The organism is Pedobacter terrae (assembly GCF_900100705.1).
Classification (GTDB): domain Bacteria; phylum Bacteroidota; class Bacteroidia; order Sphingobacteriales; family Sphingobacteriaceae; genus Pedobacter; species Pedobacter terrae.
The window spans coordinates 1-57,671 of the sequence record NZ_FNCH01000018.1; the positions used below are offsets into that span (position 1 = coordinate 1).

The following is a 57,671-nucleotide window of genomic DNA, read 5'->3' on the forward strand; positions in this document are numbered from 1 at the left end:
GAAGTTAAGCCCACCAGAGCCGATGGTACTGCGGTAACACGTGGGAGAGTAGGTCGGTGCCAGATCTTAAAAGAAACCCTTCAGCAGAAATGTTGAAGGGTTTTCTTCGTTTATAGGGTTTTGGGCAGAGCGCGAAGGGCAAGGCATGGGAGGTTTCTCCACCATTGAGGAGTTAAGAAAAGTTTAGGGTTTGCTCCCGCAGATCGCGCTGATCTCCGCAGAGACCATTCCATCATCCATTCCCCATCTTACCTTGTTTATTCCTCTTCTGTCCCCGGTTAAATAGCCCTGATGGGAGCGGTATCCCTTTTGGGTTAGGTATGTTTGTCTAACAGATAAACTTTCCCAAACGGATTGCAGCGTACAGCAGGACGGAACCCAACCTATGGGTAGGAAACTGCGCTCCAAAACCAGAAGCTTTTTCTACCATTAAGGAGTTAAGAGTTTGCTCCCGTAGATCACACTGATCTCCGCAGAGGCCATTCCGTCATTGATTTTGCATCTTATCTGTTTTTTTATTCTTCTTTCCCTGGTTAATAGCCCTGATGGAAGTGAGCACGGAGCCAATTCTTCATTGGCGGAGTAAAACGTACAGCAGGACGGAACCTAACCTAAGGTAGGAAATTGCGCTCCAAAATAGATCAAATATGCTTGTTAAAAGATGTGAAAACTTTCATCCTGAAAGTAATAAAACCGTATTATTGTAGTAATACATACATATGATGATGATGAATGTGAACCTTAAGAAATTAACTTTTCTTGCTTTTATTTTGGGCTTAAATTTTAATGTTTTTGCACAAAGTAAGAATGTACAACTCCCCGCAAATTGGTTTAACCTCGATTTATTGGAAAATGGATATTTCGGTATCAGTACAGAGAAACTATATCGCGAACTTTTAAAAGATAAAAAACCTAAACAAAATGTTGTGGTGGCCGTAATAGATGGTGGTGTAGATACTACACATCCTGATCTAAAACGTGTTTTATGGACGAATAAAAAAGAGATTCCTGGAAATGGAATAGATGATGATGGCAATGGTTATATTGATGATATTCATGGCTGGAATTTTATTGGCTCTAAAAAGGGCAATCTGGAATTTGATAATCTGGAATTGGTTAGGTTGTTACGGATTTATACGCCAAAATATCAATCTACCACTAATTTAACCCCTTTAGACAGTGCCCAAAAAGAGGAATTTAGATTTTATAAGAAAATGGTAGGCGATTTCGGTAAAAAATACGAGGATGCCAGCAATACTTTTTCCGTTTTGATTGCCATAAACAAAGTTTTGGATACGGTAGCCAGGATCAACAAAAAAGAAATCCCGACGATGGATGATGTGGATCGCTATAAGGCTGATGACGAAACTGAAGAGCAGGTAAAAACAATCATCAGAAAAGGAGCAAGGGAAGATGGAAGTTTCGAGAAATTTTATAAGAGTATTAAAGAGGGATATAAGCAATACGATGCGATGTTAAAGTATAACTTAAATCCTAAATACGATATGCGTGCAGAACTGGTTGGCGATGACTACAGTAATGCTTACCAAAAGAATTATGGAAATGACGATGTTAAAGGGCCGGATGCTTTTCATGGTACGCATGTTTCGGGAATCATTGGCGCCGATCGTACTAATTCGATAGGTATTATGGGGGTAGCCAATCAGGTAAGTATTATGGCGATCAGGGTGGTGCCGACAGGTGATGAACGTGATAAAGATGTAGCTAATGGTATCAGATATGCAGTGGATAATGGCGCGAAGGTAATTAACATGAGTTTCGGGAAAAGTTATAAATGGGATAAAAAAGCGGTAGATTCTGCGGTAAAATATGCTGAACTTAAAGGTGTATTATTAGTGCATGCAGCCGGGAATGATAATCAAAATAACGATATCGAAGAGAATTTTCCCAATAAATTTTTTGATAGTAAAGAGGCAGAAGCTTATAAAGAAGCCAATAAAAAACCCGGAAAGCCAGATTTTACACCACCTAAGCCTATGGCACAAAATAATGGCATGGGTATGAGACCTCCTTATGACCGATCTACAATCGTAAAACCTGTGCCGGTAGACTCCACAAAGTTTAATTTGCCTCATGCTAATAATTGGATTGAAGTAGGTGCCAGTGCTTATAAAGATGATGATAATCTGAAAGCCAGTTTCTCTAATTACGGTAAATACAGCGTTGACGTTTTTGCTCCTGGATTTTTAATCAACTCAACTGTTCCCAATAATAAATATGAAGAGGCCGATGGAACAAGTATGGCCTCTCCTGTTGTGGCCGGCCTGGCAGCATTAATTTTAAGCTATTATCCGGATTTAAAACCAACACAGGTACGGGAGATCATTATGAAATCGGTTTCAAAAGTGACACGCAAGATTAAGTACAAAAATGAGAGAGGCGAGAACACTAGGGTCCCTTTTAGCGAAATATGTGTGAGTGGAGGAATAGTTAATGCCTATAATGCGCTGAAATTGGCAGAAACTTATAAATAGAATAACATTTTTAGTTTTTTTGAAGCGCAAGGTTAATACTACTATTTGGGTTTGTTAGCGTGCTTGGCTGTATCCCTTCACTGTGTTCGGGATGTCACTTCGCCCGCCCGCCTGCAACGGGCAGGGGGGCTAAACACGCTGGTCACTGCCCTAAATGAAAATGATGATAACTTAAACCTAATAGTTCAGGGTTTTAATAAAGTCCTGAAAGGTACCAAATGGGTAGCTTTTTGCTTTCATCCACGAAATAAGCGCTTCCATACGCTCAATCATTTTTGTACCGGTATTTTTCCTTACATAACCAGGGAAACCAAAACGCTCAAAATCGTTTAAATCTGTAAACTCCCAGGGGTGGAAATAAATGTTCAGGTATTTATCTTTTTTATACGTCCAGCTTGCTAATGTTTTGTAAATGCCTAAAGGCAGATTGTGGAAAGCGAGCCAAAATAGTGGGAAACGAATTAATGGGCTAACGGAAGCAGGAATCTGCAGAACATTATCTTTAATAAAATGCGTTCGTGATATATTAAAGTTATTATAACGCCCTGGCAAATAAGTTGGATTAATCGAAGTATTGTAGGTATATCCGGCTTTCTCGATCTCCTTTTCATCAACAGGCATCATTCTCGCCATGCGGTAACCTGTAATTTCTTTTCCCGAAAGTTCTTCCAGCTTTAGTTTTGATTGAAGCAAATGTTCGGGTTTAAAATCAGAATGATAATAACCATGCGAAGCGAGTTCGTGTCCTGTTTCGGTAATCCGCTTAATCAGATCGGGGATATGCTCTGCAAAGGTAACGGTACAGAAAAAAGTTGCCTTCACATTGTAATTATCCAATATATCTAAAATGGTCAGGGTACCTGCTTTCGAAATGGCAATCTGATCTTCAAAAGAAATATCTTTTCCATATTCGAAAGGCATATCAAATTCTTCGATATCAAAACTTAACAATACCATTTATTTTTGTTGAATATTGGTTGAACGGATAATGTAATTCGGACGGTTTTTAGTTTGCATAAACATTTTTCCTACGTAAATGCCTATAATACCTAAGATAATAAGCTGAAGGCCTCCGAAGAAAACAATAGTCATAATGATAGATGCCCATCCAGAAACTTCAATATTGGCAAGGAAAGAATATATCACATACGGTATGTACAGAATAGAAGAAAACGAAAGAAAAAAGCCTAAGTAAACAGCGGTGTACAACGGTTTAACGCTGAAGGATGTGATTCCATGTAAAGCTAACTTAATGAGTGTTTTAATTTGATAAGTACTTTCTCCAATTAATCTGGGAGAAGGCGTATATGGAATACCAATTTGCTTAAAGCCAATCCATTTTACCATTCCACGCAAAAACAATTCGTATTCACTTATTTGTGATAACGTTTTTATTACTTTTTTATCAATTAACCTATAGTCAGCAATCCCATCCTCCAAATTAATGTCTGAAAGAAAGTTAACTAGTTTATAAAATAATTTAGATCCTATTTTGTTTTTAAGTTTTGCGTGTGGATTTTTTTCCTGGCGATAGGCATACACAACTTCGTAACCAAGTTCCCATTGATGAATCATTTCTAGTATTAAAGATGGCGGATGTTGCATATCAGCATCAATAGTAACTAGAGCATCACCAGTTGCTAAGTCTATTCCCGCTTTTAAAGCCTGATCTTTGCCAAAATTTCTGGATAGCTCAATGAATTTTACGGTCAAGTCGTTTAAACTAATCTCACGCGCTATATCTATTGAATTATCTTTACTTCCATCATCAATGATAATAATTTCATAATTATATAGCTGGTTAGTAAAAGTATCTTTAACAGCATTAATTATATGAGGAATATTAGCAGACTCATTATATGCTGGTATTATGATTGAAACTAATTTATTCATTATCGGTAATCAGATAAGATTCAAAATCTTCTTTCATCATTTGATAGATTATGGTTAGCCAAATGATAACGCAAGGTAGGGCTTTAAGCGAATATAGACGAATAAATTCTTTAACCGGCCCGGGGAAAATATCGGTTGGCGATAAGCTGGTTAATATAAACGCAAAAATAAACAAGGCAATAATCCACGCTTTTTTAGGATTTTGCTGCACCATAAACCAAATGGCCACACCTGCAAAGGCGATAATATAAGTTGGTGATTCGGAACCGCTGCTAAATATGACGGTAAAAATAAGCGTCGATGCCAGTAACATTAACCTAAAGCCAATATGTTTATATTGTTTAATCCGTAGATAAGGCAAACCGAACAATATTAATCCACCTAACAAAAATGGGGTATTCGGAATGTTGATATTACCTGTTATCCGTCTCACAATTCCCACTAAAGAAATATCCTGAAATGAGGTTAACGAAGCATTTATGTCGTTTTTATGGGCAAGCGAGTGATACCAGTCTGCGTATGATTGGATAACGAAGGCTGGCGATGAAATAGCTATCGGCAATGCAAAGAACACCGCAAATGCAATAAAACAGCCCAAAATAAATTTTAACTTATTTTTGGTAAAAAAGAAAAAAGCCAGTCCAACAATCCCATAAAGTTTTACCAATGTGCCAAAGGCAATAAAAAAGGCCGATTGCACCTCTTTCTTCTTAATCAAATAGGAGAAACTGAGCAATATTAATCCCGTTAGGGCAATGTTGAACTGAAAACTGAAGAGTGCTGTCAAAGCTTCATGCGCACAGATCCAAGCTATTATTGTTCGTTTGTTAAGCGATATGGGCAGACTGTAAATTCCCCAAAGTAATATGGTTACATTGGCTATGTTCCACAGCATACAGCCCAATCCATCAGGTAATAAAGCAAAAGGCGCTATGAAAATAGAAAATACGGGTCCGTAGTAGCTGCTGTCCCGGTATTCGGGGTAATTATGGTACAAATTCTGCAAGTCGACAGTATGCCAAAACACATATTTGAAGATCAGATAATTATTATAAGAATGGTGATGATATTGTTTAAAACCAGCCACTAAAGCTAATAGTAGATAAACAACAAATACACATTGCTTTTTTAAAAGTAATGAAGACAGTTTGCTGAGGTTATTTTTGGTAAAAATGTTCATTATAATTTGATGCCGCAATATAACTATTTCGTTACGTCAATGCGAAATAGATCTTCAGACTCCAGTCAATATTAATTAATTATGAAATTATTTATGGAATATCGATTTAGTAAATCATTTTACTAGTTTTATTAAACCTGAACCAAATCAATCATCAATCTTAAAAAAACTATGAGAAAATTACAACTGCCACTGTTAGTGGCCCTGGTGCTTACCTTTAGCGCCTGTAAAAAAGAACAACAAGAGACTGAAAAATTTTCCGGACCAAAACTTAAAGAAAATGTAAATCCAAGTGCGGCTTTATCAAGTTTTTCGCTTAATAACTGGATGAGCGTACTTGCCGATCAAAACAGCATAGCACTCATTTCTATCCCCGGTACGCACGATTCCGGCGCTACAATCGAACCTGTTTCAGGCACGGCTAAATGTCAGAACCTGAGCATTGCCAATCAATTAAATGCAGGCGTACGTTATCTTGATATCCGCTGCAGGCACATCGACAACGCTTTTGCCATTCATCATGGAGCCATTTATCAAAATCTTAATTTTAATGATGTGCTGAATGCCTGTATCAATTTCCTGAACAGTCACCCAACAGAAGCCATTATTATGAGCGTAAAAGAAGAACATACCCCATCGAACAATAGCCGTTCTTTTGAGCAAACATTCGACAGTTATGTACAGCAAAATCCCGCTAAGTGGGATTTAGGGAACAACATTCCTACTTTGGGCAGTATCCGTGGAAAAATCAGGTTGTTGAGAAGATTTTCAGGATCTTCATCAAAAGGGATTGATGCAACTGCATGGGCAGATAATACCACTTTCGATATCAATAATGCTGCTGCAAATTTAAAGGTTCAGGATTTTTACAATGTTAATGATGTAAATACCAAGTGGACAAGAATAGAAACCTTATTAAATGAAGCCAAAAATGATACTTCAAATAAACTTTACCTGAACTATGCAAGTGGTTATAAAGCTGGTGTATTCAGTATTCCAAGTATTACTACGGTGTCGAATTCAGTAAACCCAAAAATTACAACCTTTTTTACCAATAACATCCATGGTAAATTTGGTATTATTCCACTTGATTTTGCTGATTCCGGCAGAAGCCAATTAATTGTCAATACAAACTTCTAATCTTAACGCAGCGATTTATTGGTTCAGTATGAGTTAAAAAGGATGCACAGTCTGATCAGATTGTGCATCCTTAATTGCACTGGTATTTTAAATTGTAACTACCTCGCTTTAAATCTTAGAACGGTAAATGAATAAGCAGGTAGCTCGAGTTGCCTGGTTGCCTCAGTACTGATATTTGCAATAACAGGAACAGCTTTTTTATCATCCGGCTTGCCGGCGAGCACCGTTTTAATGGTGTTTTTTCCGAGCTGTTGCTGATTGAAATCAAGCGAGGTGTTTACGCTTACCGGAAGCAGGTTAACCAATTTAACGATCAAATCTCCTGTTTTAGCATCTTTAACCATCGAACAGGCCATCCGTTTCTTCACGTTTTCCTGGTTAGAAGAAAGCTCCATAGTCGATGGAATATATTCCTGTCCGGCATTCTGTCCGTACAATTGCTGTACAAAATAGCCTATTGTAGGTTTTACTTCTGTATTGTTAAAATAAATCAGGTCAGGGTCCCATTGTGTATGCCCTTCTTTAGCAATAAGTGGGGCATAAGATGCCATGCTTACCACATCGCCATTGCGCTCAAGTGAAAGTAGATACAATGCTTCAGCAAGCGAAGTTTCCATATTGGTTCTATTACCGCCTGGTAAACTTGCTGCATATTCGCCCAGGTAAACTTTAGATTTAGACCGGTCGTAACTGTCGTAAAAATTTTGATTATTGATAAACCAACCCGGCGATTGATAATAATGTTCGTCAATTATCGGAACATTAAGGTTCGATGCAATTTGCCAGCCAGCTTCATAATCAGTTCCTTCAAAAAACGGACCTGCCGTGCCGATTACAGTAATTTCGGGATGTGTTTTTTTCAGGGCTTTGTAAATCATCGTAAACCGTTCAGCAAATACTTCTGTAATCTGATCTTCATTGCCAATACCTATATACTTCAGGTTAAATGGTTTTGGATGACCTGCTTCGGCACGTTTCTTTCCCCATTCGGTTTTTACACCACCATTGGCGTATTCTATTAAATCTACTATATCCTGTATATATTGTCCCATTTCGCTCATCGGGATGCCACCCTGTTGGCCACCTCCTCCTGTAGCCGAATTCTGGCAAGGCACACCAGCAGCTATTACCGGAACGGGTACAGCACCAATATCTTCGCAGAACTGGAAATATTCATAATAACCGAGTCCCATAGTCTGATGATAGCCCCAAAGGTTCCGGTCTGGTTTGCGTGCCGCTAAAGGGCCGATGGAGTTTTTCCATTTGTAAATGTTGGCAATGCCATCACCATGTGCAAGGCAACCTCCCGGAAAACGTACAAAACGTGGGTGTATATCGCCAATGGTTTGAGCCAGATCTGCCCTTAACCCATTTTTCCGACCTTTGAAAGTATTCTTTGGGAATAATGAAACCATATCAATTGCAATATGCCCTGAATTACCCATCACAATTTCGAGTTTTGCATCAGCTACATCTGCAGAAGATACCAAAGCTAAAGCGGCTGTTCTCCAGTTGTTCGAAGTAATATTTAAGTTTGATTTGGCCAAAATTCCCTGTTTATCACTTACCAGCCTTACTTCGAGATTCATCCTTTTTGTATCCAATAACTTTGCTGACAAAGAAAAATCGTAAGTTTCGCCTTTTTTTAATGCTATTCCATCAAAACCGCTATTCAGGATGGATGCTCCGGCAACAGGAATATCTAAAACTGCATAGTGCGGATTATTTGGGTGAATTGGCGAAACCGAATCTATTTTCATGGTTGCCCGATCGCCCTTTACTGTCCAGGCATAACTGCTGTTCCAGCTTTTATCGTTATATTCTTTATCACGCGGATGATATTCAAAATCGCGGTTCTGAATGAGTTCGGCATATAAACCGCCATCTGCAGCATAGTTTAAATCTTCGAAAAATACGCCTGTTAGCATATTGCTGATCGCTTTTGCCTTATCCGGCTGGAAAGTTATTTTGGCCTCCACATTTTTAAGCCCCGCAAAACGCTGTGCATCATCTTTGGTCGTTTCTCTATCCTGTTTGTATTTATAATCTTTCAGTTCATGTGCTTTCTTCAAACCCAAAATAACTTTCCAAGGTAAACGGTGTACCTGGCCATTACCAGTATCAGATAGGTTAACCGATGTGCTTCCATTACGATAAGCTGAAGCAGCCACTTCTTTTACAGAGCTGTAACGGATTAAATCGTTGGTTTTAGTTTGAAAATATTTTCCGTTGCCATCAACATAGGTTACTGTATATTCATCAAGATTACGGTTATAGGCAATAATGGGACGTAAAACATTTTTGCCTTTATTAACGTAAGGATAGTTTTGCGGACTCCAGCTGATCAGATCCATCGAACTTGATGTTGCAAACTGTAATGTGCGGTCGTTCAGACTCCAAATGCATACCCAAAGTCCATTTTTACCCTGGATAAGAAAAGGCGTTATCATTTTTTTTTCGCTTCCCCATCGGCCATAGTCGCTTTTTAAAAAGGTATAATCATTTCCTATTGGCGTCCAGTTCTGCTGATCTAAACTCCAGGCAAACCGAAGTCCGTTTGCATTGTAAGCAAATAAATAGGCAGAATCGGGTTCATTTGCTATTTTTTTATTTGTAGCAAATACATTAGCTGTGAGTAAGATCAGTACAGCAAGAAGCCAAAATTTTCTTTCCATTTTCTGTTAAAAGTTAATTGTTAAATAAAAGCATCGGCAACAAAACTATTCCGGCTTGATAAGAGGTGATAATTTTGGTTAGTATTTTTTTCTAATTTAATAATAATCGTCATTATAACGATTATTATTTGTGTTACTTATCTAGAAATAATTTGTTGAGGAGGTAACTGATCCTACTACAAAGAGAAAAACACAGGCCTATAGCCCAAGGTGGCAAATACCAATATGAAAAAAACCCTTCCAAAATGGAAGGGTTTTTTGATGTCTGAATCTAATTGAAGTAGATGTGTTTTGATTAACGTTCTGTATGTCAGTTATTTATTTTATTGGCCGCTTTTGTGGTATAAGAGTTGGCTATTGGCCTGTAAAATCATAACAATTATGACAATATTAATTTTTTTAATCCTGGTACTGCTCTGCTGGGCTATTTACAAATCGATAAACTGGTTCGAAAAAATCTAACACTATGATCGCATTATTTATGATCGCTATCGCCGTATTTATCTATATGATTTACGTGCTGATCAAACCCGAAAAATTTTAATCCTTACCTCCATCAATGGAGTATTTAACAAATTAAGAAATGAATACTGAATTAACAGGCATAATCGCCACATTTCTGCTCACCCTGGTTATTGCCATACCTTTAGGTAAATACCTGGCCAAGGTTTTTGCAGGAGAAAAAGTCTGGACAGATTTTTTAAAACCAGTAGAAACTGGTATTTACAAACTTTCCGGAATCAATATCAAAGAGCAAATGAACTGGAAACAGCAGTTGAAAGCACTGCTTACCATTAATATCCTATGGTTGTTTTATGGTTTTTTTGTACTTATTTTTCAGGATAAACTTCCATTCAATCCGGATGGAAACCCTGGGATGACACCAGATCTGGCTTTCAATACTATTATCAGTTTTGTTGCCAACTGTAATCTCCAGCACTATTCGGGGGAGAGTGGCGTAAGTTATCTTACCCAGCAATACGTGCTGATGTTTCTTCAGTTTGTAAGTGCGGCTACAGGTATAGCAGCTGCAGTTGTGCTTTTTAAAGCATTTAGAGATAAAACAACAACTGAGTTAGGTAATTTCTGGGAATTTTTTGTAAAATCCATTACCCGTTTATTATTACCGTTAGCTTTTGTAGTGGCCTTAATCTTAACTTTTAACGGGACACCTGCAAGTTACGAGGGGAAAGATAAATTTATTTCTGTACAGGGCGATACGGTTAATGTTTCCAGAGGACCAGCGGCGCAAATGATTGCGATCAAACATTTAGGTACAAATGGTGGAGGTTATTTTGGAACTAATTCGGCACATCCTTTTGAAAACCCCAGTTATTTTACCAATATGGTTGAGCTAATTGCACAGGTCATTATTCCAATCGCCATGGTAATTGCCTTTGGCTATTTTATCCGCAGAAAAAAACTGGCCTGGACGATTTTTGGGGTGATGACCATTGGTTTATTTATGCTGCTCATCCCTATGCTTAGTTCAGAATTAGGCGGGAATCCAGCTTTAGCCAAAATGGGAATTTCACAAACTACCGGGGCTATGGAAGGTAAAGAAGTTCGCTTCGGTCCGGCCGCCTCTGCTTACTGGGCAACCGTAACTACCATTATTTCTACGGGTTCTGTAAACAGCATGCATGATAGTACCATGCCAATGTCGGGTACCTGGCAGTTATTGGGGATGATGATCAACTCATTCTACGGAGGCTGCGGTGTTGGTTTATTGAATTACTTTATTTACCTGGTTGTTGCCGTATTTATTTCAGGGCTCATGGTAGGCAGAACGCCTGAGTTTTTGGGCCATAAGGTAGAAGCCCGAGAAATCAAGATTGCAGCCATTATTACTTTGTTGAGTCCGTTTTTAATCCTGGCCGGAACAGCCATTGCAAGCTACATTTTTACTAATCATGGCAATGCTGCATGGGCTGTTCAACCTAAAAGCTGGCTCAATAATCCTGGTTTCCACGGATTCTCTGAGATGCTTTATGAAATGACCTCATCTAATGCCAACAATGGTTCGGGATTTGAAGGATTGGGAGATAACAATATATTCTGGAATCTATCTACAGGAATGGTGATTTTCTTAGGCCGTTTCTTACCGATCATCGGGCCGGTTGCCATCGCCGGATTACTAGGCGCTAAAAAATTTATCCCTGAATCGGCAGGTACACTTAAAACAGATACCAAAACCTTTGCACTGATGACTTTTGCGGTAATCATCGTTTTAAATGCACTTTCTTATTTCCCTGCCCTGGCTTTAGGCCCGTTAGCAGAATATTTTACCATGCTTAAATAAATGAGATTTGTCACATTGAGCCTCCCGATAAAAAATCGGGAGAAGTAGTCGAACTGATTTATCAAAGGTCCTTCAACAGGCTCAGGATGACCAACCATATCATAATCTGTGAAATTAATTAAATGTGTGAAATCACATAACAAATAAAAAAATGAAACCCAATAATAAATTGTTCGAACCTGCCTTAGTGCAGACCGCGCTAAAACAATCCTTCATTAAGCTAGATCCAAGGGCAATGGTACGGAACCCGGTCATGTTTACCGTAGAAATCGGAACGCTGGTAATGGCTTATGTTACTATATACTCTTTCAGCCATAGCGGACAAGGATCGCCTTTATATAACTTCTTCATCTTTTTAGTTTTATTGCTGACCGTTCTGTTTGCAAACTTTGCTGAAGCCATTGCAGAGGCAAGAGGTAAGGCACAGGCCGACAGCCTTCGTAAAACAAGAGAAGAAACACCTGCGAAAGTGCTTTTGGCTAATGGAACGATTGAAATCCGTTCATCCAACCAGTTAAAAAAAGGTGATGTGTTTGTTTGTGAAACCGGCGATACCATTCCAACTGATGGAGAGATTATTGAAGGTATTGCTACGATTGACGAATCGGCCATTACGGGTGAGTCTGCTCCGGTAATCCGCGAATCAGGAGGTGATAAATCGTCAGTAACCGGCGGAACAAAAGTTTTATCTGATGAGATTAAAGTTCAGGTAAGTACAGCTCCCGGCGAAAGCTTTTTAGATAAGATGATTGCTTTGGTTGAAGGTGCATCCCGTCAGAAAACACCAAATGAGATTGCTTTAACTATTCTGCTGGCCAGTTTTACCCTGGTATTCATCATCGTATGCGTAACGTTAAAACCTTTTGCAGATTATGCCAATACACCGATAACCATTGCCGCATTGATTTCCCTTTTTGTATGTCTGATCCCGACCACTATCGGCGGACTATTATCTGCCATTGGTATTGCCGGAATGGACAGGGCTCTAAGGGCCAACGTCATTACCAAATCGGGCAAAGCCGTAGAAACTGCCGGAGATATTGACGTACTGCTGTTAGACAAGACCGGAACCATCACTATTGGTAACCGTAAAGCCACTAATTTTTATCCAACTGCAGGCGTAAACATTAACGCTTTTACTGATGCATGTGTATTAAGCTCTCTGGCAGATGAAACGCCAGAGGGAAAATCGATCATTGAACTGGCTGCAGAGCAGGGTGTTAAATCTGCCGGAACGCCGGAAGGATCTGTCTTTATTAAATTTACTGCCGAAACCCGTTCGAGTGGGTTGGATACTGTAGATGGTAAAAGGATCAGAAAAGGTGCTTTTGACTCGATCAGGAATATGGTACAAAAAGCTGGAAATCACTTCCCTTCTGATATTGAAGATCATGTAAAAGCCATCGCTACCAATGGCGGTACACCTTTAGTGGTCGCTGAGAATGAAAAAGCCCTTGGCGTAATCGAATTACAGGATATTATTAAACCAGGGATCAGCGAACGTTTTGAACGCCTGAGGAAAATGGGTGTAAAAACAGTGATGGTAACCGGAGATAATCCGTTGACCGCTAAATACATTGCAGAGAAAGCAGGTGTTGATGATTTTATTGCTGAGGCTAAACCCGAGGATAAAATGAATTACATCAAAGATGAACAAACCCTTGGTAAGCTGGTAGCCATGATGGGCGACGGTACCAATGATGCCCCTGCTTTGGCACAGGCTGATGTGGGTGTCGCCATGAACAGCGGAACACAGGCGGCGAAAGAAGCAGGTAATATGGTCGATCTGGATAACGATCCTACCAAACTGATCGAGATTGTAGAAATCGGTAAACAATTGTTGATTACCCGCGGTACGCTAACCACTTTTTCCATCGCGAATGATGTGGCTAAGTATTTTGCCATTGTTCCGGCCTTGTTTATCGCTTCAATTCCTGCGCTGCAGAGCCTGAATATTATGGGCTTGCATTCACCAGAATCAGCGATTATGTCGGCGGTGATTTTTAACGCCATCATTATCCCGATCCTGATCCCATTGGCTTTAAAAGGTGTGGCCTACAAACCAATTGGTGCAACTGCCTTATTACGCAGAAACCTGTTTATATACGGTATTGGTGGTGTGGTAGCTCCGTTTATCGGGATTAAAATAATTGATTTATTAGTCGGTCTGTTTGTATAAATGTCATTCTGAGCGCAGCGAAGAATCTTAATACAGGCGCTTTAAGATTCCCATCCGATAGCCATCGGATCAAGTTGGGAATGACGAATAGAATAAGAATTTAAAAAAATAAAAAGATGAAAAAATACATCATTCAATCCATCCGCTTAACATTGGTATTATTGGTACTGTTATGCGTAATATACCCCGTTACTGTTGCCTTTATCGGCAAAATGTCTAAAGGAAACGGGGGAGGAGAAAAAATCACCAAAAATGGTAAAACAGTGGGTTATGCCTTATTGGGGCAGTCGTTTACCAAACCACAATATTTCTGGGGAAGGCCATCTGCTGTGGCTTACAATGCAGCAGGTTCTGCAGGTTCTAATAAAGGGCCATCCAATCCTGATTATTTAAAAGAAGTACAATCGCGTATGGATACTTTATTGAAATACAATCCGGGTATTAAAAAATCAGATATCCCTGCTGATATGGTTACTGCATCAGGTAGCGGACTTGATCCCAATATTTCAGAGCAAGGTGCGGCTATCCAGGTTGACAGGATTGCTGCGGCCCGTAAAATCGATGTGAAAAAGGTAAAAGAACTGGTGGCCATGAATACATTAAAACCTTTCATGGGTTTATTTGGCCCTTCATCAGTAAATGTGTTGAAATTAAATCTTGCCCTTGATGCACTTTAGTGAGTGGTTCTAAGAAGTGTCGTCGTCTCGATTTTCTCAGGAAACCGTCATTCCTAACTCGATCCGATAGCTATCGGATGGGAATCTTAAGACCTATGCATACGTATTAAGATTCCCGCCTGCGCGGGAATGACGAACACTTAGAACACTAACTACTCAAACAATTCCCAAAACAATAACAACGGTAATGCTTCAAGGTCTTATGCTACTTAGTCTGGGCCTTAAGCTTTGCCTAATACAAACAATCAGATAAAATGAAAAAATTACTATTACTTGCTGCTACACTCACTACAGGATTTATTGCAAAAGCACAGGAAGAACCGAAAATTAAAGTAAGCGGTTATCTTGAGGCTTATTACGGATACGATTTTAACAAACCTGCAGACCATAACCGTCCTGGTTTTATATATTCGCATAACCGCACAAATGAAGTAAACCTGAACCTTGGTTTTATCAAGGCTGCGTATGATAGCGGAATGATCAGGGCTAATTTAGCGGTAATGGCCGGAACTTATGCCAATGCCAACCTGGCTGCCGAGCCTGGCGTATTAAAAAATATCTTAGAGGCCAATGCAGGTGTGAAATTATCCAAAACAGAAAATCTTTGGATCGATGCCGGAATCTTTTCTTCGCATATCGGTTTCGAAAGCGCGGTTTCGAAAGATTGTTGGGTGCTTACAAGAAATATTTCTTCAGAAAATACACCTTACTATGAATCGGGTGCAAAAATTAGTTATGGTACCCAGGATGGTAAATTTACGGCTAGCGCATTGTATTTAAACGGATGGCAGCGCATTACCCGCCAGAATGGGAACAATAAGCCTGCCGGCGGACTCCAACTGACCTGGAAACCAACAGATAAAATTACGGTAAATTACAGTAATTATCTTGGAACGGAAGGTGTTGATTCAGTTCGGGTTAATCGTTTTTACCACAACGTTTATGGAGTTTTTCAGTTAACCGATAAATTTGGTGTAACACTTGGATTTGATTACGGCACGCAACAAAAACAAAAAGGCAGCGGTGATAAAAACAAAGTGATTTCTCCGGTAGCTATTGCACAATATAAGTTTGCCCCAAAATGGGCCGTTGCCGGAAGGTTTGAATATTATGAAGATAAAAACGGAATTTTTATTGCCACTGGTACACCACAAGGGTTTAAAACCAAAGGTTATTCTTTAAATCTTGATTATTCGCCAATAGCGAACGCTGTTGTAAGGCTGGAAGGAAAAGCCTACGATAGCAAAGACAGAATTTTTGTAAGGGAAGGTGCTGCGGTTAATGGCAATGCAAGTATAACGGCAAGTATTGCGGTATCATTTTAGCATACCAATACGGTTCGTCATTCCCTCCTGCGCGGGAATGACGACCATTTTTAAAATGAAATTAACTTTATAACAATTTCTTAATAAAACAATGCATCCCTACATCGAAATCATATTCAGCCTGTTTTTAGCGTTCTTGGGAATATTAATGATGCGGAAATTAAATTCGTTAAAAAAGAACAGGGCATGTGCGAAAAAAAGAAGTTATGCTACAGAGAAATATTTTAAACTGCTTTATAATAAGATCCCTTTTAGGTTTATAATCTTATTATTTACGTTGGTTATGATGGTTGCGATTACGATATTGATAGAAAAAGGAGTAATGAATGTTACCTGGTAAAGATGATGGAAGACGAACAAAAAGAAGAATCGGTCAGACACTTTTTAGATCTGGTTAAAAAATCCAGGCGCGGAAAGCTCAAAATCTATATTGGCATGAGTGCTGGTGTGGGTAAAACTTACCGTATGCTTCAGGAATCACATGCATTGCTACGAAACGGCGTAGATATTTGCATTGGTTATGTTGAAACCCACAAAAGGGCAGAAACTGAAGCACTTGTTGCTGGCCTGCCGATTATTCCAAGACGGAAAATCTTTTATCGGGGCAAAGAAATAGAGGAAATGGATCTCAAGGGAATCCTGAACCGTCATCCCGAAATTGTGATTGTGGATGAACTTGCCCATACCAATGCCGAAGGCAGTAAAAATACCAAACGCTGGCAAGATGTTTTCGATCTGCTCGAAGCGGGAATCAGCGTTATTTCTGCAGTAAATATCCAGCACCTGGAAAGTATTAATGAAGAAATTGAGCAGATTACAGGCATAGCCGTTACTGAGCGGATCCCGGATAAAATACTGGAGATAGCCGATGAAATTGTAAATATCGACCTTACGGCCGACGAATTGGTTACCCGCCTTAAAGAAGGTAAAATTTACGATCAATCTAAAATCGAAAGGGCATTAGGTAATTTTTTTCAATCTGATAAAATTCTTCAGCTGCGCGAATTGGCCTTAAAAGAAGTGGTACATCAGGTGGAACGGAAAATCCAGACCGAAATTCCCAAATCAATTAAACTTAGGCCAGAGCGTTTTTTGGCCTGTATTTCTTCTAATGCCGAAACTGCAGGCGTAGTAATCCGGAAAACAGCAAGACTGGCTTCTTATTACCGATCGCCATGGATGGTGCTGTATGTGCAGAGCGATAGTGAAAGCATGGAACGCATTAAGTTGGATAAACAACGTCATTTGATTAACCATTTTAAACTCGCTACAGAACTGGGTGCCGAAGTTATTAAAATAAAAAGTAACGCTATTACCAAAACCATCATCGATATCGCTTCTGAAAAGGAAATTACCACGATATGCATCGGCAAACCCCATCTTAATATTTTTCAGGTAATTTTACGTACCGCAGTTTTTAATGGACTGTTAAAAAATCTGGCTATGAAGGATATTGATCTGGTGGTTTTATCATAAAAATAACTTTATCAAAACTATATCTTTTGAGTGGGGTTAAAATAATAGAACCTATGGAAAGCGATATGGAAAAAAATGATACGAAAACACGTTTAATTAATGAGATTACCACTACAGGTTTGCAAAGTGCTGCTAAAAAATTAGGTGCTCCGGCAAGCAAAAAGCAGATTAGAAAAGGTGTTTCCAAAAACCTAAGTTTAATAGATGAGCTATTGCGTCTGGTTTTAATTAAAAACAGGGATTCATCCAAAAGGTTGCAGCGCAATATAGAGTTTGTTGGCCTAGGGGTAATGGCTGCGCATACTTTTTATCGGGGTTTTAACAAGAAAAAACCTTTATTGATTTGTGAAGGCATTTTCTTAACGGCAGCACTTGGTGGCGTACTGTTGGCTACGCAAAGTAAAGCTGTAAAATTGAAAATCAATCAGTAACCCGATAGCGCTTCTTTTATTTTGTTTAAACATCGCCGTATTAATGACGTTTTACTATCGGCATAAATTAACTTGCTGTACTTACCCGACTGTTTAATTAAGCATATTTCTATGACACTTTTTTGCCGGAAAATTCTTCAGTTTGTATTACCCCAGGGCAATTTTAATTTTATCGTAAACATTATTTAAAAATCAAAAAATGGATTTACAGTTAAAGCATAAAACAGCTTTTATAAGCGGCTCTACCGCAGGTATCGGATTTGCAATTGCCGAAAGTTTATTAAAAGAAGGTGTAAAAGTGATCATCAATGGTCGGTCGCAAAACAGCGTAGACGAAGCAGTAAAATCCCTGCAAGGTATTGGCGGAAGCGACTTCGTTTCAGGCATTGCAGCCGATTTTTCGAAAGCTGATGAAGTAAATAACCTGATTGATAAACTTCCAGAGATCGATATACTGATCAATAATGCAGGTATTTTTGAACCCCAAGCCTTTGAAGATATCAGTGATGATGATTGGTTTAAGTTTTTCGAAGTCAACGTAATGAGCGGAATCAGGTTATCGCGGCAGCTATTTCCTAAAATGTTAAAGAAAAACTGGGGCAGGATTATTTTTATCTCCAGCGAGTCGGCAGTGTTTATTCCGGATGAAATGATCCACTATGGCATGACGAAAACTGCACAGCTGGCCGTTAGCCGTGGCTTGGCAGAATTAAGCAAAGGTACTGAGGTAACTGTTAATTCAATTTTACCCGGACCAACCAAATCAAAAGGGGTTGGCGGTTTTATTGAAGATTTAGCCAAAAAAGGAAATATCAGCATAGCTGAGGTCGAAACGGATTTCTTTAAAAACATGCGGCCGACTTCATTACTGCAGCGTTTTCTTGATGTTAGTGAAATTGCAAATGCAGTTACTTTTTATGTGAGTCCGCTGGCTTCAGGCACCAATGGGGCTGCCATCAGGGTAGAGGGCGGTTTGGTGAGATCAATATTGTAGTATGTTATGGCGCTTTTTGCAGTCATAAGTGGGCTAATGAGCTTTAAATTGTTTTTTTAGGTTTTAAAAGGAAGTAGAGCCTGCCTGGCATCATAACTTTAGAAACGGCGCACAAGGTTGGGTTAGAATTTGGTTTTATAAGTTCACTGTAATAGCCTAACCTACAGCCTCTAATTTGCTATAATTAGGAAGTATTTAATCAAATTTGTTTATATTAGATTTTCAATTTGATCTTATGTTATTATTCGCAATTCCCTTATATTTTATTGCCTTTTTTGGTTGGATCATTTACGCTGCCTTGGTAAAGAAAAACTTGAAACAACATATGTCTATGGTTTATTTTGGCGGAGTTTTCAGTGTTATTTGGATTGCGATTATAATGATCGCATATATTTAATACATCAATCATTATCAAAATCATAATCTCTTTAATCGGATTTAAAGTTTAAAAAAATATTAATGTCACAGCAATTAGAGGTTTGGCAAAGAGGACCGCTGCCCGAAATTATTCCAATGTTACAGCCTGTGGCACATGCCTTATTACAGGCAAGAGAAGAGATTAATGATTATATGAACGATTTCCCAATCGAACTGCTTTGGCAACGCCCCGCCGGAATGGCATCTACAGGGTTTCATCTTCAACATTTAAGTGGGGTGCTTGATCGGGTATTTACTTATGCCAGAGCAGAGGGGCTCTCTGAATTTCAGTTTGCCCAGTTGGCAGAAGAGGGTAAAGATTCAGCAGAAGGGTATACCGTGGCAGATCTTGTTAACCGTTTCAATAAGCAGGTAGATCTGGCCCTTGAGCAAATCAAGAATACAAATGAATCAATACTGACAGATTATAGGGGTGTAGGTCGCGCAGGACTTCCATCAACGGTTATCGGTTTGTTGTTCCATGCAGCAGAGCATACCATGCGCCATGTTGGGCAATTGATGGTTACCGTAGCCGTAGTAAAGCATAATAAATAAATTTAATATCTCCGATAATTTGTTATATCGTCGTTACTTTCGAAAAAGATAATTTTCACTGCCATAAGGTTGTCACCAGACTTGCTAAATTTGTTGTCTGGTTGAATAATTTTGGGTTAAATGTTCCATGATTATTTTATTAATTCCACCAATATGGAGAACGAAATAAAAGATATCGAAACTATTTTTCCGGCTGGCGTTGAAGATTGGCGAAACTGGTTAACGGCCCATCATGAGCTTAAATCGTCGGTTTGGCTTGTTTATGGAAAGAAGGGTTCGGGTTTGCCGAGCGTTGGCTGGAGTGAGGCTGTAGATCAGGCACTTTGTTTCGGCTGGATAGACAGTATAAAAAAGCCTATTGATAAAGATACGTATATGCAGTTCTTCTGTAAACGAAAACCCAACAGCGGCTGGTCGAAAATCAATAAAGAAAAGGTGAAACGCCTTTCAGTAGAAAAACTTATACATAAGGCAGGTTTCGCAGCCATTAAAATAGCAAAGCAAAATGGATCATGGACGATTTTGGATGCTGTAGAATCACTTAAAATACCCAAAGATTTAGCTACAACACTGAAAGATAAAAAAGCGGCAAGGACTTTTTTTCTTAGCCTGAATAAATCTGTAAAAAAAGCTATTCTTCAATGGATTTTGTTAGCCAAAAAAGCAGAAACCAGGCAAAGCAGAATGCTGGAACTTGTAAAATCTTTATCCGAAAACATGCTGCCAAAGCAATTTCTCCGCTAAGGGCAGGTAAGCTGTTTTATACATAACTAAATTTTTAAATGGACATTACCAAAAGATTTGACCGGATCCTACAGATTTTTTTTCTATTACAGTCTAAATCTGTGGTCACTGCTGAAGAATTACAAAAGCGTTTTGAAATTAGTTTAAGGACAATTTACAGGGATTTAAAAGCCCTAGAGATGGCTGGTATTCCGATTGTGAATGAATCTGGATCTGGTTACTTCATTATGGAAGGTTTTAGGCTACAGCCATCCAGGTTTAGTCAGGAAGAAATTCTGAGTTTAATGGTTGCCGAAAAAGTGATGCAGAAACATGAAACCGAATTTGTTAAAAAACATTTTGAGGCAGCACTAATTAAGATAAAAAGTTCGTTTCAGGTACATCAAAAAAGAGATTTCCTACACTTAGAAGATACTATCCACCTTAAAAACAACTTAACATCCAATGATTATTTACCCAACATTATTGATGTTTTACTCAATAGCGCTTTAAAGAAGAACATAACCCATATCGATTACCTCAAAAGTAGTGATATTAACCCGGTTGGAAGATCAGTAGAGCCGATAGGTGTATTCTATGAACACAATTTCTGGTATCTTTTGGCTTACTGCCATTTAAGGAAAGATTACCGCAATTTTAGATTAGACCGGATAAAAAAAATCTTGGCGCTCCAGGAAAACTTTACCATAAAGCATCCGCCAATTCATGAATTTAGAGATAAGGGTCTTTCTCAAGAGAAGACAAAAATCGAAATTAAGGTAGACCGGAAGTATGCACATTTTTTATATTGGGACCGGCAGATTTTCGGATTTCGGGAAGAAGAAATTTCAGATGATTTTGTGTTGATGCATTTCGACTGTGCGCTCCCTATGGTTTCTTTTGTACGTTGGTTTTTAAAATATGTTGATGTAGCTGAAATTATAGAACCAGCCCATCTAAATAATGAGCTGGTTGAAATAATGGAATCTGGTTTAAAACGGATAAAAAACAAAGCGGCTATCTCATAACTTATAATTCGCTTCGAATTTGTCACGTTGAACCTGTCGAAACGCTTTGTTAGAGAGGGTCTTCGACAGGCTACTATTGATAGAATCCATTAGTTCGATCGTCATTCTCGCGCATGCGGGAACCACGAAGTGCTTAGCTAAGCTAATCCCAATGCACGTTTTAAGATTCCCAATCAAGTTGGGAATGACGATTTCTTGATGGATATACCTAATTAAATTTTATCTGTCAATCATATCGATTTTTATGCAATAAATTATCCCTCAGGATTGACAATTATTATGATACAGTTTTTTGTTTAATATCGATCCCAGAAAAATGGAGGCTCAATACCTAAGGCTCTTAAATACACAAAGCCCTGGCCACGGTGATGTATTTCATTATCAATAAAGTACAACAGGTGGCTAATGATCGTAAATTCGTACATGCCAAATAACTTAAGGGTTTCATGAAGCTGATCCTCATTTATTTGATTAAAGTATTCCACGATCTGTGTAGTATCTTCATCCCATTTCGTTAGGAGCTCTTCTTTGGTACTTAATGGAAGATCATGACTAAAAGGTGTTGTTTCTCTCGTCACCATTTCTTTTAAACCCGGAACATCAATTGATAATAACTCTTTAATTAATGCTGAAAAAGGTCTCATTCCACCAATTGAAAATTCGAATAATTCTTTTTCAGGGAATTTTTCAATCGTTTTTCGGGTTAGTTTTCTGTGGCCTAACCAGTGTTGTAGTAATTCGCTTTTGGTAATCATAACTGCTGATATTTTGTTAAATTATTTAATAGAACAAAACTAAAAACAGCCTATGACAACAGTTTGTCAGTCGAAAAATAGTGATCTATTTTTATTAAAATTTCTTTTAGTTTTCTGAATATGGAAAGCTAAATTAATCTTTACAGGTCATCCATAAATTGCAAAAGAGACATGCGTTCATTAAAGTGCCTTAGCGCTCCATAATTACAGCAGTAGCTAAATTTTGCGTTTGACTGATATGCTTCCGGTACATATTGCCCCAGTCAGACATGGCATCCAACATCGTTTTCATGGTGCGGCCTAAATCGGTTAAACGGTATTCAACTCTTGGCGGTACTTCCGGAAAAACGACGCGGGTAATAATCTGGTCTTTCTCCAGTTCTCTTAGCTGTGCCACCAACATCCTTTCTGATATGCCAACAATGTCTTTTTTAAGTTCGCTATAACGCATGGTGCCATAAGAAAGACGACATAATATTGCCGGTTTCCAGCGGCCGCCAATTACCGCCAGCGATGAAGACATCCCACAACTGTCGATCATCATTTTTTCGTTCAAAGCATTGGTTGACGTTTCTTTTCTCATTTTTTACTTTTTTGTTAGTACCTAACAATTTGCTGCTTACCTGCTAATGTAGCGGATCTCTTTTACATTAGCAGAATATTTGACAATACATATGAAAAAATTAACAGATAAAATTGCGCTGGTAACAGGAGGAAGCCGGGGCATAGGTGCAGCAATTGTAAAAAGACTGGCTGCTGAAGGTGCAAAAGTGGTATTTACTTATGCCCGTTCAGCGGAGAAGGCTATGGGCGTAGTGGCTGAGGTTGAAGCAGCAGGCGGACTCGCTGTTGCCGTAAAAGCAAGCAGTACAACACCTACGGAGGTAACGGGAGCTGTAGCTAAAACCATTGCCGATTTCGGATGCATTGATGTACTGATCAATAATGCAGGCATTTATATCGGCAAAGCTTTTGAAGAACACACACTTGAGGATTATAACGAAATTATGGCCGTTAATGTACAGGCGGTTTTTGTGGCTGTGCTGGCTGCGGTAAAAGGCATGCCCGAGGGTGGACGCATCATTACCATCGGCAGTAATATGGGCGATAACGCTATTGGTCCTGAAACTACTTTGTATACCATGAGCAAATCGGCACTGCAGGGTTTAACGCGCGGTTTAGCACGCGATCTTGGCTCCCGAAAAATTACGGTCAACCTGATTCAGCCCGGACCGATCAATACCGATATGAATCCTGCTGATGCGCCGTTAGCTGATTTTCTGAGAACCCGCATGGCCCTGCCAGATTATGGTACTGCAGAAGACATTGCCGCCTTTGTAAGTTTTATTGCCAGCGAAGAAGCCAGATACATCACCGGTTCTTTCTTAACAATCGACGGTGGATTGAATGCTTAAGGCGATCCATGAAATATGCTTTGGTTGGGATTACAAACCTGACCAAAGTTTATCTGTTAAACACCATCAGTTGTCCCGACATTCGCTGTAGTATTGTTTGAATAGGATGTAAACAGCTAGCAAATGCATGTGGTTTAAGTCCTTCAATGATAACCTTAGCTACGCAAATTTCTGTCGCAGCCATTTGCGGACCGGTTCATCATACCATTTTAAGGCGGCGTATGCCAAAAGAATACTCCCAACTAAAATAAGTAAGGCATAAGGCCAGGCCTGTACTATTGTAGTGCCTTTATGATTGCTGATCCAGGCCACATAAAAATAAACCAGTGGATAATGGACCAGGTAAAGCGGATAAGATATATCACCCAAAAATTTGCATATCCTGTGCTCTGATTGTGTTTGCAATATGCCGCTGGCACCAATATACACAATAAGCGGAAAAACAATGATAATGCATACAGATTCATAAATTCCGTTCATCCAAAGATGTTCAGCACCGCCAATACGGGGCATATAAAGTACCAGTGCCACTAGAAGACTGCACCATAAAAATGCATTTTTTATCCGGGTGGGTTTTGCCATACGTGAAAGTAACAAACCGGCAAAGAAAGGGTATAAGGTACGGGTAAGTCCGATACGTACCTGTTCTACGTTCAGTGTCCAGCCGCCACTCAGATCACCATTTGTAATGGCCAGTTGTGCCAATGCAATGGCTGCAATAACCACAAAGATACTTAAAGCCGTTTTAGAAAATTTCCTGATCCATAACGCATAAAGAATATTGGCAATGTATTCAAAAAATAACGACCAGCCTACACTGTTCATGGGATGCATTTCTTGCCAGCCACGGATATCAAGCGATAATGGTATAGGTAAGATGGTATAGCCAATAAACAATACTAAGAGCATTTTCCAGAGCGGTACGGTATGAATGAGTGGCCATATGGTAGAGTCTGTAAAATAGAACCCGATAGCGCCGAGGGTCATCCCCAAAATAACCATAGGTTGCAGGCGTACAACACGGCGTTTGAAAAAACTGCCTGCACTCATTTTATTCCATCGGTCGTCATAAGCATAGCCCATTACAAAACCCGATAATAAAAAGAAAAAATCTACCGCCAGGTAACCATGGTTAACCAGGATATCGAGGTGGCCAGTTCCCAGTGGTTCGGTTAAATGAAAAGTAACAACAATTATAGCAGCAACACCGCGAAGGCCATCTAATATAGGATAATGTGGCTTGGTGGCCAAATCGGTACTAAGGTTAGTATTCATGTAAGGGCTTGAAAAAAATGAAAGCCATAAAAATAACCAACATTCCTTACCATATCACTTTGCATCTATAATGATACTTTAGGAGGCAAACATCGCTTTGGGAATGATTAAGGAAGCAGAGGATTTGTTTTACAAGTATAAATAATATTTTCAATGGCCTTGTAGCTACTTCGTGGTCAGCATCCTTTTAATAGGAAAGACCCTGAAATGAATCCGATAGATCGGATCAGGGTGCGTCTGCTTAATCAAAAAGCTGGGATAAGCTCCCAAAGGCAAAGGGGTATAATAAAACCAGCTTTATGAATTAAAAACTTTAATCATTACATTTGCCCTAGTGAAGAACTTTGTATTCCTTTTTTCTCTTTACCTGATCCTTCTGGGCCTAATGCCCTGCCAGGATAAGGAAGATATGGTTTCAAAGTCTCAAACTGAAAGCATTGTGCAGAGCAATCATGCAAAAGCAGAACATGCACATGGAGAAGCCTGTCCGCCAATCTGTAGCTGCGCCTGCTGCTCAGTCGGGCAGCATTTCCCTTCAGAAAAGTTAACAAACCTTACTATTCCGGTACTCCGGAAACCATATCCGTTTTTCCATTGCTCAGCATTGAAAAAACAACCAATCGATATTTGGCAGCCGCCTAAACTCGTTTAATCAATTGATCTCATCCTGGCCCCGAAAAGGACAGTTTCTTACCTGCAGATTTTACGCTATTAAGCGTAATGATAGCCTGCTATTTATTGATTTTTGATTTAAACAACCATGCTGAACAGAATAATACAGTTCTCCATCAGGCAAAAACTGCTGGTGGGAATGATGATGCTGGCGCTGATCGCCTGGGGAATCTACTCCCTTAGGCAACTTCCTATAGATGCCCTTCCAGATATTACCAATAACCAGGTACAGATTATTACTTCCTCGCCGAGCAATGGCGCAGAAGACATTGAGCGTTTTGTAACCTATCCGGTAGAGCAAACCATGGCCACTATTCCCGGAATAGAAGAAGTCCGTTCCTTTAGCAGGTTTGGCCTTTCAGTTGTAACGGTGGTGTTTAAGGAAAATGTAGAAATTTATTGGGCACGCCAACAGGTGAGCGAAAGGCTTACCGAGGTAGAAAATGCTATCCCGAAAGGCATTGGCACACCTGAAATTGCACCATTAACCACCGGACTCGGAGAAATTTATCAATACGTTATCCACCCTAAAAAAGGATATGAAAAAAAATATGATGCCACCGAGCTCCGCACCATTCAAGACTGGATCGTTCGCCGTCAGCTTTTGGGTGTAGAAGGTATAGCAGACGTGAGCAGCTTTGGAGGCTACCTTAAGCAGTATGAGATTGCCATTAATCCCGATAAGCTCAGAAGCATGGATATCTCCATTAGCGACATTTTTAAGGCGCTTGAAAAAAATAACCAGAACACAGGCGGATCTTATATTGATAAAAAACCTAATGCCTATTTTATCAGGAGCGAAGGACTGATCAACAGCCTGGAGGATATTGAGAACATTGTTGTGCGGACCAATGAAAATAGTACGCCCGTACTGATCCGAAATGTAGCTGAGGTGAGAATTGGGGCGGCTACCAGATACGGTGCCATGACCAGGAACGATGAGGGTGAGGTAGTAGGTGCGGTAGTGATGATGTTAAAGGGTGCGAACTCATCAAAGGTTATTGAAAACGTAAAAACCCGCATGGATCAGATTGCAAAAAATCTTCCGGAGGGCGTTGTCATTGAGCCGTTCCTCGATCGTACCAAGCTGGTAAACAGTGCCATTGGTACAGTAACCAAAAACCTGGCAGAAGGTGCATTGATCGTGATTTTTGTATTGGTAATGCTTTTGGGAAATTTCCGCGCCGGATTGATTGTGGCGTCGGTTATTCCGCTTGCCATGCTTTTTGCCATCTGCTTGATGAACCTTTTTGGCGTTAGCGGAAACCTGATGAGCCTCGGTGCGATAGACTTTGGGCTAATTGTAGATGGAGCAGTAATCATCGTGGAGGCATCTCTCCACCATCTGGGCATGCGAAAAAACAAAAACAGGTTATCCCAGCAGGAAATGGATGCAGAGATTTTCGAATCTGCATCTAAAATCCGTAACAGCGCCGCTTTTGGCGAAATTATTATCCTTATTGTTTACCTCCCGATTCTGGCTCTGGTTGGTATAGAGGGTAAGATGTTTAGGCCAATGGCGCAAACGGTGGCTTTTGCTATCCTTGGTGCCTTTATCTTGTCGTTAACTTATGTACCGATGATGAGTGCGCTGTTTCTAAGCAAAACCATTAGCACGAAAAGAAACATTTCAGACAGGATCATGTCTTTTTTTCAACGTTTATATACGCCGATGCTCAATTTTGCATTACGGGTAAGGATGGCCGTTGTAGGTATTGCAATAGGATTATTTGTACTTGGCCTGATCATTTTCAATTACCTGGGTGCCGAATTTATCCCTACATTGGAAGAAGGCGACTTTGCTGTAGAAACCAGGGTGCTTACCGGAAGTAGTCTTTCTCAAACCATTGAAGCGGCTACACGTGCGGCAAAGGTATTAAAAGCAAATTTTCCGGAGGTAAAAGAGGTCATCGGAAAGATTGGTTCCAGCGAAATACCTACCGACCCGATGCCGGTAGAAGCCTGCGACCTGATTATTATCCTAAAGGATAAGGGCGATTGGACAAGTGCTTCAACCAGAGACGAACTGGCGGAAAAGATGCAGGCCAAGCTTGAACAGTATATCCCCGGGGTTACTTTCGGCTTCCAACAGCCCATCCAAATGCGTTTTAATGAACTGATGACCGGCGCAAGGCAAGATGTAGTGATCAAGATTTATGGAGAAGATTTTTCGAAGCTAAGTACTTATGCAGCTCAGATTGGTGCTATAGCCAGGAAAATAGAAGGGGCACAGGATATTTATGTAGAACAGGCTTCAGGACTTCCACAAGTGATCATCAAATTTCATAGAGAAAAGATTGCGCAGTTCGGTCTCAATATTGAAGATGTGAATACCGCTATCCGCTCTGGATTTGCCGGTGAAGTGGCTGGTCTGGTATTCGAAGGCGAAAAACGGTTCGATATGGTGGTCCGCCTGGAAAAAGAAAACAGGCAGTCGCTTGAAGATGTGAAAAACCTGTTTGTAACCGCCCCCAATGGTAATCAGATCCCGCTGGAACAACTGGCCGATATCCAGTATAGGGAAGGGCCTAACCAGATCCAGCGCGATGATGCAAAACGACGCATTACCGTGGGTTTTAATGTGCGGGGGAGAGATGTGGAAAGTATCGTAAAGGAAATTCAGCAAAAGATTGATACGGAAGTTAAGTTTTCACCAGGATATTATCCAACCTTTGGCGGCACTTTTGAGCACCTGCAGGCAGCCAACAAGAGATTAAGTGTTGCTGTGCCACTGGCCTTATTGCTCATCTTACTGTTGCTTTATCTTACTTTTTCATCCATCAAACATGCTCTTTTAATTTTTACCGCCATCCCATTATCCGCTATTGGTGGTGTATTTGCCCTATGGTCACGGGGCATGCCATTTAGTATTTCTGCCGGCATAGGCTTTATTGCCCTGTTTGGCGTGGCGGTACTTAATGGTATTGTCCTCATCAGTGAATTTAACAGGTTAAAAAAAGAAGGAATGAAAGATATGCTCGAAATTATCAGAACAGGAACCTCGGTTAGGCTGCGTCCGGTGATTATGACAGCTCTTGTAGCCTCTTTAGGCTTTCTACCAATGGCCATCTCTGGCGGAAGCGGTGCCGAAGTGCAGCGCCCACTGGCTACAGTTGTTATCGGCGGATTAATCTCTGCAACACTGTTAACCCTTTTGGTGCTTCCGGTACTTTATATCTGGACAGAAAAAATGGGCAGCAAAAAAGTAAAAATAACACCGGTAGCAGGTATTGTAGTGGTATTTATTGCTTTGTTTGGATTGCAGCCTGCTAAAGCCCAAACGGCATTAACGCTTAATCAGGCCATATCTTCAGCATTGGAAAATAACCGGACGATTAACAGGGCTAACCTTGGTGTAGAACTGCAGCAGGCACTTAGGAAAGGTGCTTTCGAAATGACCAAAACAGAAGTATCTATGCTTTATGGGCAATACAATAGTCTGGTTAAAAACGACAATAACATCAGCGTTTCGCAAAACATTCCCTTCCCAACGCTTTTCGCTGCAAATGCGGCATTAAGTGATGAGCGTATCAAATTGGGCCAGCTGCAGGTTGCTTCCAGTAAAAACGAACTTGTTTTTCAGGTAAAAACGGTTTACACCAATCTTCAGTATCTATATTCGAAGGAGAAACTACTGCATGAGCAAGACAGTATTTACAAGGGTTTTGTAAAATCGGCTTCGTTAAAGTACAAAACTGGCGAGGGTAACCTGCTCGAAAAGGTAGCTGCCGAAACCCAGCTTAAAGATGTACAAAGCCTGCTCGATCAAAACAGATCTGATATCGAAATTTATAAAGCGCAGCTGGCTACGCTGCTGGGTAGTGCTGGCTTAACCTTAATTGCGGATAGGTTTTTAGCAGAAACACCCGAAATTTCTATCGGAGATACTGCGCTTCTACGTGAAAACCCAGCTATTGCCTATTTCAGGCAGCAGATTGTAATTGCCGAAAAACAGCGCAAAGTAGAACTGGCCAAAGCCTTACCCGATTTTACCTTGGGCTATTTCAACCAATCGCTAACTGGTTTTCAAAACGTTAATGGTAGCGAAGTTTTTTTTGGACATGATAAACGTTTTCAGGGCTTTCAAATAGGACTTGCCGTCCCATTGTTTTACAGAGGCTATGCAGTAAAGGCAAAGGCTGCATCGATTAATAAGGATATGGCTTCCAACGATCTGGAACTCCAGCAGCAAAAGCTTACAGGACAATATCAGCAGGCTTTGAGCGAATACCTGAAAAACAGGAAACGGTATGACTATTTTGTCACTTCGGCCTTAGCCAATGCAGCCTTAATATTAAAAAACAGCCGTATTGCTTACCAGAACGGAGAAATAGGCTATTCGGAATACCTGCTGAACCTGAAACAGGCAAATGGCATTTATGAGGGGCGCCTAATGGCCCTGCTCCAATTAAGCCAAAGCATTAATCAGCTAGAATTTTTAACCGGTAACAACAAATCATTTTAAGCATAAATATCATGAAATCCTTATATAAATATTTTATTCTGGTAGCCTTCCCGTTTTATTGGGCTGGATGTAGCCGTCCCAATGCAGAAAAGGAACCCGAAAAAGAACTTGTTCATCAAAAGAGCGATATCGTAACGCTCACACCAGAGCAGCAGAAGCTATCGGAAATTACCCTGGGCGAAATTGAGCAGAAAGAATTAAGCGGAACGACAAAAGTAAACGGCATGCTCGACTTACCACCCCAAAGCCTGGTATCTATTTCCACACCGCTGGAAGGGATTTTGAAAAGTACCGATATGTTGCAAGGAAAACGCGTGGCCAAAGGGGCGCTCGTAGCGGTTATGCAAAATCCGGAATTTATTCAGATGCAACAAGATTATCTGGATTATAGAAGTCAACTGCAGTTCCTGAAGGAGGAGTTGGACCGACAGGAAGAATTGGCAAAAGAAAACGTGAATTCTAAAAAAGCATTGCAGAAAGCAAGAAGCGAATACCAGAGTATAAGCGCAAGATTGTTGGGCCAACGTTCTAAACTTTCTATCATGAATATTAATTTTTCAGCGCTGGAGAAAGGACAGATCCAGAAAACTTTTAACCTGTATACACCAATTGCAGGTTATGTTATTCAGGTGAATACCAATATTGGTGCTTTTGCCAGTACAACCGATGTATTGTTTAAAATCGCTGATACCGAACACTTACATGCGGAACTCACCGTGTTTGAAAAAGATGTACCCAAACTCAAATTGGGGCAGAAAGTTCGCTTTGTACTGGCCAACGAGGAAAAAGAACGTATGGCTACAATTTACCTCATCGGCAGGGAAATTAGTAAAGAGCGTACGGTACAAATCCACTGCCACCTTGATCGGGAGGATACCCAGTTGTTACCAGGCATGTACCTGAAGGCCTATGTAGAAAGCGGCACGAACAAGGTTGAAGCACTACCCGATGCGGCAATTGTTGAATTTGAAGGCAAAAAGTTCGTGTTTATAGATCAACCTGCCGGAAATGATAACAAAATTTATCGCTATAGGATGATGGAAGTAAAAACAGGTGTTGCCGAGAATGGTTACACCCAAGTTTCTTTTGCGGAGCACATTAATGATGCGAAGGTGGTAGTAAAAGGCGCTTATGATTTGTTAAGCAAGGTAAAAAATGTGGAAGAAGAAGGGGAAGGACATTAATTAAAGCAAAAAACAGATTTGTTATCAAGTCTTTATTTTTTAGTGATTTGTTTGTATTGAGTCTGGAGAATCAATACTATTCATACTTCGTAGAGACCCTTCGGTGAACGCTACTGAGAGATGAAACCTAACTGCAAAATGTGATATCAAATAATAATAATAAGTATGGAATCTAAAATTCTATTGAATTCTAATATAGTGTGGGAAAAGCATCCGTTTAATAAAGATTTTTCTACATCAAACAAGAAAATCAAATTGTTTTGTAAGAATAAATAACTTTCCCGACGAGCCACTTCTTTCTTTAATAAATGGATTAGATATTTTAGACATAGAAGATAGGCCAGATGGGTGGCATATCGAATGGTAAAAACTATTCAGTTTTACCAAAAATCGATTAGTCAAAAAAACGAAAAGATGAGGATTCAAATTAAATAAGATCCAAAAAAAACAGCGTTTGTTATTAAATCACAATCTGGTCTTAGCGTCTCGCTAAGACTTAAATTTAAATTACATAGCAAAGTCCAGCAGTTTAAAAATCGCCGGGTTGTTATTTAGATAGGATTTTGAGTTTGATTGCTCCGGCTTTGATGGTCCCATAGATTCGTGAATGTAAATGGCCTATCCATAGCCATATGTTAAGGGCGTAGCCTGAATGTACTTTTAATAAAGCCTTAAATCATATCCTGAAAACTAAATGTAATCGATCTGTGTTACCTATCATAAAGTAAATCAGTTCATTAAGTGAGAAAATGTGTAATTACATCTATTGCTAATGTTTGATGGATAAGGTATGTAACTAAAGAAGCCATTATGAATACCAGAAGAGACTTTCTACAAAAAATGGGCGCATCAGCATTGATGTTGCAATTAAGTTCAATATCGGCATTTGCTGACACTCCTGACCTGATCGAGCAGCCATACGAAGGTAAGGTACTTAGAGTAGCTATTATGGGACTAGGTGGATATGGCACCCGCGTAGCAGAGGCGATGAAAGCTTGTAATAAAGCGAAACTGGTTGGTGTAATTAGTGGTACACCTTCAAAGGTTAAGGATTGGCAAGCAAAATATAGTATTCCGGAAACGAATTGTTATCACTATGAAAACTTCGACCAGGTGAAAAATAATCCGGATATTGATGCAATTTACGTGACCACACCAAATGCCCTGCACCACAATCAGGTTATCCGTATCGCAAAAGCCGGAAAACATGTCATTTGCGAAAAACCGATGGCATTAAATGCCAGGGAGGGGCAAGAAATGGTAAATGCCTGTAAAAAAGCAAATGTAAAGTTACTGGTGGGTTATAGAATGCATTTTGAACCCCGGACGCTCGAGGTGATCAGGATGCGAAATGCAGGCGACTTCGGCAAAATTATGTTTTTCCAGGGCCAATGCGGATTTAAAATAGGTGATCCCACTCAGTGGCGGTTAAATAAAGCACTTGCGGGCGGCGGATCAATGATGGATATTGGGATTTACGCCATTAACGGGGCAAGGTATATGATAGGCGAAGAGCCCGTTTGGGTGACTGCACAGGAAACCAAAACTGATCCTGTTAAGTTTAAAGAAGGTGTGGATGAAACCATACAATTTCAATTGGGTTTCCCCGGCGGTGCAGTAGCATCTTGCTTATCGAGTTACAATATCAATCACCTGGATAGATTTTTTATGAGTGGCGATAAAGGATTTGCAGAAATGCAACCTTCTACCGGTTATGGTCCAATCAAGGGTAGAACACATCAGGGCGAGCTCACGCAACCAATAACCACGCATCAAACGGTACAGATGGATGAAATGGCCAGCATTATTTTTGAAGGTAAGAAACCGGTAGTTGCTGTAGATGGTGAAGAAGGCTTAAGGGATCTTAAAATTATTGATGCCATTTACGAGGCTGTAAGAACAGGGAAAAAGATTAAGTTAACGGCTTAGCTTAACGGATTTAAATGATGTTGCTTTGAATGCTAAAATAGAAATTATTATCGGTCGAGCCACTTTTTAAAGTCCGATACCCTGTTTTTGCTGATCAATATGGTTTCTTCCGGCTCTGGAGAAACTACAATCTTCAACTGATTTTTGCCATAAATGTAAATGGTTTTGATACAGTTGAGGCTGATGATGAACTGCCTGTTTGCACGGTAGAAGCGTTCATCATCAAGCTGTTTCATCAACTCGTCTAAACTCAATGAAGTTGAATATTTTTTATTGTTGTGCGTTACGATGTTAACGGAGGCGCCGTCTAAAAAGAAAAACGCTATTTCACCGGTTTCAAGATGGATTAATTCGTCCTTTAAATAGGTAATAATCCGCTTTCTTGCGATTTCCTTATCTGGATTTAAAGGAATGCTGGCGTTTTCCTGTTGCAATTTGGCCAATTGTTCATTTAAGCCGCCCAAAATATTCACTTTCTCATTCAAGGTGCTGAGTTCTAACGAAACTGCTTTTTCATATCGGCTATAAATCTGCCTGATCAGTAACAAACAACTGCCGATAATAATGATGGCTGTAGTTAAAAAACAGATAATAAACTGATTATATAGGCTGGACAGTTCGGTTTGTAATACCTCGATATTGGCATGCGCAGCCACGATCCAATCGCTGCCCTTAACCGGATAAATATTAACAATTTCTGAACTCCTGTTTTTCGCTTCCGGAAAACTTCGTGTTCCGCCCAAACTTTTCTGCTGAGCAATGGCTTCACTAAATGGTATTATGGCATTACCAGATTGGAGCATAGAATTGCCATCTGTTATTTTCTGACCAATTAATGCCGGGTTGGGGTGACAAAGTTCAATACCGTTTTTATTATACATGCAAATAAACTCGCCCTGCGTATCGGTATTTTCTATGCTTTGCTGTAGGTTATGGATTACCGTTTCCTGAGGAAGTCCACTTTGTAGCTGTTGTTCGAGCAAGCGGCCAATTTCCCTGCTTTCCCTGGCGCCCGATTCCATCTTGCTGGCCCATAACTTTTCGGCTGCACCATGGTAAAGGTAACGGAAAGAAAAGTAACTGATCAGTAATACCGTTATGCTTATGGCGGCAAAAAGTAAAATGTGTAATCGCCCTCTTAACATGTGATTGATAAAAAATCTACTGAAAAATTTAATTGGAGTTAAGCGGTCAAGGTCTTAAAAAGATCGGACTATTCAAAGTAATTTATTCGCCTTTAAGGCTAAATTTATCCCTTTCACGGTATTGTAATAGCTTGCAGAGGCTGGGGTTACTAATTTTGGTTAGATCAAAAAAAATAAGCTATGAAATTCAAAATCATTCTCTGTATCCTCGCCCTGGTTCTGCTGGCACAATTGATCAGGCCGAAGGAGTTAAGTTCTGCAAAAGCAGCGCCGGTAAATATGCTGGCAGGTGTACCCAAAGAAGTAGCCAAGGTATTGGAAACCTCTTGTTTCGATTGTCATTCTGCTCAAACCAACTGGCAATGGTTCGATAAGCTTACCCCTGCTAATTTTTTGGTGGCCTCGCATATCCGTGAGGGCAGAAAGGCGGTGGATTTTTCACAATGGGATTCCCTTGCTATTCCACAACGTAATGCCCTCTTGTATTCTGCCTTAAATGCTATTCTTTCTAAAGAGATGCCTTTAAGCAGTTATACCGCATTACACCCGGCAGCAAAGCTGAATCAGAAAGACACCGGCCTGCTCAAAAATTACCTGTTAAATAAGGCTGTAAGTAAACCATCAGCAGTAGAAAACACAGCAAACGGCAACGGGCAAACTTTTATTAAGGAAGTGAAAAAATCGCCAAACGGAATAGGCTACATCGCAGATTACCGTAACTGGAAAGCGATAAGTACTACGGATCGTTTTGATAATGGCACCATCCGCATCATTTTTGGAAACCCAACAGCCGTTAAAGCCATACATGAAGGAAAAACAAATCCCTGGCCAGACGGAACCATGTTTGCTAAAACCGCCTGGAAGCAACAACAGGCCAAAGATGGGAGCGTTTATGCAGGTCAATTTGTTCAGGTAGAGTTTATGATCAAAAATGTTCAACGTTATGCTGATACCAAGGGTTGGGGCTGGGCACGCTGGAAAGGCGACGACCTATTGCCTTACGGTAAAACGGTGAAATTTGATTCCGAATGCATCAGTTGTCACAGGCCCGAGCGTAATAACGATTATGTATTTACCACACCACTTGATATTAAGGATTTTAATAAAAAATAAGATGAAACTACCATTCACAGTAGGGATATTTTCCCTTATTATATTAATCATGTTGGGCTGTAGGCCAAATACGCCTAACAGGATCAATAAAGAAGCTTCGGTCAGCAGTATTTCTAAACTCCCTGAAAATCCTTTAGAAATGACGCCAATGGCAGTGAGCCTGCAGTCAAAAGCCAAAACAATGTCTACGCTTTATGGCAACAGTATGGCTTCACAACGTCTAAAAAAGGGAGCAGATTATGCTTCCGGTTCAGTACTTTACCTGGTCACCTGGAAAGGAAAGGCCGATCCGGATTGGTTTGGTGCCCGCATTCCTGATCAGGTGATGGCCGTAGAGCGTGTTTCTGTTGATAGTGAGGGACAAAAAAGCTATACTTTTTTTAAAGGCCCGGCATGGCATCCCGGTTTAAACTTTAAAAATGAAGAAAGGCAAAATATAATGCTTTCTATGCCACTTGCCGCCTCGCCAGGGATTTAATAACGAAACTCCGAGAATAGTCAAAGTGGTGATTTTCCTGTATCTGTTTGGAAAATATTGCAAGAAAAAGTGCTAAGTAATACCGGAAAAGTTACCCTTGCCATGAGTATAAAAAACAGATGGATACAGTTTGGACTTGACGGGAATGACTATGGGCAGGTTGCACAACGTTTGTTTGGAGATGGTGGAATGTAAAGGGCCGATGAACTGCGTGCCAGATCGGCCATGCTCAACCAGCTGCAATCAACCATATGTTCTGTCAATCAGGATTTGGCAAGCGTTATAGCGATGGCATGGATGCTGTAATGATGTTACAGCAATCCGTTTTAGGATAAACTCAAAAAATGTGTTTATCAGCGCCAAATGTAGCTACACAAAATCTACCAAAGACAGGTTAGTGGCACAATGTTATTTTATATTTCACACATTTACAGTATTCCCTTGTACCAGCTAATAGGGCTATAAATCATTTTCGAACTTATTAAAATATCCTGGAAGCTTACAGCAGTACTTTCGTTATCTAGTGTTTTTCCGCTTTGACCATCAATTTTGGAACTGGTTTTTATAGTTCATTAATTGGTCACTCAGCTTGTTAACTGATGCTTTTACGTGCTCAAAGCAGCGTACCATATTTGCCTCACTTACCTTACTAATTGAAAGTTGTTCTATTTCTATAAGGTCTTCAATAATATCTTCTCTGCCCAGATAGCCAAACGAAGTCTTCATTTTGTGTCCAAGAAACGCAATTTTATCCCGGTTTTTTAATGCAATTGCATCCTCCATTTCTTCTATTAGCTTTGGCATACGTGAATTGAAAAGGTCAATTGTTGTGATAATAAACTTCGTATTGGTTCCGGAAATTTTTTCGAGATAGGAAAGATTTAATGGTTTATCGATATTGTTTGTCTCACACATATCTCAATCTTATATTATTGTTCATATCTTATTCAAATTTGAATTAGTCATTAAACGATATACGTAAATCTAATGCCTTGCGCTATGTAACTTATTTGAAACAATGTAACAGTAAAATTGTTTAATGCTTAATATCACCACGAATGATAAATATCCTGATAGTTGACGATCAATTTAGTAATGTTGAGCTTTTAGTAGCTGCGCTAAAGCGAGACGATATTGTATGCTATGGTACCGCCTTCCCAAAACAAGGTTGGCAAATGTGTATTGATCATTCTATTGATATTGCATTGATAGATGTTAATATGCCGGGAATGTCGGGATATGAACTGCTCCAATCCATAAAAGATAGTCCATTAACACGAAGGGTAATGGTCATATTAATTACAGGCTACTCCATGGGTACCAACGACGTGGTAAAGGGTTTAACCCTTGGAGCCGTCGATTATCTTTTTAAACCGCTTGATTTACATGTTACAATCGCAAAAGTGGATTCCATTATAAAGCTAATTCTTCAACAGAGGGAAATCAATAATAAAAACCATCAGCTGGAACAGTATAAAAAAGAGTTACTGGAGATGGTATCCATTGCAGAAAAGAGTAAAATGGCAAAAGAAAACTTTCTGGCCAATATGAGCCACGAAATACGCACACCTTTAAACGCTATTTTGGGTCTGATACATATTTTTGAAGCGACTAAATTAGACGTTGAACAAGCTAAACTCTTAAGAATGTTGACTTACTCGTCTCAGCATCTACTCCAATTAGTGAACGATATACTGGATATATCCAAAATTGATGCCGGGAAGATAAAAATCAATAAGGTGGAAACTGATTTGAGCAGGCTGGTTAATGATATATGCGAGCTGACCAGGCCACTGGCAGAAAGCAAGAACCTTGTTTTATCATGTTTTGTTGATAAAAACATTCCAGAAATTGTAATGGCAGATACGTTAAGACTTAATCAGATTTTGATCAACTTAATCAACAATGCGATAAAATTTACAGAATATGGTGGGGTAAATGTGAAGGTAACCATCTCTGAAGTTAGAGAATCTCAGATTTTATTAAGCTTTTCTGTCTCTGACACGGGGATCGGCATACCTCATGAATTAATTGGTCAGATCTTTAACAGATATGAAGGTTTGGAAAATTCCATGGCCGATAAACTGGGATCTACCGGTTTAGGTTTGCCAATTGTTAAAAAACTGGTTGAACTTAAAGGAGGTACGCTAAATGTAGAAAGCAGCGTTGGGGTGGGTACAACTTTTACATTTACCAATTGGTATAAAGTTCAGCACAACATTGACGTTGCTAAAATATCGGAAGCTAAAGCGCTGGTTCTAAAGCCTTTCACAGATACTTGTTTATTACTTGCTGATGATGATGAGATAAACAGATTTGTCACTAGCCAGATTTTATCAGAATGGAATATTCAGGTTGATGAAGCTGAAAATGGGCTGGATGCATATATGAAGGCTAAATCAAAACAGTATGATGCGATACTGATGGATATCAATATGCCTGTTATGGATGGTATTGAAACTACCAGAAAAATAAGAAATGAATTATCCGAATACAATAGGCACATCCCTATTATAGCATTCTCTGCCTTCATCAGGGAGGAAGACAGGGTAGCCGGGAAAGATGTTGGGATAGATGCCTTTATCCAGAAGCCGATAGCGCCAGAAAGCCTGTATTCACAACTATACGAACTACTCAATAAGGATCATTTGCGGCCTTAGTCTAAATGCGATAATGACCGTAGGAAACCTGCCAAACAAAACGTATGATGATCTTCATGATTCAGAAGCTTACAATGCAAAGCTTTTTCACCCTGATTACAGCTGATCTGGAAACTTTTAGGCGTATGACGATTAATATAAAATATAGCTCTTATTTGAGATTACGCAATTTAATCTCCCTTAGTAAAGCTTTGTTACTGGCTTGACTTTTTACAATCAGAAATACAAAAAACAACGGAAAAAATGTAAAAAAACCAATTCCATTTTTGAAGGCACTATAAATAGCAACACCAATTAAAAGCCCCGTAATTGTAGCGCTCACAATTAAAGATGATTTTGCTGCTTTTCTTTTTTGTAAAAGTTCAACATCGCTTAAACCCTTAAATTCATTCTCGTTAATCATATACAAATATATTTTTTTTAAAAATATAGCCTAAATAATTGAAATAAAATTTAGTTAATATTATCATTTTATTGGAGTCATACCGGCGCCCGGTTGATGATTATACTGTCGAAAATAACAATGCCGGTTTCGGGTACAATCGATGCTGCTGCGCGAAAAGAATACGAAGAAGCATTAAGGATGTCTAGACCGAATAACAGAGTAACATCCATATTTAATGAAATTTCTGCTCAGGCATGGAGCCTTAAAACTATCGGATATATCCTAATTGAAAGCGCGTCTGAAATCAAGGGGCGACATACTGGTTTTAAGCTTAAATAGTTTGCTAAAAGACGGCGCATGTTCAAATCCTAAATCAAAAGCGATCTCGCTTATCGAAAGCTGGCTTGTTGACAGTTGTTCCTTTGCCTTTTCAATCAGGTGGTTATGGATGTGTTGCTGCGCGTTTTGCCCTGTAAGTGACCGGAGCACATCACTTAAATAACTGGCACTGACATTTAATTGCGCCGAAAGGAACTGAACCGTTGGAAGCCCGTGGTTTTGTACTTGCGGCGACCGGAAATAGGTGTGTAAAATGTCTTCTACGCGTTGCAGTACATCGCTGCTTACCGCCTTACGGGTGATAAATTGCCTGCCGTAGAACCGGTTGGCATAATTCAGGAGCAAGTCGATCTGGGAAATAATAACGTCCTGACTGAAATGATCGATCCTGCCGTTTAATTCTTCTTCGATATTTTCAAAAACGGCAATAATCGTGGCCTTTTCTTTCTCCGACAAATGCAATGCTTCATGACTGGAATAAGAGAAAAAACCATACGATTTGATCTTCCTGGCCAGTTCATAACCCAACAGCAAATCAGGGTGGAAAAGCAAAGTATAACCCGATTGATCACTGAGTGGTTCGTGGGCACCTGTGATCTGATTTGGCGAAACAAAAAACATGCCTCCCTCTTCGAAATCGTAGTCATGCTGCCCGTATCTGAACTTTCCATGGAGTTTCATCTTATAAGAAATCTTGTAGAAATTCAGGATGTGCGGATTGGGAAGTCTTTCCAGCGGAATAGTTCTTTCAGCATTATTGATTAAGCTTACCAAAGGGTGCATAGGTGCCGGCATGTCCAGCGCCTTATGCAACCTTGATAAAGAATCAAATCTGTGGTTATGCAGTTCATCCTTCATATTGTCTGATTATAATTTACTTTCGATGCTGCCTAATGCGCCTCGTACGCCGTTAAGGGCTTTTTTCGCGTCTTCCCAACTGGTATCAGTCGGATCTAATGTGCTACGAATATAGGCAAGAATGCTTTCACATACAAAGGCCACACGCTCCGGATTTTCATCACTTGTTTCGCGGGCATCATACCCTGATATGCCACCAAAGATGTGTTCGGCATCAAATACGGTCAGCAGTTCCTTCGGACCAGGACTTTGATAATAAGCATCCGCCCGCCAATTTTCCACATCAGAGAACATGAGGTTAATGTCTTTGTCCCCATTCACAACGAGTGCCGGCAAGGTCATGGTACTGAAATTGACGGCCGCCAAGGCAGGGTATTGCTGTTTGATGATTCCGTTAAATCCTTCAGGTCCGCCGGAAGTGCCAATGAGCACCAGGGCTTTCAACCTGGGTTCTGCAGCATTTACTATATCACCGGTTGCGGGGTCAGTTACTTCCATGCCTGCCAGCATGGCTACAGTGTGGCCTCCCATGGAATGGCCGATGGCCGCAACTTTTTCTTTATCAACCCTTTCGATTAGTCCTGGTACTGTTGAAATAATTTCGTCCAGGTGATCCAAGATAAATTTCATGTCCGCGGGGCGTGAACTCCAAAATAAGGGTGCCTCAGGAAGGGATGAGGGAAGCCCCAATGCTTTAGAATTTTGATGAGTGGGTTGAATGACAACAAACCCTTTTGCGGCAAAAAAATCTGCAAGGGGTCCATATCCTCTATACGAAGAAAGAAAGTTAGAGGGACCGTGCCCGTGCGAAAGAAGAATAACCGGCAAGTTGTTTCCGCTCGCAGGGGCAGAAACTTTTATTTCAAGGTCTACATGGCGGCCTGTTACAGGTAACACAACCGGACTAAAGCTGATGATGGGTGTTTGTAATAGTTTCATTTTACTGTTCATTAAATTTTGATATAGGCAAAGATGATCAACCTTCAACGCTGCGGCATAGTCTAATCGCGGCATTGCATAGCCAAACTGAAGAAGATGATTAATCGTACGGCGAAAGCGTATGGAAAGAGGAGAATGCTATGCCAATAAAAAGTTAACGGTGGATGAAGTTATGGCCGTCCAGTCTAAAAGAGAAAACAAGAAGAGATCGGCATGACCGCTACAATGCTGAATGAAGGAGATTCTTACTAACTTAGTTCTTATGAATGCGGTAATGGAATACACTGTTTAAATACAATGCGTATGCATTTCATTCTTCCAACATATTGATATTAGCCGGTTTTTATTTATTTCTTTGAAGATTTTGCAATTTCCAACTCATCAACAGTGCTATTGCGATACCTGTTACAGCACTAATAAGCGCCATGCCTCCATCTAAAATATATTGATGTTGGCCGTAAAACTTCACTTTAAAAATAACAATCGATAGTGCTATTGAAAGTATCAACAGCCAGATTAAACCTATTACTAATGAGGCCTTGAATTTATCATTTGGAGCGATAACATGAGCGGAAAGTATAGAGATGATACTTGTGAAAAACGGGCTCAAGACATGCATAACATTTTTTGCTGAATTCTTCGACACAATAATGCCTGGTAATAATTCAGGAAGATAAAAAATAACCGCAGTCATTAGGATTGAAACAGGTAGCAAGAATAACCACCTTAGCCATTTGACGATGTTTTGATTCATGAAAAATTTCATATTAGCTTATTGCTAGTAGCAAAATAAATAGAACCCGACAATTTAATCATGATCAAACTACATTAGTTCTACCTGATTAAATTAGCTCATAATCGAGTTAGCCAAATCATTTTTAAATACCATTTACCTGTGCCATTGATATTCAAAGTCATTTTTATTTATTTCAAATTCTTTAAAATCTATGAGGTCGATTGGTTGGTCTGTAAGAAAGCCAAATTCATCTTCCATCATTTGTTCGCTGTATTTTAATACTTTATTATTTTCATAAACTTCAATCTGCCGAATTACTTCTCCATTTAGATCAGCTTCAAAATAATAATTACAAGTTCCCCACCTTTCAGATTTTTCAATCCGAATTTCTTCATAATAGCGTTTAAAGTATTTTGTGATCATAAGGTGTTGTTCTAAAATATAGCTAGAGGGATGGGGGTAATTCTTTTTTCGGCAAGAAATTGTCAATCTTACCTTGTCTATAAATCTCTGCTTTAATTTTGATGAAATCAATTTTAAACTGTTTCATTTTTGTTGAATCATCTTGTTTATAAATTTTATCGGTAAGCAACCCGATTACCTCGTTAAACTCCTCAGTCATAAAAGGTGCTATAAAACACATACTACTTTGCGTCTTGCCTTGATTGAATGAAATGTAATCCCTTCCTCCGGCATAATACATACCTGTACTAAGTTTTTTCGTTCTGATAAAACTTCGCAGGTCTTTTTCAGCTAGTTTGTTTACAACGTTAATTTCATCATCAGATAATTGGGCAGTGTAGTAAGCCGCACCGCTATTGCCATTAACATAAATATTCAGTCTTCCATCTGGATCAATGGTTGAATAAGAATCTATTTCTATATTCCTGGAAGATGTAATACCATAGCTTATGAGTCTAAAATTCTGCACCCTTATCTTCTGTGCAAAACAGTTAAAACTTAGTAGAAGTATTAAGTAGAATAGAATATTTTTCATTCTGTTTCAGATAATGTAAGAAATGGTTTTGCCGTTAAGAAATGAAGGTATGTATATCTAAAACAATTTCAAAACTAACCTTATCCCATAATCTTCTTATATGTTATAAGGTAAACCGTAAGTACGCTACCAAGTTCTGTTTTAGATTTGTAGTCACTTAAATCAATATAAAAACTTTATGGAAAAAATCGAAGCAATTAAACCTGGACCTAAGCCAAATAAGCAAGATGGCACGCCAGACAAGAGGCACATGGTTACACCTGACACTAAACCTAAGTACCCAGATCTAAAACCACATAAACATAGGCCTGGAGAATCAAAGTAATAATTAACAGATGGAGTGGTTATCCTGTGGAAGATAGCCATTCTATCTGTGTTTAATCTTGTTTGGTCTTAGGGTGATGCTATGGACCTAATAAAATGCCAGATGACAAAAAAATCTTTCTACAGCATTTATCCGTGGGGGTAGCGTTTATAGAATATGTTTTGTGCCGAAATTCTCAAACTCTGCTATTGCACGTTCTTGAACATTTCGTCCGGTGAGCATAATACGATGTGCAATACCAACATCTGAGAGTTGTTCTAGCAGTTTTTCAAGATTTCTCCCATGATCAGTGAGTTTATATTCTATTTTGCCTAGCTGACCAGATGAAGCATTTCTTTCTATAATAAGCTGCTGCTCCAAACGTTTAAGACTGCTGGATAATACTTTCGATGATATCCCTTCGATCTCCGTTTTTAATGCTGTAAAACACAAAACTTTTCTTACCAACAGCGCCATTATAATCAGTGGCGTCCACTTTCCCGCTAGCAAATCCAGTGCGTCATTAATCGCAATCGAGGTTTGCCTGCATTGCGAGTGAATCTGATCTTTATTTCCCATATAAAATTCCATTCGAAGATAATGATTCTTTTACCCGTTACTTTAAAGTAACCGGTTACCGTCTGGTTACCTGGCTATTTTTTCAAGGATGAAACATATAGTTTTGTTTCAAAATTTAAAAATATGAAAGCGATTAGGGTACGCGAGTTTGGCTCATCGGAGGTGCTTACTTACATCACTGAATCAAGACCTATTGTAGGCGATCAGGAAGTATTGATTAAAATCGAAGCGGCAGGTGTTGGCCGTGTAGATGTTTCTGCCAGACAGGGATATTATGCCCCATTGCCCGAGCCTGGGTTTATCCCTGGCATTGAGGCAGCGGGTGAAGTAATTGTACTCGGTAAGAATGTAGATAAGAATTGGCTTGGCAAAAAAGTATTTGTCAGGCTTTTTAGCGGTGGTTATGCGGAAGAGATTGCTGTACGAACTGAGGCCTTAGTGGAGATACCTGCACCAATAACCTCAATAAAGGCCGTTGCGTTCGGTGTAAATGCACTGGTGGCTTCATTCGCCATGGATTTAGCTAATCTGGATAAAGGAGATCGTCTTTTATTAAGGGGCGCCACCGGAGGAATCGGCACCGTAGCTGCGCTTATTGCAAAAACTAAAGGAATCCACGTAACAGCGGCAATGCGATCCATTCACAAAAAAATACACCTCGAAAATATCGGTATTGATGATTTTTTAATGACCGATAACCTGGCAAATTTGAGTTTAAATTATCATTCGATCCTGGATTTAGTGCTCGGAAGTGATATGGATGCTTACGTTAACTTACTTGCAAAACGGGGTAACTACATTATTGCGGGTGGTTTAGCCGGAAGTCCCGAAATAGATTTTGGAATGTCGTTTCTGAAGAGAGTGCACCAATCTTTAAGTCTTCATGTCTTTAGTTTAAATGCATTTTCTGATGAGGAGATTCGGACGCGTATGGGGCAAATTTTCATCCTGATGATTGATCACTCCCTCAGCGCACCTATTCAGGATGTATTTCCATTAAAAGATGCCGGCAAAGCGCACGACCTTATGGTGTCCGGAAATTTTTTCGGAAAAATCATCCTGGCCAATTAACCTTGAGCTGGGAAACTCACTTCAGAAACAGGTTAGCTAAACTAAGTCTTTACAGGCAGGTCTGTGCATTTCTTACGTAATCCGTTTGCTCAATTATCCGGCCTTAGCTGTACCACAGCGGGTTTTTAAACTCGTAAAGTCAGGTTGATCTCGGGCAGGATTTCTAGAATAGGTAATTCCTTTTTGTTTAGCCTTAGGCAATAGATTCACGAACGATTTTGTCGAAGATTTTGCGCCGTTTAACTCGATTGCACAAACTTCAGGGATAATTAGAAATTGTTTAGCATTTGGATTTGGGAGATCCAACGGTGTAGATAAAAGTTCTTTGAAAGCTTTTTTTAGCAGATTGAAATGCTTATAAAAAGACATCGAACGGTTTGCAAGGAGCATCGCCAAAAATATCATCGGGCCATGATGCCCATTTTTCGGTCGTTCAAAAACACGTTCATTGTATTTTGAATCTGCCAGTTCGCGCGGTTTATTGGTATTATCCTGATAAAACTATTCTACTGACCTGAGGCGAGATACGGTTCCATATATTTGCATAATACTGTGCATACTCTGCATATGCAACTTACTGTCTGTTCCAGTGAAAGTGATCGCTCTGTTTCGGGCCAAACTGGCCACCAATTTGATTACCGGACGATACACCTCTAAGTTCCTTTCCCTCTATTGGGTTGTTGATTGGTTTCTCTTAAACTCACTTGGCCTCAAGCCATATTTTGATTTGAATACTGTCGAAAAATAATTTGGTGAGGAAAAACCGACCATATAGGTGATTTCTGCTATTGTATACCTTTCATTGATCAATAAAAATTTTGCCTTTTTTAGCCTTCTGTTTATAATGTAGTCTGTTACACTACAATCCAGTAAGGCTTTTACTTTTCTGTATAACTGTACCCGTGAAACTCCCAGGGCTTTACTGATCTCTTCTACACTGAAGTTTTCATTGCTCAGGTTCTGTTCTACGAGACCAGAAAAATCATTTACAAATTTTTTATCCAGGCTTTTCGAAACGGGTTGCCTGTTTCCGGAACTGATGTCGCTTGTGTAGTGCGACTTTAGCAGTAGCCTGTTTTTCATGAGATTCCGCACAGTCGCCAGCAAATACTCATAATTGAAAGGTTTAACAATATAGGCATCTGCCATACTCTCGAAGCCATTGATCTGCTGTTCTAAACTGCTTTGTGCGGTGAGCAGGATGATGGGGATATGGGATGTACGAATGTCGGATTTGAGTTTCTCTGTAATTTTCTTCCCTGATAGGTCTGGCAGTACCACATCGCAGATAATCAGATCTGGTACTTGTTCGTAGGCAGAAGTGATTCCGCTCTCTCCGGTATTTGCAATAAATACCTCGTATTCCTTATCAAGTTTTTCAGACAAATAATGCAGAAGGTCTGCATTGTCTTCGATTATCAATACCGACCGTTCTTTTAATTCGCGCAACAAATCATGATTCTTTTCTCTCTTGAGATGCTCTAGTTCGCTTGTATAGATTTTTGCATTTTCATAAAGCTCTTCTCTTTCCGCCTGTTGGAGGTGTTTCTCTTCTTCTCGAAGGTGTAATGACCCAAGGGGTAGAGTAACGGTAAAGGTGGTACCCTGCCATTTCCGGCTTTCTACGGTTAGGTCTCCATGTAAAAGATTCATCAGTTCCTTCGATAGGGAAAGGCCCAATCCAGATCCTTTTTTTGCGTTCGAATCTGCTTGATAAAAATGTTCAAATATATGGATGATTTCTTCCTGATCCATTCCAGGTCCATTGTCCTCCACTTTAATAGAAACATGAGCATCATCTTTACTCACTGTAATGTGAACCGTTCCATTGGCTGGAGTGAATTTTAGTGCGTTAGATATCAGGTTGAAAATGACCTTGTCGAACATGTTCACATCAAACCATACGGTTATATCCGATTCTTTAGTGAAGAGTCTGAGGTCTATGTTCTGTTTCTTTGCAGCGAGCTGAAAGGTCTCAATGATGTCTGAAATAAAAGCGATAAGATTGTTCGATGTCGATCTTATGCGCATCTTACCATACTCAATCCTCCTGTACTCAATGAGCTGGTTGATTAGGCGCAACAGGCGAAAAACATTTTTATTGATCAGTTTCAGGTTTTTTCCTGCAAGTGCATTAATTTTTTCATTATTAATCAGATCTTCCAGGGGCGAGAGTATCAAGGTAAGGGGAGTCCGGAATTCATGAGATACATTGGTGAAGAAGTTCAGTTTGGCCTCTGTTGCTTCTTTAGCTTTTTCAGACATCTCAATAAGCTTATTACGCTGTTCAAGGATTTCGAGGTTATTCGCCTCCAGGTTTTTGTTGATTTTCCTGTTTTCCAGTAGGGAGAAAAAAGCCAATCCCCCGAACACCACAGAAAGTACCAAGGTAACCACGGTGACGTTTAAGGTAAGCTGTTGGTTGTCAAATAAAGAACGTTGTTCAGCCAGGAGAGATTGTTGCCGCTCGATATCTTTCTGCTGGCTGCTAAATTTGTTCCACTGCAGTTTCATAAGCTGAACATTCGATGAATCGATCACTACAGACTGAAGGATATTTTTTTTGAGGATGGATTCTTTTCCAAGGATACGGAATGCTGTTGAAATTGCTTCTTTACCTCCTGTTGGGTAAAGCATACTAGCATCTATCACTTTGCCTTCGATCATTTGGAGACCACCGCCTTGTCCAGGTAGTGCATCTATTCCTATAATGGCTACCTTCCTTTTAATTCCAAGTTTATCCAGCGCTTCCCTGGCTCCGGAAGCCATCTGGTCATTGTGAGCAAAAATCAGGTCTGTGGTACGTAATGCCTCCTTCATTTTCAGCAGCTCCTCAATAGCGTGCGATTTTAGCCAATCGCCATAGATCTGATTCGAAATTCTAATATTACCGGATTTTTGAAGTCCTTCAGAGAACCCCCTCTGGCGCTCTATTGTAGGAGAGGAGCCGGGAAGTCCCATAATTTCCATAATATTTCCTTTCCCCTTAAGCAGACCAGATACATACTGTCCGGCCATCTTGCCAATCTGATAGTTGTCTGCGCCGACATAAGCCGTATAAGCCGATGATGATGTTTTGCGATCGATAATCACCACAGGGATGCCACTATTATAAGCCTGTTCAACGATTGGAGTGAGTGGCCTGGCCTCGTTAGGAGATATAATCAACAGATCAATGTCCATTTTTAATAGTTCCCCGACCTGTGAAATTTGTTTTTTATTGCTGTTGTTTGCATCTCTATATACCAATGTGGCGCCTGGATGTAACGAAAGTTCCATTTTCATCTCTTCCAGCATGGTTTTTCGCCACAAATCCGAGCCAACGCATTGCGAAAATCCTATAACGTATTTTGGTTCCTTTTTCTTGTCGCTACAGCCACAAAGAATAGCCGTCAGGAAGACCAATATAAGTATCCTATGAAGGAAGTGAAGTCTTGCGGTCATATTTATCATTTAATAAGGTCTGTGCGTGCACGGGCTGTATCTGGTTAGGATCCTGTTTGTAAGAAAATAATTCTAAAGATAATCAAATTTGAAACTTTAAGGAATTGGCGCCCCTCTTGGAGCGATGGGATGAAAGGTGCTGATGCATCAAAATCTTAATATTAATGTTTCAAAAGTGTAACTATATCAGATTAGTTAAAAATAATAAATTTTAATAATCTGTTAATCAATCCTTTATGTGATGTGTCAGGATTGTATTTTTTTGGAACAGATTTGTTGACCTCGCTTCCTGTTTTTGACCAACTTGCAATCCTCAACCAATAAATAAACCCTTATGAAAAAACACTCCGTCCTGGCTTGGTCCATGGTCGTAGCCCTAGGCGGCTTTCTGTTTGGATTCGATACAGCTGTTATTTCAGGCGCTGAGAAATCCATTCAACAATTCTGGAACCTTTCTGCATTTGCGCATGGGCTTACCATATCCATTGCACTTATCGGTACGGTAATCGGCTCGCTGGTCGGATCCCGTCCATCTGATTATTTCGGAAGAAAAAATACACTTTATTTCGTAGCTGCTGCATACTTGCTCTCCTCGCTGGGTACTGCTCTTGCAGATAACTGGTATATCTTTTTAGCATTCCGTTTCTTAGGCGGTTTGGGCGTGGGTATATCATCTGTAACTGCACCAATTTATATTTCAGAGGTATCCCCGGCACATAGAAGAGGCCGGCTTGTAGGGCTTTTCCAGTTCAATGTTGTACTGGGTATATTAATATCTTATCTTTCAAACTATCTGCTAAGCCAGGGAGGCGAGGCATCATGGAGATGGATGCTTGGTGTTCAGGCATTTCCTTCCATAATATTCCTGGTGCTAATCTACTTTATTCCTGAAAGCCCAAGATGGCTTATACTTAAACGTGGCGCTTACGATAAGGCATTGGAAATCCTGCGCATCATCAATCCGCTAAACTGCAATGAAGAGCTTGCCGCTATTCAGAAGTCAGGTCATGATATGCTGCAAAACAAATCCTCAGACGGGCTTTTTTCAGGAAAATACAAAACACCTGTTATTCTGGCCGTGCTTTTTGCCTTCTTCAACCAGGTATCAGGAATAAACGCCATCATTTATTATGCGCCAAGAATTTTTGAGATGGCAGGGCTTGGTGCACATTCTTCGCTTTTATCCACTGTCGGTATTGGAATGGTTAATTTTATATTTACACTACTGGCTATCAATATCATCGATAAAGTTGGTCGGAAAACCTTGATGTTTATCGGTTCCATAGGCCTTATTGTATCCCTTGGACTTGTTGCATTTGCTTTTCTAGGCGGTTCGTCCAGCGGTTTCGAAATTCCAATTTATGTCATGCTCTTTATTGCTTTCTTTGCTTTTTCTCAGGGTGCGGTTATCTGGGTATTCATTTCCGAAATCTTCCCAAATCAGGTCAGGGCAAAGGGACAAACACTAGGCAGTTCTACCCACTGGGTAATGGCAGCACTGATTGCATTCTGCTTTCCCTATCTGGCAGAAGCATTTGGAGGCGCAAATATATTTTTCTTTTTCTCTGGGATGATGGTCCTGCAGTTGGTGTTCGTTTGGAAAATGATGCCTGAAACAAAGGGCAAGTCTCTGGAGCAGATAGGTGAAAATGTTGTTTTAGTACATTAATTGATATATGAATAATATGATAAATAACCTCAGCCACAGTTCCACTCCAGCCACGTGTTACGGAGAAATTCTGTGGGACGTGTTGCCAGACGGTCCGCAGCCCGGAGGAGCACCATTAAATGTTGCTTATCACCTCAATAAGTTAGGGATGGGTTCAAGCCTGATCACCCGGATTGGCAAGGATGAAAATGGACAGAAACTCCTTGAACTGATGGAAAACTGGGGAATAAACACCGGGCTTCTACAAGTTGATGAGCAATATGAAACCAGCCAGGTGCTGGCTAAAATGAACAACGGAAATGAAGTCAGTTATGAAATCGTATTTCCGGTGGCCTGGGATTTTATTGATCAAGGCCAACAACTCATTAAGCACATCAAACCGTCAAGTTACTTTATTTTCGGAAGTTTAGCGTCCAGAAACGAAACCTCAAGAAATACCCTCTACAATCTGTTGGATAACGACGCCATTAAGGTTTTTGACATCAATCTCCGTCCGCCCTTTATCAATCAGGCTCAGTTAGGTCATTTATTATCGAAGGCAGACATTGTCAAGTTTAATGAGGCGGAGCTGGGTATTGTACAAATTATGTTCGGTGGTTCTTTAAAAGGGGAAGCAGATCAGGTACGGTTCATACAAGAGCGGTTCAAAATCCCCGAGGTTATTGTAACCAAAGGCGAGTTTGGTGCCGCATACTATAATCTAGATAAGGCCTATAATGTTTGGGGAAATGAGGTAAAGGTAAAGGATACAATTGGTAGTGGCGATTCTTTTTTGGCGGCTTTTATCGCTGCACATAATCGGCAGGAGCAACCCTTGCAGATCCTTAAAAAAGCGATTGCGATGGGGGCCTTTATTGCAACCAAGAAGGGCGGATGCCCCGAATACAAATTTGATGATTACCAGGCTTTCTATAACGAATTATTTGCTACAAAACCTGACCGTAATAGTACGCATCATGCTGCTTAACGGTTAATAAAATAAATACACTACATAAGCGGCAAATGCTGATTATATAGAAAACTAACCATTATAAACCATATTTTATGAGAAAACTAATACTTTGCTGTGTTCTTGTGTTTTGCTTTATAGCAAGTACATATGCACAAATCCGAAACATTACCGGAACGGTTACCGATAAATCCTCAAAACCAGTCCCGGGAGCTACCATCTATAATGTAGAAACTGGTAAATCAACCCAAACAGACGAAAAGGGAAAGTTTTTAATCCAGGCCGCAGCAGGACAAACCCTTCGATTTATTTACATGGGTGCTCAGACGGTTAATTCCAAAGTTGGCAGTACCTCTGTAGTAGACGCACAACTGGAAGTCTCTGCCACCAACCTGAACGATGTGGTGGTAACCGGCTACCAAACGGAAAGAAAAAAAGATCTTACAGGCGATGTGGCCATTGTGGATGTAGATGAACTTAAAAAACAATCTGTAGCCAATCCGATGAAAGCCTTACAGGGCCAGGTAGCAGGGGTATACATCACCGGGAATGGATCGCCCAGCGCTCCGGCAACCATCCGAATCAGGGGTATCGGAACTTTAAATAACAATGATCCCCTATACATTATCGATGGCGTACCTACCAAGTCAGGCATGCATGAACTCAATCAGGCTGATATCGAATCGATGCAGATCCTTAAAGACGCTTCATCTGCCAGTATTTATGGCGCCAGGGCAGGAAACGGCGTAATTGTAATCACCACTAAAAAGGGAAAAACAGGTAAGACACAGTTGAGCGGAAATGCATATTCTTCGCTTTCTACCTATGTAAATAAGTTAGAGATGCTGAATGCAGAAGGTTATGGTAAAATTTTGTGGCAGGCCTATGTCAACAAAAACCTCGACCCGAATTCGAACGGATTGCGTTATCAGTTTGATTGGAAGGTAGACCCAAATACCAATCAGCCTGTATTGAACAAAGTGCTTTTACCCGAATTTCTAAACGCCACACAAACCCTTCGCACTTCAGATACAGATTGGTTTAAAGAAATATCCCAGCTTGGTATCATTCAGAATTATGATGCCCAGGTTTCAAGCGGAACTGAAAACGGACATTATTTACTTTCTCTGGGCTACTTTGACAACAAAGGCATTGTAAGAACAACCGGGTTCAACCGTATTTCGGCGAGAATAAATTCAGACTATAAGTTATTCAATGGAGCATTAACGATAGGTCAGAACCTGAGTATAACCAAAACAAAAGAAGTTGCTGCCGATATTATTAATTCTGCGCTGCAGGCATTGCCTATTATACCTGTGCACACCGTAGACGGCATAGGCTGGGGTGGTCCGGTAGACGGGATGAACGATCGCCAGAACCCTGTCCGGGTGCTGGAAGACAATCAACAGAATGGTTATGACTTCATGAGATTGTTTGGTAATTTCTTTGCAGATGTTAAAATCGCAAAAGGTTTGGTATTCAAATCCAATTTCGGGATTGATTACGGTGACTACACCAGCAGGAACTGGCAAAAAAAATACCAGAGTGGTTACCTGGTTAATGATGTGAACAAAGTAATCAATACCCAGACACACAATGTAAAAACCACCTGGACCAATACCTTGAATTACAGCCTGGAGTCGGGCAATCATCGCCTTAATGCCTTTGCAGGAACTGAACACTATGTAGAGAACTCCAACACTTTTATGGCTTCGAGGGAAGGATTTGTGTTAGAAGACCCTGATTACCTTTATTTAGATGCCGGTACTGGTATAAAAGACAACAGCGGCAGTGGTGCAAAAAATGTGCTCATGTCTTACATTGGTAGAGCAAACTATTCTTATATGGATCGCTACCTCCTGTCTGCAACCATCAGAAGAGACGGTTCTTCCAGGTTTGGTGCAAATAACAAATACGGTTGGTTCCCTGCATTTTCAGGCGCCTGGCGGATTAGCGAAGAATCTTTTGTAAAGAATAATACCTCAATTGTTGACGATCTGAAACTTCATGCAGGATGGGGAAAAACTGGTAATCAGGAGATTAATAACAATGCGATTTATAATATTTACCTGTCCAATTACAATATCACCGCTTACGATATCAATGGAAATAAAAGCGGCGTACTTCCTTCAGGATTTTATCTGTCGCAGAATGCCAATCCAAACCTGCGTTGGGAAGCAACAGAAATGAGCAATGCTGCCCTGGACTTTTCACTTTGGAAACAAAAACTTTATGGCAGTGTTGGCTATTACATTAAGAAAACCACTGGCATATTATTGCTTCCTCCATACATTGGTGTACTTGGAGAAGGCGGTAATACCTATGTAAACGGTGCATCTATGGAAAACCGTGGATTCGAACTATCCCTGGGCCACAAAAGCCGCCTAACGGATGATTTAAGTATCGATGTGAACGGAAATTTCGATATGGTTAGAAATAAGGTTACCTATTTGCCTCCGGCAGTAGTGAACGCTTACGGAGGTGATGGCAAGGGACAGAATATTCTGGGGAGAACTGTTGGATCTTTCTTCGGTTATGTCACTGATGGTCTTTTCAGGACTCAGGCCGAAGTTAATAATTCTGCTTCGCAACCTAACAAGGGACTTGGCAGAATCCGTTATGTGGATTTAAACCATGACGGTGTTATCGATGTAAATGACCAAACCTGGATTGGAAATCCGCTGCCTAAATATACTTATGGGTTCAACGCAAATATCAACTACAAAAATTTTGATTTCTCTTTTCTTCTGCAGGGTATAGGTGATGTAGCTGTACGAAATGATGCCAAATCTTATACGGATTTCTGGAGTGCCGTTGAATCTTCTTCAAATAAAGGCGCGAGACTGTTAAACGCATGGTCACCTTCCAACCCAAATTCTGATATTCCTGCAGTAGCGTTAACCGATGATAATAACGAGGCCCGTCTTTCAACCTATTTTATAGAAAACGGCTCTTATCTTAAATTGAGAAATGCACAGATTGGCTATACATTTAACAAACAGCTGATCAGTAAGTTAAAAATGCAGAATCTTCGTGTATATATCGGAGGAGATAATTTAGCCATTTTAATGAAGTCGAAATCTTTCACCGGTCTGGATCCGGAGACACCGGGATTCGGCTACCCTAACCCACTGGTTGTTACAGCCGGAATTAACGTAAGATTTTAATAATTGATATTTATTATGAAAAAATATATAATCACCCTTGCTGTATCGCTAATATTAGCTACAGGCTGCAAAAAAGCACTTGAAGTAGGGCCTAAGGGTTCGCTTAACGAAAGCCAGGTGGCCACTCCGGCACAGGCCGAGGGCTTTGTTACCGCCGCCTATTCACAATTAGGAAACGATGAAATTAACAGGGCATTTAGTATGTACCAATATGGGAATATCCGCGCTGATGATGCCTATAAAGGCGGCGGCGGTATCAATGATGGAGATGTTTTCCATAATATGGAGACTTTTATTGCCTCCAGACCTGACCAATGGAACTATGACGGTATCTGGTTTAATATTTATGTAGGCATCAGGAGGGCAAATGAAGGCATCAGGGTGTTAAGCAAATTTAGCGAAGCTGAATATCCCTTGGTTAAAACCCGTTTAGCAGAACTTCGTTTCTTACGTGGTTACTGGTACCTGATGGTAGAAAACCTGTTTAAAAATATCCCATATATTGATGATACAGTACCTTCAGATGACTACAAATTAGTGAAGAACAATGCATTGAGCAGGGATCAGATTTTAGAGAAGATTGCCGGCGATTTTCAAGCTGCTGCCGAGGCATTACCGGCAACCCAGCCACAGATAGGAAGAGCCAACAAATTTGCTGCTTACGCTTTTTTGGCGAAAACACGTTTGTTCCAGGCGTATACGCAGAATGCAACACACGCTGTAACAGGAATAGACCAGAACCGTTTACAACAGGTTATTGATGCATCTGATCAGGTGTTAGCCTCATCCTACAAGCTACAGGCAGATTTTGCAAATAATTTCACATCTGGAACCTTTGAAAATGGTACTGAAGCCATTATGTCCGTTCAGTTTTCCAGTAATGATGGCGCAGGACGTGGCCGGGTGAACTTTGGTGATATGCTTACGGTGCCACAAGGTATTGGATGCTGCGATTTTCAAAAACCATCACAAACGCTGATGAATGCTTTCAGAACAACAACTACAGGCTTACCATTATTTGATACTTTCAACCAGCAAAATGTCGATTTCGCTACAAATACAGTCGATCCACGCGTAGACCACACCATATCACGTCCCGGGGCTCCATGGAAATATGATCCGGCAAGAGTGGTTACAGCTAGCTGGAGCAGGAATATTCCGCTGTATGGAACTTATAATTCCATGAAAGAAAACGTATCACCAGATTGTGACTGTTTTATAAATATTGCTCCCTTTTTCGGCAATACAAAAGCCAGGATCATGATTAGGTTAGCTGATGTGATGTTATTTAAAGCAGAGGCGCTGATAGAACTGGGCAGGCAGACGGAGGCTTTACCGATTATAAATGCCATAAGAGACCGGGCATCTAAAAGTACAGCAAAACTGGTGATGGCTAACGGACAGCCTACCTCTAAATACAACGTACAGCAATATGTTCCAGGAACAAACATCGTTTGGGATCAGGCAAACGCCAGAAAGGCCCTGCGATTTGAACGTCGTTTAGAAATGGCGCTGGAAGGCGAAAGGTTTTTTGATCTCATCCGATGGGGCGTAGCCGATCAGGTGATCAACTCCTTTTTTGATTCGGAAAAAAGTACCAGAAGTATTTATACTACTGCAAGATTTACAAAAGGAAGAGACGAATACCTGCCTATTCCTCAAAATCAAATCTTCTTTAGTGAAAATAACTATGTTCAAAATCCAGGTTACTAACCTCTAAATGATTAGAAAATGAAATTAAAGCAAATATTGAAAGCATTTTTAGCTTTTGCTGCGGTCTTAATATTTATGGGCTGCAAAAAGGATAAGAACAATGATTTTAAACTTGACAGTCAGGTTCAGCTCTTGTCTTATTCGATTAATGGTATTGCTGCTACTATCGACCAAAAAACGGGTACGATAAGTGTTAATGTTCCTTTTGGTACAGATATTTCAAGTTTGACACCGAAGGCGCAAATGCCAGATGGCGCAACAAGTTCCATGAATTTTGATAAGCCCATCAATTTTACGGGTGCCGTGGATTTCAGGGTAGTAAATGGAAATCTTTTCAAAGATTATTCCACAACGGTAAAAATTATTCCTCCACTCAAAAGCGTCTCTGTGGGCAGCTTAAAGGCATCGATAAATCACGATAACCGTACTGCAACGTTAATTCTCCCCGACGGAACAGATTTAGTTGGAATTAAACCAGTCATAGAAGCAGAGCCAGATGTTGTGGTTAGTCCGCTAAGTGGCACAGCACAGGATTTCACTCAACCGGTAACCTACACGTTCACTAAAGGTAATTTTACCACAAGTTACCAGGTTACCTTCATCAGCAATTCCGTAAGTGAGTACGCATTTTTAGGTACAGCAAGTTCAAGATCGACAATAACCAACCCGGATGAAAAAGCAGCAAGTGACTGGTTTTTTGCTACTTATCCTACTGCAGACTATATTTCATTCGGCGCATTGGAAACAGGTAAGCGTTTGTCTAACTATAAAGTGATTTGGTGGCATTACGATTCTACACAAGATCTCCCTGCTCAGGCAACTAGTGCAGCCGTTATCAATGCGCTCAAGGCATACAGAAATGGAGGCGGAACTTTGCTGTTAACCTCTATGGCGGGTAGGTACGTAGAGGCATTAGGCGTGGTGCCGGCTGGTAAAGGGCCAAACAATGTTTTTGGAGATTTTGCCCTTGGCGCTGGTTTTATCGAAAACGGTAGCGATTGGGGTATCTCTTTCAAAGGCAAGGAATCGCATCCCCTCTTTCAGGGGCTGGAGACTTATGAAACTGGGAAAGCCAACCTTTTGCAAAAAGGAACATTCAGGCTTAACCATACAGCATGGTGGTTTCTTCCAGACTGGGGAGGTTACATGAATGGTGCAGGATGGCGTCAGCAGACAGGTGGTATAAACCTGGCATCTGAAGCATGGGATGATAACCTGGACGGCCGCGTTGGCATCGCCGAATGGCCTCAGACAAACGGCTCTGGAAATGTCGTTGTTATCACTTTTGGTGCTTATGACTGGTATTCTGAACCTCAAAATGGTGCATCTACCAACAACAGGTTTATTACCAATATTCGCAGACTCACCAAAAATGCGATCGACTATCTAAAAAAATAAATTCACAATCAAATAGTGATATAACATGGCATTGAAAAGAATATTATTAGCAGGAATGGCGATATCGCTATTCCTCTCTTGCACCAAAGAAAAAACCTACGCTCCGGCGGAGCCTTTTAGCGAAGAGAAATTTAACATTTTCCCGAAACCACAAATAAGCCCGAATTCCACTACAGGCCAGTCAACAGGATGGGTTGGTGATGTGATGCCTTCCTATGTGAACGGACAGTTCGAACTGTTTTTTCTGCACGATGATCCCGACCAGGTGAAGCAAAGCAGCACTGGTCAGCACGCTATCCACAAGCTGAGTTCTAAAAACCTGTTAGACTTCAGCTATGATGGCGAGATGATTCCTTATGGCAATAAATCTACCCAAGATAACCTCATTGGCACCGGGTCTATGGTAAAGGCTGGAAATACAAATTACTTTTACTATACAGGTTATAATGCAAACAACAGCTGGTTGCAGAATACCAACAGCGCATTGGTTTCAGCCAACACCCGCGAAGCGATTATGTATGCCACCAGCAGCACAACTACAG

The 57,671-nt window shown here is 40.2% G+C and carries 47 protein-coding genes (1 of these 47 running past the window's edge); 29 read left to right on the forward strand and 18 right to left on the reverse strand.

Annotated elements, in window-relative coordinates; genetic code table 11:
- Positions 1-728: 728 nt before the first annotated feature.
- Complete coding sequence (locus tag BLR60_RS18915) at positions 729-2,495, forward strand: S8 family peptidase (RefSeq protein ID WP_167354788.1); 1,767 nt, start codon at positions 729-731, stop codon at positions 2,493-2,495.
- A 177-nt stretch (positions 2,496-2,672) separates the two neighbouring features.
- Here BLR60_RS18915 and BLR60_RS18920 read toward each other — a convergent pair whose 3' ends face one another.
- The 3 genes from BLR60_RS18920 to BLR60_RS18930 are packed head-to-tail and all read right to left on the reverse strand — an operon-like array spanning position 2,673 to position 5,568.
- Complete coding sequence (locus BLR60_RS18920) at positions 2,673-3,452, reverse strand: polysaccharide deacetylase family protein (protein WP_090502691.1); 780 nt, start codon at positions 3,450-3,452, stop codon at positions 2,673-2,675.
- Positions 3,453-4,388 carry a glycosyltransferase family 2 protein gene (locus BLR60_RS18925; protein WP_090502693.1) on the reverse strand — a complete coding sequence of 312 codons (936 nt, stop codon included), beginning with the start codon at positions 4,386-4,388 and terminating at the stop codon, positions 3,453-3,455. It lies immediately after the preceding gene.
- Complete coding sequence (locus tag BLR60_RS18930) at positions 4,381-5,568, reverse strand: glycosyltransferase family 87 protein (RefSeq protein WP_090502695.1); 1,188 nt, start codon at positions 5,566-5,568, stop codon at positions 4,381-4,383. The genes BLR60_RS18925 and BLR60_RS18930 overlap by 8 nt, the downstream gene beginning before the upstream one ends.
- Before the next feature lie 171 nt (positions 5,569-5,739).
- On the opposite strand from BLR60_RS18930, the gene BLR60_RS18935 reads away from it, so the two are divergent.
- A complete protein-coding gene (locus BLR60_RS18935; RefSeq protein ID WP_090502697.1) occupies positions 5,740-6,708 on the forward strand; it encodes a phosphatidylinositol-specific phospholipase C in 969 nt (322 codons plus the stop codon).
- Between the two features lie 98 nt (positions 6,709-6,806).
- Here the strand turns inward: BLR60_RS18935 and BLR60_RS18940 are convergent, their stop codons facing one another.
- Positions 6,807-9,383, reverse strand: coding sequence for an alpha-L-arabinofuranosidase C-terminal domain-containing protein (locus BLR60_RS18940; RefSeq protein WP_090502699.1), 2,577 nt, complete (start codon positions 9,381-9,383; stop codon positions 6,807-6,809).
- 481 nt (positions 9,384-9,864) lie between these two features.
- Between BLR60_RS18940 and BLR60_RS25475 the strand changes: the two genes are divergently transcribed.
- The 11 genes from BLR60_RS25475 (at position 9,865) to BLR60_RS19000 (ending at position 21,490) form a co-directional block, all read left to right on the forward strand.
- Positions 9,865-9,927 carry a potassium-transporting ATPase subunit F gene (locus BLR60_RS25475; protein WP_394333576.1) on the forward strand — a complete coding sequence of 21 codons (63 nt, stop codon included), beginning with the start codon at positions 9,865-9,867 and terminating at the stop codon, positions 9,925-9,927.
- A 39-nt stretch (positions 9,928-9,966) separates the two neighbouring features.
- Complete coding sequence (gene kdpA, locus BLR60_RS18950) at positions 9,967-11,685, forward strand: potassium-transporting ATPase subunit KdpA (RefSeq protein WP_090502701.1); 1,719 nt, start codon at positions 9,967-9,969, stop codon at positions 11,683-11,685.
- Positions 11,686-11,836: 151 nt separating this feature from the next.
- Entirely contained in the window at positions 11,837-13,864 is a 2,028-nt protein-coding gene (gene kdpB / locus BLR60_RS18955) for a potassium-transporting ATPase subunit KdpB (protein ID WP_090502703.1), read from the forward strand.
- A gap of 116 nt (positions 13,865-13,980) precedes the next feature.
- Positions 13,981-14,541: a K(+)-transporting ATPase subunit C gene (locus tag BLR60_RS18960; protein WP_090502705.1), complete on the forward strand. Its 561-nt coding sequence runs from the start codon at positions 13,981-13,983 to the stop codon at positions 14,539-14,541.
- Positions 14,542-14,795: 254 nt separating this feature from the next.
- On the forward strand, positions 14,796-15,866 hold the full coding sequence (locus BLR60_RS18965; RefSeq protein WP_090502707.1) for a porin: 1,071 nt from the start codon (positions 14,796-14,798) through the stop codon (positions 15,864-15,866).
- Positions 15,867-16,211: 345 nt separating this feature from the next.
- Positions 16,212-17,342, forward strand: coding sequence for a sensor protein KdpD (locus tag BLR60_RS18975; RefSeq protein ID WP_090502832.1), 1,131 nt, complete (start codon positions 16,212-16,214; stop codon positions 17,340-17,342).
- A 53-nt stretch (positions 17,343-17,395) separates the two neighbouring features.
- A complete protein-coding gene (locus BLR60_RS18980; RefSeq protein ID WP_090502711.1) occupies positions 17,396-17,773 on the forward strand; it encodes a hypothetical protein in 378 nt (125 codons plus the stop codon).
- 199 nt (positions 17,774-17,972) lie between these two features.
- On the forward strand, positions 17,973-18,767 hold the full coding sequence (locus tag BLR60_RS18985; RefSeq protein ID WP_090502713.1) for an SDR family NAD(P)-dependent oxidoreductase: 795 nt from the start codon (positions 17,973-17,975) through the stop codon (positions 18,765-18,767).
- A gap of 459 nt (positions 18,768-19,226) precedes the next feature.
- A complete protein-coding gene (locus BLR60_RS18990) occupies positions 19,227-19,739 on the forward strand; it encodes a DinB family protein (protein WP_090502714.1) in 513 nt (170 codons plus the stop codon).
- Between the two features lie 153 nt (positions 19,740-19,892).
- Positions 19,893-20,483, forward strand: coding sequence for a YdeI/OmpD-associated family protein (locus BLR60_RS18995; protein WP_090502834.1), 591 nt, complete (start codon positions 19,893-19,895; stop codon positions 20,481-20,483).
- A gap of 38 nt (positions 20,484-20,521) precedes the next feature.
- Positions 20,522-21,490: a helix-turn-helix transcriptional regulator gene (locus BLR60_RS19000; RefSeq protein WP_090502716.1), complete on the forward strand. Its 969-nt coding sequence runs from the start codon at positions 20,522-20,524 to the stop codon at positions 21,488-21,490.
- A 296-nt stretch (positions 21,491-21,786) separates the two neighbouring features.
- On the opposite strand, the gene BLR60_RS19005 is transcribed toward BLR60_RS19000, so the two are convergent.
- Together BLR60_RS19005 and BLR60_RS19010 are read right to left on the reverse strand one after the other, a co-directional pair.
- Entirely contained in the window at positions 21,787-22,245 is a 459-nt protein-coding gene (locus tag BLR60_RS19005) for a DinB family protein (RefSeq protein ID WP_090502718.1), read from the reverse strand.
- 190 nt (positions 22,246-22,435) lie between these two features.
- Positions 22,436-22,828, reverse strand: a complete 393-nt coding sequence (locus BLR60_RS19010) for a winged helix-turn-helix transcriptional regulator (protein WP_090502720.1) — start codon at positions 22,826-22,828, stop codon at positions 22,436-22,438.
- 91 nt (positions 22,829-22,919) lie between these two features.
- On the opposite strand from BLR60_RS19010, the gene BLR60_RS19015 reads away from it, so the two are divergent.
- Positions 22,920-23,660, forward strand: coding sequence for an SDR family NAD(P)-dependent oxidoreductase (locus tag BLR60_RS19015; RefSeq protein ID WP_090502722.1), 741 nt, complete (start codon positions 22,920-22,922; stop codon positions 23,658-23,660).
- A 159-nt stretch (positions 23,661-23,819) separates the two neighbouring features.
- Here the strand turns inward: BLR60_RS19015 and BLR60_RS19020 are convergent, their stop codons facing one another.
- Positions 23,820-24,935, reverse strand: a complete 1,116-nt coding sequence (locus BLR60_RS19020) for an acyltransferase family protein (RefSeq protein WP_090502724.1) — start codon at positions 24,933-24,935, stop codon at positions 23,820-23,822.
- A 334-nt stretch (positions 24,936-25,269) separates the two neighbouring features.
- Between BLR60_RS19020 and BLR60_RS19025 the strand changes: the two genes are divergently transcribed.
- The 4 genes from BLR60_RS19025 (at position 25,270) to BLR60_RS19040 (ending at position 33,185) form a co-directional block, all read left to right on the forward strand.
- Entirely contained in the window at positions 25,270-25,587 is a 318-nt protein-coding gene (locus tag BLR60_RS19025) for a DUF6660 family protein (RefSeq protein ID WP_143009110.1), read from the forward strand.
- Positions 25,588-25,695: 108 nt separating this feature from the next.
- Positions 25,696-30,072 (forward strand): CusA/CzcA family heavy metal efflux RND transporter, encoded by a 4,377-nt coding sequence (locus tag BLR60_RS19030; protein WP_090502729.1) that lies wholly within the window; start codon positions 25,696-25,698, stop codon positions 30,070-30,072.
- A gap of 11 nt (positions 30,073-30,083) precedes the next feature.
- On the forward strand, positions 30,084-31,256 hold the full coding sequence (locus tag BLR60_RS19035) for an efflux RND transporter periplasmic adaptor subunit (RefSeq protein WP_090502731.1): 1,173 nt from the start codon (positions 30,084-30,086) through the stop codon (positions 31,254-31,256).
- 810 nt (positions 31,257-32,066) lie between these two features.
- Positions 32,067-33,185 carry a Gfo/Idh/MocA family protein gene (locus tag BLR60_RS19040; RefSeq protein ID WP_090502733.1) on the forward strand — a complete coding sequence of 373 codons (1,119 nt, stop codon included), beginning with the start codon at positions 32,067-32,069 and terminating at the stop codon, positions 33,183-33,185.
- A 47-nt stretch (positions 33,186-33,232) separates the two neighbouring features.
- On the opposite strand, the gene BLR60_RS19045 is transcribed toward BLR60_RS19040, so the two are convergent.
- Entirely contained in the window at positions 33,233-34,330 is a 1,098-nt protein-coding gene (locus tag BLR60_RS19045) for a LytTR family transcriptional regulator (RefSeq protein ID WP_090502735.1), read from the reverse strand.
- Between the two features lie 180 nt (positions 34,331-34,510).
- On the opposite strand from BLR60_RS19045, the gene BLR60_RS19050 reads away from it, so the two are divergent.
- Genes BLR60_RS19050 through BLR60_RS24925 form a run of 3 tightly spaced genes read left to right on the forward strand, consistent with a single transcriptional unit; the run spans position 34,511 to position 36,116 of the window.
- Positions 34,511-35,443 carry a cytochrome P460 family protein gene (locus BLR60_RS19050; RefSeq protein WP_090502737.1) on the forward strand — a complete coding sequence of 311 codons (933 nt, stop codon included), beginning with the start codon at positions 34,511-34,513 and terminating at the stop codon, positions 35,441-35,443.
- A gap of 1 nt (position 35,444) precedes the next feature.
- Entirely contained in the window at positions 35,445-35,921 is a 477-nt protein-coding gene (locus BLR60_RS19055; RefSeq protein ID WP_143009111.1) for a cytochrome P460 family protein, read from the forward strand.
- A 57-nt stretch (positions 35,922-35,978) separates the two neighbouring features.
- Complete coding sequence (locus tag BLR60_RS24925) at positions 35,979-36,116, forward strand: hypothetical protein (RefSeq protein ID WP_167354778.1); 138 nt, start codon at positions 35,979-35,981, stop codon at positions 36,114-36,116.
- A gap of 348 nt (positions 36,117-36,464) precedes the next feature.
- Here the strand turns inward: BLR60_RS24925 and BLR60_RS19060 are convergent, their stop codons facing one another.
- The gene (locus BLR60_RS19060; protein ID WP_090502741.1) at positions 36,465-36,836 is read right to left on the reverse strand and encodes an Hpt domain-containing protein; all 372 of its coding nucleotides are present in this window, start codon (positions 36,834-36,836) and stop codon (positions 36,465-36,467) included.
- A gap of 143 nt (positions 36,837-36,979) precedes the next feature.
- Here BLR60_RS19060 and BLR60_RS19065 point away from each other — a divergent pair, with 143 nt between their 5' ends.
- On the forward strand, positions 36,980-38,581 hold the full coding sequence (locus tag BLR60_RS19065; RefSeq protein ID WP_090502743.1) for a response regulator: 1,602 nt from the start codon (positions 36,980-36,982) through the stop codon (positions 38,579-38,581).
- Positions 38,582-38,732: 151 nt separating this feature from the next.
- Here the strand turns inward: BLR60_RS19065 and BLR60_RS19070 are convergent, their stop codons facing one another.
- The 7 genes from BLR60_RS19070 to BLR60_RS19100 form a co-directional block, all read right to left on the reverse strand.
- The gene (locus BLR60_RS19070; RefSeq protein WP_090502744.1) at positions 38,733-38,984 is read right to left on the reverse strand and encodes a hypothetical protein; all 252 of its coding nucleotides are present in this window, start codon (positions 38,982-38,984) and stop codon (positions 38,733-38,735) included.
- Positions 38,985-39,248: 264 nt separating this feature from the next.
- Positions 39,249-40,163: a helix-turn-helix domain-containing protein gene (locus BLR60_RS19075; RefSeq protein WP_090502746.1), complete on the reverse strand. Its 915-nt coding sequence runs from the start codon at positions 40,161-40,163 to the stop codon at positions 39,249-39,251.
- A gap of 9 nt (positions 40,164-40,172) precedes the next feature.
- Positions 40,173-41,114, reverse strand: coding sequence for an alpha/beta hydrolase family protein (locus tag BLR60_RS19080; protein ID WP_090502748.1), 942 nt, complete (start codon positions 41,112-41,114; stop codon positions 40,173-40,175).
- Between the two features lie 331 nt (positions 41,115-41,445).
- Positions 41,446-41,856, reverse strand: coding sequence for a hypothetical protein (locus tag BLR60_RS19085; protein WP_143009112.1), 411 nt, complete (start codon positions 41,854-41,856; stop codon positions 41,446-41,448).
- A gap of 135 nt (positions 41,857-41,991) precedes the next feature.
- Positions 41,992-42,261 carry a hypothetical protein gene (locus BLR60_RS19090; RefSeq protein WP_090502752.1) on the reverse strand — a complete coding sequence of 90 codons (270 nt, stop codon included), beginning with the start codon at positions 42,259-42,261 and terminating at the stop codon, positions 41,992-41,994.
- A 22-nt stretch (positions 42,262-42,283) separates the two neighbouring features.
- Positions 42,284-42,835, reverse strand: coding sequence for a hypothetical protein (locus BLR60_RS19095; protein ID WP_143009113.1), 552 nt, complete (start codon positions 42,833-42,835; stop codon positions 42,284-42,286).
- A 472-nt stretch (positions 42,836-43,307) separates the two neighbouring features.
- Entirely contained in the window at positions 43,308-43,718 is a 411-nt protein-coding gene (locus BLR60_RS19100) for a winged helix-turn-helix transcriptional regulator (protein ID WP_167354779.1), read from the reverse strand.
- Positions 43,719-43,841: 123 nt separating this feature from the next.
- On the opposite strand from BLR60_RS19100, the gene BLR60_RS19105 reads away from it, so the two are divergent.
- Positions 43,842-44,789, forward strand: a complete 948-nt coding sequence (locus tag BLR60_RS19105; protein WP_090502758.1) for a quinone oxidoreductase family protein — start codon at positions 43,842-43,844, stop codon at positions 44,787-44,789.
- A 93-nt stretch (positions 44,790-44,882) separates the two neighbouring features.
- On the opposite strand, the gene BLR60_RS19110 is transcribed toward BLR60_RS19105, so the two are convergent.
- Both BLR60_RS19110 and BLR60_RS19115 read right to left on the reverse strand, forming a co-directional pair.
- Positions 44,883-45,158, reverse strand: coding sequence for a hypothetical protein (locus BLR60_RS19110; protein ID WP_143009114.1), 276 nt, complete (start codon positions 45,156-45,158; stop codon positions 44,883-44,885).
- Between the two features lie 300 nt (positions 45,159-45,458).
- A complete protein-coding gene (locus BLR60_RS19115; RefSeq protein WP_090502762.1) occupies positions 45,459-48,233 on the reverse strand; it encodes a substrate-binding domain-containing protein in 2,775 nt (924 codons plus the stop codon).
- Positions 48,234-48,567: 334 nt separating this feature from the next.
- Here BLR60_RS19115 and BLR60_RS19120 point away from each other — a divergent pair, with 334 nt between their 5' ends.
- From BLR60_RS19120 to BLR60_RS19145, 6 genes are all read left to right on the forward strand, one after another.
- On the forward strand, positions 48,568-49,902 hold the full coding sequence (locus BLR60_RS19120) for a sugar porter family MFS transporter (protein ID WP_090502764.1): 1,335 nt from the start codon (positions 48,568-48,570) through the stop codon (positions 49,900-49,902).
- A gap of 16 nt (positions 49,903-49,918) precedes the next feature.
- On the forward strand, positions 49,919-50,869 hold the full coding sequence (locus BLR60_RS19125; RefSeq protein ID WP_167354780.1) for a carbohydrate kinase family protein: 951 nt from the start codon (positions 49,919-49,921) through the stop codon (positions 50,867-50,869).
- Positions 50,870-50,946: 77 nt separating this feature from the next.
- Positions 50,947-54,018, forward strand: a complete 3,072-nt coding sequence (locus tag BLR60_RS19130; protein WP_090502768.1) for a SusC/RagA family TonB-linked outer membrane protein — start codon at positions 50,947-50,949, stop codon at positions 54,016-54,018.
- Positions 54,019-54,033: 15 nt separating this feature from the next.
- Positions 54,034-55,731 carry a RagB/SusD family nutrient uptake outer membrane protein gene (locus tag BLR60_RS19135; RefSeq protein WP_090502770.1) on the forward strand — a complete coding sequence of 566 codons (1,698 nt, stop codon included), beginning with the start codon at positions 54,034-54,036 and terminating at the stop codon, positions 55,729-55,731.
- 18 nt (positions 55,732-55,749) lie between these two features.
- Complete coding sequence (locus BLR60_RS19140) at positions 55,750-57,129, forward strand: DUF4960 domain-containing protein (protein WP_090502772.1); 1,380 nt, start codon at positions 55,750-55,752, stop codon at positions 57,127-57,129.
- Positions 57,130-57,160: 31 nt separating this feature from the next.
- On the forward strand, positions 57,161-57,671 hold the start of the coding sequence (locus tag BLR60_RS19145) for a glycoside hydrolase family 32 protein (RefSeq protein ID WP_208600678.1). The gene runs 1,043 nt beyond the window's last position; only the first 511 of its 1,554 coding nucleotides appear in the window; its start codon is at positions 57,161-57,163; the stop codon falls past the right edge of the window.

What these genes read in the sequence shown, in the direction of transcription:
- BLR60_RS19125 (WP_167354780.1), top strand. Translation starts at nt 49,919, where the DNA reads ATGATAAATAACCTCAGCCACAGTTCCACTCCAGCCACGTGTTACGGA.
- BLR60_RS19090 (WP_090502752.1), bottom strand. Translation starts at nt 42,261, where the DNA reads ATGATCACAAAATACTTTAAACGCTATTATGAAGAAATTCGGATTGAA.
- BLR60_RS19120 (WP_090502764.1), top strand. Translation starts at nt 48,568, where the DNA reads ATGAAAAAACACTCCGTCCTGGCTTGGTCCATGGTCGTAGCCCTAGGC.
- BLR60_RS19100 (WP_167354779.1), bottom strand. Translation starts at nt 43,718, where the DNA reads ATGGGAAATAAAGATCAGATTCACTCGCAATGCAGGCAAACCTCGATT.
- BLR60_RS18990 (WP_090502714.1), top strand. Translation starts at nt 19,227, where the DNA reads ATGTCACAGCAATTAGAGGTTTGGCAAAGAGGACCGCTGCCCGAAATT.
- BLR60_RS19055 (WP_143009111.1), top strand. Translation starts at nt 35,445, where the DNA reads ATGAAACTACCATTCACAGTAGGGATATTTTCCCTTATTATATTAATC.
- BLR60_RS19140 (WP_090502772.1), top strand. Translation starts at nt 55,750, where the DNA reads ATGAAATTAAAGCAAATATTGAAAGCATTTTTAGCTTTTGCTGCGGTC.
- BLR60_RS18980 (WP_090502711.1), top strand. Translation starts at nt 17,396, where the DNA reads ATGGAAAGCGATATGGAAAAAAATGATACGAAAACACGTTTAATTAAT.
- BLR60_RS19035 (WP_090502731.1), top strand. Translation starts at nt 30,084, where the DNA reads ATGAAATCCTTATATAAATATTTTATTCTGGTAGCCTTCCCGTTTTAT.
- BLR60_RS19095 (WP_143009113.1), bottom strand. Translation starts at nt 42,835, where the DNA reads ATGAAAAATATTCTATTCTACTTAATACTTCTACTAAGTTTTAACTGT.
- BLR60_RS19135 (WP_090502770.1), top strand. Translation starts at nt 54,034, where the DNA reads ATGAAAAAATATATAATCACCCTTGCTGTATCGCTAATATTAGCTACA.
- BLR60_RS19080 (WP_090502748.1), bottom strand. Translation starts at nt 41,114, where the DNA reads ATGAACAGTAAAATGAAACTATTACAAACACCCATCATCAGCTTTAGT.
- BLR60_RS18920 (WP_090502691.1), bottom strand. Translation starts at nt 3,452, where the DNA reads ATGGTATTGTTAAGTTTTGATATCGAAGAATTTGATATGCCTTTCGAA.
- BLR60_RS19000 (WP_090502716.1), top strand. Translation starts at nt 20,522, where the DNA reads ATGGACATTACCAAAAGATTTGACCGGATCCTACAGATTTTTTTTCTA.
- BLR60_RS19105 (WP_090502758.1), top strand. Translation starts at nt 43,842, where the DNA reads ATGAAAGCGATTAGGGTACGCGAGTTTGGCTCATCGGAGGTGCTTACT.
- BLR60_RS19060 (WP_090502741.1), bottom strand. Translation starts at nt 36,836, where the DNA reads ATGTGTGAGACAAACAATATCGATAAACCATTAAATCTTTCCTATCTC.
- BLR60_RS18925 (WP_090502693.1), bottom strand. Translation starts at nt 4,388, where the DNA reads ATGAATAAATTAGTTTCAATCATAATACCAGCATATAATGAGTCTGCT.
- BLR60_RS19110 (WP_143009114.1), bottom strand. Translation starts at nt 45,158, where the DNA reads ATGTCTTTTTATAAGCATTTCAATCTGCTAAAAAAAGCTTTCAAAGAA.
- BLR60_RS18960 (WP_090502705.1), top strand. Translation starts at nt 13,981, where the DNA reads ATGAAAAAATACATCATTCAATCCATCCGCTTAACATTGGTATTATTG.
- BLR60_RS19065 (WP_090502743.1), top strand. Translation starts at nt 36,980, where the DNA reads ATGATAAATATCCTGATAGTTGACGATCAATTTAGTAATGTTGAGCTT.
- BLR60_RS19130 (WP_090502768.1), top strand. Translation starts at nt 50,947, where the DNA reads ATGAGAAAACTAATACTTTGCTGTGTTCTTGTGTTTTGCTTTATAGCA.
- BLR60_RS19005 (WP_090502718.1), bottom strand. Translation starts at nt 22,245, where the DNA reads ATGATTACCAAAAGCGAATTACTACAACACTGGTTAGGCCACAGAAAA.
- BLR60_RS19020 (WP_090502724.1), bottom strand. Translation starts at nt 24,935, where the DNA reads ATGAATACTAACCTTAGTACCGATTTGGCCACCAAGCCACATTATCCT.
- BLR60_RS19085 (WP_143009112.1), bottom strand. Translation starts at nt 41,856, where the DNA reads ATGAATCAAAACATCGTCAAATGGCTAAGGTGGTTATTCTTGCTACCT.
- BLR60_RS18940 (WP_090502699.1), bottom strand. Translation starts at nt 9,383, where the DNA reads ATGGAAAGAAAATTTTGGCTTCTTGCTGTACTGATCTTACTCACAGCT.
- BLR60_RS19030 (WP_090502729.1), top strand. Translation starts at nt 25,696, where the DNA reads ATGCTGAACAGAATAATACAGTTCTCCATCAGGCAAAAACTGCTGGTG.
- kdpA (WP_090502701.1), top strand. Translation starts at nt 9,967, where the DNA reads ATGAATACTGAATTAACAGGCATAATCGCCACATTTCTGCTCACCCTG.
- BLR60_RS18915 (WP_167354788.1), top strand. Translation starts at nt 729, where the DNA reads ATGAATGTGAACCTTAAGAAATTAACTTTTCTTGCTTTTATTTTGGGC.
- BLR60_RS19015 (WP_090502722.1), top strand. Translation starts at nt 22,920, where the DNA reads ATGAAAAAATTAACAGATAAAATTGCGCTGGTAACAGGAGGAAGCCGG.
- BLR60_RS18995 (WP_090502834.1), top strand. Translation starts at nt 19,893, where the DNA reads ATGGAGAACGAAATAAAAGATATCGAAACTATTTTTCCGGCTGGCGTT.
- BLR60_RS18975 (WP_090502832.1), top strand. Translation starts at nt 16,212, where the DNA reads ATGGAAGACGAACAAAAAGAAGAATCGGTCAGACACTTTTTAGATCTG.
- BLR60_RS18935 (WP_090502697.1), top strand. Translation starts at nt 5,740, where the DNA reads ATGAGAAAATTACAACTGCCACTGTTAGTGGCCCTGGTGCTTACCTTT.
- BLR60_RS19070 (WP_090502744.1), bottom strand. Translation starts at nt 38,984, where the DNA reads ATGATTAACGAGAATGAATTTAAGGGTTTAAGCGATGTTGAACTTTTA.
- kdpB (WP_090502703.1), top strand. Translation starts at nt 11,837, where the DNA reads ATGAAACCCAATAATAAATTGTTCGAACCTGCCTTAGTGCAGACCGCG.
- BLR60_RS19115 (WP_090502762.1), bottom strand. Translation starts at nt 48,233, where the DNA reads ATGACCGCAAGACTTCACTTCCTTCATAGGATACTTATATTGGTCTTC.
- BLR60_RS19040 (WP_090502733.1), top strand. Translation starts at nt 32,067, where the DNA reads ATGAATACCAGAAGAGACTTTCTACAAAAAATGGGCGCATCAGCATTG.
- BLR60_RS18985 (WP_090502713.1), top strand. Translation starts at nt 17,973, where the DNA reads ATGGATTTACAGTTAAAGCATAAAACAGCTTTTATAAGCGGCTCTACC.
- BLR60_RS19075 (WP_090502746.1), bottom strand. Translation starts at nt 40,163, where the DNA reads ATGAAGGATGAACTGCATAACCACAGATTTGATTCTTTATCAAGGTTG.
- BLR60_RS19010 (WP_090502720.1), bottom strand. Translation starts at nt 22,828, where the DNA reads ATGAGAAAAGAAACGTCAACCAATGCTTTGAACGAAAAAATGATGATC.
- BLR60_RS18965 (WP_090502707.1), top strand. Translation starts at nt 14,796, where the DNA reads ATGAAAAAATTACTATTACTTGCTGCTACACTCACTACAGGATTTATT.
- BLR60_RS18930 (WP_090502695.1), bottom strand. Translation starts at nt 5,568, where the DNA reads ATGAACATTTTTACCAAAAATAACCTCAGCAAACTGTCTTCATTACTT.
- BLR60_RS19050 (WP_090502737.1), top strand. Translation starts at nt 34,511, where the DNA reads ATGAAATTCAAAATCATTCTCTGTATCCTCGCCCTGGTTCTGCTGGCA.
- BLR60_RS19045 (WP_090502735.1), bottom strand. Translation starts at nt 34,330, where the DNA reads ATGTTAAGAGGGCGATTACACATTTTACTTTTTGCCGCCATAAGCATA.